This window comes from Acinetobacter sp. ANC 5054, assembly GCF_002135295.1.
In the GTDB taxonomy this organism is placed as follows: Bacteria; Pseudomonadota; Gammaproteobacteria; order Pseudomonadales; family Moraxellaceae; genus Acinetobacter.
On sequence record NZ_NEGG01000018.1, the window covers coordinates 1 to 57671 of the forward strand.

Sequence of the window (57671 nt, forward strand, 5' to 3'; positions counted from 1 at the left end):
CCGCCGACATTCTGCTTGTAAGGCAGACGCTCTACCAACTGAGCTAAGCGCCCTCAAAAGGTCAATCATGTAAATGGCGCAGCGGACGGGACTCGAACCCGCGACCCCCGGCGTGACAGGCCGGTATTCTAACCAACTGAACTACCGCTGCACTTACACAATGTCCTATTGTGGTTCAAACGAATTAAGATTTAAAGTGGCGCAGCGGACGGGACTCGAACCCGCGACCCCCGGCGTGACAGGCCGGTATTCTAACCAACTGAACTACCGCTGCACTCTAAATATCTTAACGCTGAAAAGGCTTGGTGGGCGCTGACGGGATCGAACCGCCGACATTCTGCTTGTAAGGCAGACGCTCTACCAACTGAGCTAAGCGCCCTTTTCAAAACATGTTCATCGTTTGATGAGGTGCATTATAGAGAATCCTCACGGTCTGTCAAACGCTTTTCTAACTCTTTTCCACTTTTTCTGTTTGAGTGATTAAAAAATAAGTTATATTGCGGAAAAATCAGTATTTTTGGATATTTTTTGTCTAAAAACACTCAATTTAATCATCAAATAAATACATAAGTTTCTGCATTATTCACATAAATATCGAATTTCAAGGTGAAACCGATTTAACCTTACTTTCAAACAGATCATTAATTATACATTGAATTTTCGTTGATGCTGGTTAGACCACATAAATTGAACAATTCACATCCTCACGATATTCAACTCTGCACTTCTCTCCTGCTCTCGGCATAAAAAAAGTGCCTCATGGACACTTTTAAATTTTTAATTCAATATCGTTTGATGTAGGGGCTCAGTTAAACCATTTTACTATTCTGCAATATGGACCAATGCATTTATCGGAATCAGTTGAAACAACTCCACCACATCGACATTTCGCATACGGATACAGCCGTGTGACATTGGAATGCCCATCGGTTCACTATCGGGTGTGCCATGAATATAGATATAGCGCTTATAGGTGTCGCAACCCTCCCCAGCATTAAACCCATATTCCAAACCACTTAACCATAAAATACGTGAAAGAATCCAATCACGTTCAGGATTAGTGTCTGCAAGTTGTTGATCATATACCTCACCCGTCCATTGACGTGCTTTAAACACAGCATTTTGCGGCTGATCTGCACCGAACTTTTCAGCCACTTTGTGCCATCCACGTGGTGTTTTACCACTATTCTCTTGCTCACCAATACCATTTTTACCACTGGAGATGACATAGAACTTATTATGCTTCGGCAAGCTTAGGGTTTGATCTTTTAAATTAATCAGTACATCCGCTCGATCTAAATCATATTTAGACATGTTCATTCTCTTTAGCTTGCTCTGGATTTTCTAATGTTTTTTGTTGAAGCTCTACAGGTTTATTTTGTGGTTCAGGACGTGTCCATAACCAGATTGCTACAATGAGCATGGTTAAGTCAGTAAAAATTTTGACTGCAAGCGGTGCGGTTGTGAGTAGCATGATTACGCCACTGATAGACATCATCACTGTAGCAAACCATTTTGCCTTTCGTGGCACTGTCCCATTTTCACGCCATGCACGTAAGGTCGGTCCATATTTAGGATGATTTAACAGCCAATCATCCATTTGTGGCCAGCCTTTCGAGGCTGCCCAAGCCGCTAAAATTAAAAATACCGTTGTTGGCATACCCGGCAGTAAAGCCCCTATAAAGCCCAATATGACAAAGATGACCACCAAACTTCGCCAAAACAACGTTTTCATACCGCAACCCTAGACCAACAATTCAGGTAGTATAAAGTGTTTTTTCCTATTCTCCGTTGTTATTCTGCATAAATCTCTGGGTTTTGATATGAGCTTATCAGCATTGTCCACATCTTTATTTGAGCCATGGTTACAGTATCAAAATCCATTAGTTCGCCAACTGGCGTTTTGTATTGCCAGCCCCAATATTTTGCAACACATTCCAAATGAACTTGAGGTCGTACATGCCTTTCAGCTACATTATGATGCAGTCTGGCACAAGCATTGGCAAAATTATCATCCGCGTTTACTTGAGCTAGATCAAAAGCCTGAAGAATTAGGGCTTTTTTTGCAAAAACTAAAAAGTACGCGTTTGGGCTTACGTTTTGAGATGTTTATTTGGTTTTGGTTGCTCGATCAGAAATATCATCCTTACCAACTTTTGGGCCATAGCATTCAAAAAATTGACGGCCCACGGACACTAGGTGAATTGGATTTTGTTTTACTCAACACTGAAACTCAAGAAATTGAGCATTGGGAAGTCGCCCTCAAATATTACCTCGCCGAACGTGATTTTAGCTTGGCCTATTGGTATGGCTTAAATCGTAGCGATACTTTAGCGCGTAAACTTAATCATTTTAGTCAAAAGCAATTTCAATTTAATGAAGCACTTGGACAAAGCATTCAACGCCGATTTTGTGTGTTGAAAGGTCAATTATATCTGCCACTCGAAACAAATATGCCTCTACCGAATTGGGTCAATCCACAACGTCGAATCGGACAATGGGGTCATCAAATTGCGCCACAACTCCAATCCTTTTACCGTTTACAGAGAAGTGAATGGATCTGTCCGCAAGACATCAACAGCAGTGAAATCGCAACGTGGTGGACAGATGGCTTATATAAACATATCGCTCAAGAATCCTATTATATGTATCGACTACCGCGGCTTGTTCTTCCACAATAGAAGACTAGAAAATTTATAATTCATTGGCAATTACATATATTTACTTAACCACCATAAAAATTACCTACTGTTTAATTCGATGATTTTTTAATCTAAATCTCACATCAGAATAATTTAATGATTCCAAAATTATTCATTAAAAATGGAGAATATAGTCAATGAAAAAGATTCTAGCTACTTCACTTCTTGTTGTACTCGCATTAACTGGTTGTAATACGTTTAAAGGCTTTGGTAAGGACGTCTCTAAAGCCGGAGATGCCGTGACCGATACTGCTGAAAAAACTTCTGACGAAATCCGCCGTAATTAATTTATTCTCTCATTTAATAAAAGAGCCCTATTTAAATAGGGTTTTTTTATGGCTAAATTTCCCTTCGCCGTTTGATTCGCCTATTATATTGCGACATTTTCGACTTCTGTATTTAGCATGACCTCAACAGCAACTCTTGATCTCAGCCTAGAACTACTCCGCCAACCTTCTGTAACACCTGTAGACCATACGTGTCAGAACATTATGGCTGATCGTTTAGCCAAGATTGGCTTTAACATTGAAAATATGCGTTTTGATGATGTAGACAATTTATGGGCGCGTAAAGGCACCGAATCACCTGTTTTTTGCTTTGCTGGTCATACAGATGTAGTGCCTACAGGTAATTTAGACTCATGGGGTTCAGATCCATTTAAACCTGAAATTCGTGATGGTAAGTTATATGGCCGAGGTAGTGCCGACATGAAAACTGCTTTGGCAGCGATGGTGGTCGCTTCTGAGCGTTTTGTTGCAAAACACCCAAACCATAAAGGTTCGATTGCTTTTCTGATTACCTCAGATGAGGAAGGTCCATCGATTAATGGCACCGTAAAAGTGATTGAAACTTTAGAAGCACGTAATGAAAAAATGACATGGTGTTTGGTGGGTGAGCCTTCAAGTACAAATACCCTCGGTGATATCGTTAAAAATGGTCGTCGTGGATCGTTAAATGCCAACTTAACCGTTAAAGGCAAGCAAGGTCATGTGGCTTATCCTCACCTCGCTATCAACCCTATTCATACAGCATCAAAAGCATTGGCTGAACTCTGCGATACAGTTTGGGACAATGGTAATGAATATTTTCCAGCAACTTCATTCCAAATTTCAAATATTAATGCAGGTACAGGTGCAACAAACGTTGTTCCAGGAACCATGAATCTATTGTTTAACTTCCGTTACTCTACCGAAGTGACTGCAGATGATTTAAAAGCACGTACCTTGGAAATTTTAGACCGTCACGGTGTTGAATATGAAGTGGAATGGACGCTTTCAGGTCTACCATTTTTAACACCTGTCGGTGAGTTAGTGAATGCAGCACGTGATGCCATTCGTAATGTTACTGGCACTGAAACAGAACTCTCAACCAGCGGTGGAACATCAGATGGTCGTTTCATTGCACCAACAGGCGCACAAGTGCTTGAATTGGGTGTATTAAACGCAACGATTCATCAAATTAATGAACATGTCAATGTAGCTGAACTTGAGCCTTTGTCTGAAATCTATGAACAAATTTTAGAAAATTTATTGGCTTAATTGCCGAATAAATAAACTGAAATAAAAAAAGGAACTTCGTGGAGTTCCTTTTTTTATTTCTAAGTTATTGGTGCATTAAGCTGCTTGAATACCAATACTACTTTGAATATTAACTAAATTTGGAATGTGAAAAACTTGATCGGCCATGCGTACATATTGAAAAATGTTGGCGTCCGTAACTTTCTGATCTTCATCAACCACTTCCGAAATACGTAATCGAATCGTTCTAGGCATTTCATTACACATGAGTGCAAAGCGCTGAGCAACATCATCGCCTTCTATGACCAACGCCACACCACTGCTTTTCTCTGGGTCATTTACCGCAAATACAGGGAGCTTCAATTCATGCCATTCAACCACAGACACTTTAGTATCACTATCGAGTGCTGAGAGCACAATATTTTGTGGCAACAGCATCGGTTCCTTGCTGTGACAATCAATGATATAGGCATCGATGAATCCCGTTGAAACCGTGATCAGATGTTGCAGTTCTTGCTGATCAATTTTATCGCTAACAACCTGAGATACAGAATTTTGGCTCATGACTTACCCCTGCTTTTCTGTAATTAATGCTTCAATGTTTGCAAGCAATTCGGCTTCTTGGAACGGTTTACCCATATAGTGCGTTACACCTAAGCTAAATGCTCGTTCACGGTGTTTTTCACCTGTACGAGAGGTAATCATAATGATCGGCAATTCTCGGTGTATATCATGGTGACGAACAAGGTTGGTCACTTCGAAACCGTCCATACGCGGCATTTCAATATCAAGCAACATTAAGTCTGGGCGTACATTTTCCAACTGTTCAATGGCATCCACACCATCTTTAGCAGTGACAACATCATAACCTTGACGTTCAAGCAGACGAGACGTCACTTTACGTACAGTTACGGAGTCATCGACAATCATCACTAAGCGGCGCGCATTACCTTGACGGTTAAGATCACGTTGATCACCCAATTGCTTAACACGCTGTGAAGTTTGGATTTGACGGGCAATATTTTGACCATCCAAAATCAAGCAGACTTGACCATCACCCAGAATCGTTGCACCTGCAATTGCACCCACACTGGTAAATTGCTGACCAATCGGTTTCACCACAATCTGAGAACGCGAACCCACCAACTGATCGACAAGCAATGCAATCGTTTGTCCGCTGTTCCCTTTAATCAATAATACTGGCAATGAATGCGCAACATTATTTAAACGAGGTACAGGTTGGTTGCCGACAAATTCAGATAAATAGCGTAACTTGTAGTGGGTATTATCAATTTTGAAGCTGTCATCTTTACTATTGAAGTAAGTTTCAAGTGCAGATGGTGCAATACGCACAATACGTTCGATTTGTGCCAGTGAAATAGCGTATTGCTGGTCGCCCGCTTTCACCATCAAGGCATCACTCACCGCTACAGTGGTCGGTACCCGAATGGTAAATGTTGTGCCCTGTCCCAATACAGATTCAACTGACACATGACCACCCAACGCTTTAATTTCACTTTGAACTACGTCTAAGCCCACGCCACGACCAGAAATTTGGGTAACGGCTTGTGCTGTAGAGAAACCAGGATGGAAGATCAACTGCAAGATTTCTTGCTTATCTAAGATTTGATCTGCTTTGATTAAGCCTTGCTTTAACGCTTTTTCTTTAATCTTCGCTTCATCAATCCCTTTACCATCATCTTTGAAAGACACCAGTACATCTGTACCTTGACGGCTAATATTCAGCAGAATATTACCGACTTGTGGTTTATTCAAAGCAATACGGTCTTGAGTATCTTCTAAACCATGGTCAATCGCATTACGCAGCATATGCTCAAATGGTGTCACCAAACGTTCAAGAATGGTACGGTCTAATTCACCTTCGGTATTTTGAACAATCAATTCTGCTGGACGGTTCAAAGTCGATGAGGTTTGGCGAACAATACGTTGTAAGCGCGGTAACAAACGATCAAATGGAACCAAGCGCGTACGCATCAGACTTTCTTGAATTTCAGATTGAATACGTGATTGTTGTAATAACAAACCTTCAGCATCACGAATTTTTTCCGCCAAGGTACTCTTAAAGTCGACCAAATCCGATGCAGATTCCGCTAGTGATTTCGATAATTGGTTAATCGACGAATATTGGTCCATTTCCAATGGGTCAAAATCGGCATAGCGTGAGTTTTCAGAACCATGTTTGGCAATAATTTGTGACTCTAGCTCACCATCCATTCGACGTAATTGGTCAGCCAAACGCTTAATTGCCAATTCCATTTCATTCAATGTATTTCCGAGCTGACCTAAGTCCATCTCGATACGTGAACGGTTAATCGAGTTCTCACCCGACAAATCAATCATCTTCTCGACAAGATCCGCAGAAATACGAATCATCTCGTTGCTGTTATCGTTAGTACCAGATTCAGACCATTCACCCAACATAGATGGCGGTTCAACACCATCACCTTGAATAAATTCAAAGCCTTTAGTAACAACACCGAGATCAGATTCCGCCACACGGTTTGGTAATTGTGCAGTAACGTCAACGTATTGAATCGACTCTAAACTGAGTTTAATACTGTCATAATTACTATAGTCATGGCTGAAAAGCGCTTGTTTTAACCACGCTAACGTAGTCTTGAGCAATCCATCGTATGCATTTGAGTTAAAATGATGTACCGCAAATTGTTCAAATGTGGTTTCAAGTTGATAAGCAATAGATGCGACAGGCTCATTTTCAACCATGCGTGCACCACCTTTAATACTGTGGGCAGCACGTTGTAATTGAAGTAATAAGTTACGGTCGCTTCGTTGATCCGTCCATTGCGTCAACAATTGTGATGCTTGTTCAAGAATCTCTTCCGACTCTTCAAGGAAAGTTTCTTCCATGACTGTACGTAAGTCATCATCAATATTTTGTGCATGTTCAGAAACAGCATGCTCCAATACATCAATAGCCGGTTCTTGAGCCGTTGAATCTTCATGAATTTCTGGCGTTGGTTCTTCTTCTACAAGCACTTCTTCAAGTGTTTCTACAGAAGTATCCAATTCTTCAGGTTGTTCAAGTAAATCATCTGTGGCTTCAGTTAATTCAACTTGCTCAAGTTCTGCTGTTGCTTCACCTGACGCAATCGTTTGAATATTTTTCAGAATATCAATGACATTGGTCGCTGGATAATCTACACCTTGATCACGAATCGTTTGTATACGATCTGCTATATCATCTTGCACTAAACGAATAATTTGAATAAGTGCTGGATTAATATTGATTTGCTGACGAATAATTCGCTCGTAAATAGATTCCAACTCATGCGAAATCAAACCGACATGAGAAGCGGCAACCATGTTTGCGCCACCTTTTAAAGTGTGCAAATAACGCATCAAATTATTCAATGCAGAGGTATCGGTTTGATCACGCGTCCAAGTACTTAAATCTTGGTCAATCCCTACTAAAAGCTCTTCAGCTTCTTCAATGAAAATATTTAATAGATCTTCATCAAACTCTTGATTGCTTTCATCGGACTGAATTTGCTGATGATCAAGCTGAATACGCTGACTTAATTGAGCAAAGTCGACACTCGAAGTTGTAGCCACTGGAGCAATTTGTGCTGGTGATGCTTCAACAACCTGAGCTGGAATAGATTGCTCCACCGTTTCAGTAAGACTTTCATCAACAGTTTCTGCAACGTGTTCAATATCTTGTTGTACAAAGGCAGACAGCTCTGTCAGGAAGCGTTGAAGATCTTCACCCAATACAACGCGTTGACCCGCGGCCAATGTATCGAATAAATGAATAAATTCTTGATGTGCTTGCGCAAACAACTCATATGCATAATCCGCATTGAGTAGTTCTGGTTTTTCAAGCAGCGCTTGATAACCTGAATTTAATTGTGCCGTAAAGTCATGAATACCAACTGAAGCACGATTATTGGTATGTTCAATCAATTGTGATGCTTGAACACTTAAGCTTTGAATATATTCAGGGAACTCACTTAATGCGCGTTTATCAAACTCAAACTCTGCATCTAATAACTGATCAATATTCAATTCAATCAGTTTTGAAACTAGACCTTGCGGATTATCCTCAGGTGCTAACTGATCTTGACTGGCAAAACCATAATCATCCCAAGCAGCTTTAAATGTCGCATAAATCGCTTGTAGATTTACAGCATTGCCAGCACGTAGTACATGTAAATAGTCACGTACGAACTCTGCGTATTGAATCAGTAAAGCCGCTTCTTTGGATGAAGAACCAATCTCTTCTTGCAGCAAGGTTTTAAACAGATTTTCAACTTTTGAACTGGCTTCAAAAATTTCATCAATCTGCGCCATCGATGAACTACCACGTAACGTATGCAGTGCACGAATCAGGCCATTATAATCTTGTGATTTAGTTTCCGCCGTTTGTAAGAATTGATCGATCGTTTGCAGATGTTCTTCAGCTTCTTCAATAAAGATATTGACTGTTTCAGCCACTAAAGAATCTTCGGCTTCAGCTACGATAATCTCTTCAGAGACTTCTACTTCAACTGCTTCCTCGACACTTGAAGGTGCAACTTCAATTGGAGTACTTTCAGTTTCAGTTGCATCATCAAGTTCAAGACCCGTTCGAACATCTTCAGATTTTAACTGATCAGCTAAAACCAATAGTTCTTCTAATGCTGGCTCAAGGCTCATATTTTGTTGTAGTTGTTGGCCCAATAGTACCAGTGGACGTAAATCAACTGTCAATTCAGTGACTTGTTTAAAACTTGGATATAATTTGTATTGATATACGTTTGATACGGTCTGCGCGAATTTTTGCACGACAGGTGTCAATTGTACTGAACCCGAAATTACGCGATTCAAAGTATCTTCTACCGCCCATGCAGTTTCACCCGCCGATTTTGCCCCGACCATACGACCTGAACCTTTCAGGGTATGGAAATGACGTCGAATTGTCGTCAAGGTTTCTTTATCTTGTGGATTTGCAAGCCAAGTCGTAAATAGACCCTCTAGCTCTTCAAAGATTTCTTCTATTTCTTCAACAAAAATCTCAAGAATTTCTGCATCTTGATCAAGATAACTATCTTCAGGAAGCGTAGTCGTTTCAACTAAATTTTTTAATATTTCTTTCATAGCTAAGGCTTCTTATGTTTTGCCACCAAGAAGGTTGCTCAAACTTAATTGTAACCATCACGTCAAACTTAACTTTCCATTGTTAAAGCCAAGTTTACCTTACGATGTGTTATCTATCATCGGTGAGGTGCCCTAGCCTAAACTAGGACACCACAGGTATGTGCCTAACTTATTCTGGTAGTTTAAAGTCAGATACAGATTCACGTAATGATTCGGCCATGTTTGCCAATTCAGATACCGAACGTGCAGTATCAAATGTTGCACTTGTTGTTTGCGACGTAATTTCTTGAACGACGTTCATCGTCGTCGCAATATGACCCGCTGAAGCAGACTGAAGTTTCGCAGCATCAGAAATGTTAGCAATCAATTTCGCAAGGTTGCCCGATACAGACTGAATTTCATCCAGTGCTACACCAGCATCCTTAGACAAGTTCGCACCACGTACAACTTCGGCAGTTGTTTGTTCCATTGAAATTACAGCTTCGTTGGTATCCGTTTGAATGGTTTTTACCAAGCCTTCAATCTGTTTGGTTGCTGATGCTGAACGTTCAGCTAGACGCTGTACCTCATCCGCTACCACGGCGAAACCACGACCTGCTTCACCTGCCATAGACGCCTGAATTGCAGCGTTCAATGCCAAGATGTTTGTTTGGTCGGCAATGTCGTTAATCAATGCGACAATGTTACCAATCTCTTGAGAAGACTCACCCAAACGTTTAATACGTTTAGACGTTTCCTGAATCTGTTCACGAATCGTGTCCATACCTTCAATAGAACGGTTTACAACGTCCGCACCATTTGCAGCAATCTGTACAGAACGGTCTGCAACGACAGCAGATTCTTCAGCGTTTGAAGATACTTGGTCAATTGACATTGCCATTTCGTTAATCGCGGCAGAGGCACCCGCAATCTCTTGTGCCTGATGCTCAGAAGCTTCCGCCAACTGGTTGGTAATACCCTGAGTATTCGCCGTATATTGTGCAACTTCTTGCGATGTTTCAGTAATACGCGATACAAGGTCACGTAATTGGTCAATCGCGAAGTTAATCGAATCGGCAATCGCACCTGTAAAGTCTTCAGATACTGTTGCATATGAACGTAAGTCACCGTCTGCAAGATCGGCAATTTCATCAAGTAAACGTAAAATCGCGTTTTGGTTACGGTCATATTCATCTTGTAAACGAGTTACACGATGTTTATCTGACAGACCACGAAGAGAAAGTAATTTAAATACGCAGATCAAGAACGATGTTAATGCAAGAATCAACAATACCGCAGGTAAAATCGTTTTTAGACCAGAACTTGAAGATAATTGATTTAAGTTATCAAGTAACTTATCTGACTCAGCAAAAATTTGAGAAGATGCTTTACGTACGTTCACAATTTGTGAAGAGTTTTTCAGAATTGTTGCTGCAGCAGACTTAAGTACTTCATCGTATTCAGATTTGATACCTTGAAGAGATTCACGAAGATCGCTACCCTCAATACGTTGCACGCCCAGCTCAGCGCTACCATTTAACTGTGCTTCTAAGTATGAGCCGAAAGTTTCGGTATCGGCACTGAAGTCATCCGCTAATTCACGTGAACTGTCTGAACCTGAAAGTACCGAACTGATCGAACGTAAAATACGTTCTGCAATGAATACCTGGTTTTTCGCAATAACCACCTGGTTTGATGGCATATTTTCACGTGCCATTTGGTCAACCATCAAGTTATATTCTGCCTGAATACCAGGAATGGTTTCACCAATGGCAATGTTCGTGTCATATAACTTGTTAATGATTTTTTGTTGAGAAGAAATCAAATCAATACTTTTCGATACTTCAGTCCACTGTTTATCTACAGCTTTTAAGGCATCTGTATCGGCATGAATATCTTTCACAGTTTCAAGGTTTTCTTTGAAACTTTCTTGCGAAGTCACTAATTTTTTCATCGCATCTTCAGTACCAGAAGCAGTTGCTTCAGTGGCCTGACGTGAAATCTGTTGCGATAGAAGACGTAATTCACCGAGGCTACGTGTTAATTCGTTGGTACGAGGTACACTGTAGAACAGGTAAAGTAAGATCAAGGTTGCGAGTAGTAGTGATCCAATCGCACCATAAATAAATGGTTTTGATTTTTCACTATCACCGAAAACTCGAGATAATTGATCAGTCTGTGACTGCAATTTTGCCAGAAAAGCATTACCGCCTTTACGACTGCTCGTGCTTTCACCCGTATTTTTCTTTTTAAGTTTAAAGCCCATTCAGCTTCTCCCCGGTTACGCTTTCTTTCGTTCGAGCGCGATAATTAATTTATAAATTTTATAGATGCGTTCATATATTTTGGATTTTGCAGTAAACGACTGAAGAGAAATACATTCCACTGCTGATTATGCTGGTGGAAATACCCCTGACAATATTCCTGTAAATTACGATCCAACTCATTATGTTTAGAAAAGTAGCTTTTCTTATTAAAGTGCTGAATACCCAAAACTTGATCGACTACCAAACCGACATAATGGTCATTATGACTAATACATAAAACTTTTTGAGTAGGTGAAAAACTACTTCTGTGACCTGTTATATATTGTGCTAGGTCTGACACTGAAAGTAAGCGACCTCGAATATTCGCAAGTCCCATTACCCAAGGTTGAGTATTCGGAACTGGCGTATATTTTGGCGGGTAGATCACTTCAGATACTTCACCCAAAGGGGCAACGTAATATTGCCCCATCATCTCAAAAGCAATGCCTGACCATCGGTTTACTTCATTTTCTGTGGAAACGTAGTTTTTGTTTCCGCGTTTTGCTATTCGAAGTAATTCGATAAATCCATTTGCTGCCATAGAGCTTTATCCTGCATTGAGGTGTTGCTTAATCACATCAATTAATTGTTTTTCATCTACAGGTTTTGTTAGATAGTCACATGCCCCTTGGCGTTTACCCCAAACTCGGTCAGTTGCCTGATCTTTGGTACTGACAATCACAATTGGAATATGCTTCGTCGTTGCACCGCGTGCAATTTGGCGTGTTGCTTGGAATCCATTGACACCCGGCATGACCACATCCATCAATACTAAATCGGGCAATTCTGCTTGTGCCATGGTTACCCCATCAGCACCATTTGCAGCCTCAATGACGTCAAAGCCATGTTTGCCCAAAATTTCTTTAAAACGGAATGTTTCTGTCGGCGAATCATCAACGATCAGGATACGTGCCATGTTTTTCCCCAAAAATAAAAAACGAATTAAGCTGTAACGTGATTACGGATTGCATTTAGTAATTCATCTTTACTAAATGGTTTTGTTAAATATTCATCCGAACCAACTACACGGCCTTTTGCCTGATCAAATAAACCATCTTTACTTGAAAGCATAATCACAGGAATATTTTGATAATTTTGTGAGTTTTTAATCAGGGCACATGTTTGATACCCATCAAGACGCGGCATCATAATATCGACAAATACGATATCAGGATTTGCATCGGCAATTTTTGATAATGCCTCAAAACCATCCACAGCAGTGACTACTTCACATCCTTCGCGTTGAAGAAGTGTTTCGGCCGTACGACGAATGGTTTTTGAATCATCAATTACCATGACTTTTAGATTTTGGAATTTATCGTCCATTTATTGACCCTACCCATTGAGGATGTACAAACAATTAAGTTAGTAGCATTATTATTTACATGTTGTGAACATTTTTAACATATCTTTACTTGCATTTTCAACGAACATTTTCTGCGCAAAGACACAATTATCATCAATTATATTAACCGTTTCACACTTTCCGATGACCAACGATTTTTTTTTAACTTGTACTAGTATTTAATTATCTGATTTAGGAATATTATATCAATTTTATTACTTTAAAATAAGTAATTTAGTCAACTTTAAACTGGGGAGTACAATGTTGAGTCAGTTCACAAAAAAACTTACCTTCATTGGTCTAAAACAAGTATCTAAAAAAATAATATTAATCACCTGCTTGTTTGCACAAGCACCACTGATCATTGCTGCTACAACGAACTCCCAACAGGTACAGAAGCCCACATGGTATCGTTACTATGACAGTAAAGGTGTGGCAAATATCAGCACCAATGTCACACCAAATCACATCCGCTATGGTTATGAAGCACTTGACCAAAATATGCAAGTGATTAAACGTAATCGCCCATATAATGCAGAATCAGATGTCAGACAAGCGCCTGCTCGTGCTGCTCAAGCCCGTCAGCATGAGTCTGATCTTAAACTCAAAAAAGCCTATACCAATAGCCGCACCGCAGCCATTAAAAAGCGGGATGCACTTACTGGTATAAAAAAACAAATGGTATTTGAACAAGAACAATTAAAACAATTACAAACTGATCGTGTATTATTTGTGCGTCAAGAGCGCGAACACTTCCGCAAGGGAGAAACCGTTCCTGCAAAACTCAGAACAACTTTAAACAATAATCAAAAGAACATGATAGCGAAAAAAGAATATATTCAATCGTTACAAACTCGCTATCGAAATACAGAAGCCGAATACGACAGAATTATTGCGCGTTTAAAAGCGATGGAATAAGCCTGTTATTCAATTGCTTTTGTAGACAGCTGGATATAAGGACCATTATGCAATCTGCACAGCATTCAACACATTTTTTTAAACTCAGCCTGCTTTGTTTAAGCTTAAGCTTGAGTGCTTGTCAAAAAGATGAAAAAAAACAAATTGATCAGACCCAAAATAAGATTGAACTGATTCAACAAGATTTGGTAGCGATCCAACAAGGTAGCGCCATTTCTAAAACTTCTTTTACGGGCACCATTCGTGCAGTCCAACAAAGTAGCATTCAAGCTCAAGTCACTGCAACGGCAACCAATGTAAATGCAGAAGTCGGACAACGCGTCAGCAAAGGCCAAGTCCTTGTTCATTTAAATAATCAAGACAATGCCGCGCGTCTTGCACAAGCCGAAGCCAATTTAACCTCAACTCAAGCCCAAGCCAATCAAGCTCGTTTGATGATGGAGCGTAAAAATCGATTGTTGAATCAAGGCTTTATTTCCAAAGTTGAATATGAACAAAGCCGCGTAGATTATCAAGCACAAATGGAAAATGTCCGCGCTCAACAAGCCAATGTCGACATCGCACGCAAGGCTAATCAAGACGGTACCATTTACAGCCCGATTAGCGGTGTCATTACTAAACGTGATGTCGAACCCGGTCAAACCGTAGCAGCAGGAACAACGCTTTTTGAAATTGTAAATCCAGATCAATTAGAAATTCAGGCCAAATTACCAAGTGATATGCAGGCCGCTTTAAAAGTTGGACAACGGATTGAATATACGATTCAAGGTAATCCAGACCAGTTAACTGCCGCTGTCAGTCGCATCTCCCCTATTGCCGATCAAGCCAGTCGTCAAATTGAATTTTTTGCTCAACCCAATGAAACCATTACTTCTTTGAGTATCGGTTCATTTGTTGAAGGATTTTTATTAGGCTCACAAAATATCCAAGGTCAACAAATTCCACTCGACACCATTCAGAGTCTGAAAGAAAAACCCTATGTTTGGGTCATTCGCCAAAATAGAATTGCCAAAGTACCTGTTCAAATTTTAAATCAAAGCTATAGCAACAATACGGCGATTGTTCAGGGGCTACAAAATACGGACTTAATCAGTCGTATAAAATTTAACGATGATGAAATCAAGCAAGAAGTCAGTATTAGCCAAAATTAAAAGAATAAATCAGGACTGTTGTTATGTGGTTAACTCGAATTAGTGTGAAGTACCCTGTTTTCACCATTATGATGATGTTCTGTCTGATGGTGTTGGGGATTGCATCTTGGCAACGCATGGGTGTTGAGGAATTTCCCGATGTCGACTTTCCTTTTGTTGTGGTCTATACCAACTATCCAGGTGCTTCTCCAGAGTCTGTAGAATCTGAGATTACCAAAAAACTCGAAGACCAAATCAACACCATCTCTGGTTTAAAGCAGGTGATTTCACAATCGAGTGAAGGCCTGTCTACGGTTATTGTTGAATTTAACCTTGATGTTTCTTCCTCTACTGCAGCACAAGACATTCGCGATAAAATTGCACCAGTCACAGCACAGTTCCGTGATGAAATTGACGATCCAATTGTTGAGCGTTATGACCCAACAGCCAGTGCCATCATGTCGATTGTATTTGAATCGAAAGAGATGTCATTACGTGATTTAAGTTCTTATTTAACACAGCGAACAGTGCCTCAACTCCGAACAGTGCCGGGTGTGGGTACAGTAAATTTACTAGGTGATGCGCAACGTCAAATCCGCATTCAGGTCAATCCGCAAAAATTACAAAGCTTTGGCATTGGTATTGATCAAGTGATTAATACTTTAAAGACAGAGAATATCGAAGTACCAGGTGGTACCTTAAAACAAAAAAATTCTGAACTCGTGGTCGAAATTAAGTCACGAGTGATTCATCCAAATTCGTTCGGTGATTTGATTGTCGCCAATAAAAATGGCGCCCCTATCTATCTCAAACAAGTTGCAGAAATTGAAGATAGCCAAGCCGAGATGGAGTCAAGTGCGTACCTAAATGGTAAAACTGCTGTCGCAGTCGATATCTTGCGCAGCTCTGACTCCAACGTAATTGAAGTTGTTGATAACACCCGAAAAACGCTGGATAAAATTCGTGAACAATTACCCAAAGGCACAACAGCCGAAATTGTCGTTGATTCATCCAAAGGCATTCGAGGCAGTATTAAAGATGTAGCGCGTACCATTATTGAAGGTGCTGTCCTTGCTGTCTTGATCGTCTTATTGTTCTTAGGTTCATTCCGCTCAACCGCCATTACGGGGCTCACCTTACCAATTTCCCTACTCGGCACTTTGACCTTTATATGGATATTCGGCTTTACCCTGAATATGATGACTTTGCTTGCATTGTCGTTAAGTATTGGTTTGCTTATTGATGATGCCATTGTAGTCCGTGAAAACATTGTCCGGCACTCCGACATGGGCAAAGATCATGTCACCGCTGCACTCGATGGTACCAAAGAAATTGGTCTAGCCGTACTTGCAACCACACTGACAATTGTTGCGGTTTTCTTACCTGTTGCCTTTATGGGCGGGATTATTGGTCGCTTTTTCTATCAATTTGGGGTTACTGTCAGTACTGCGGTACTCATTTCAATGTTCGTCAGTTTTACGCTCGATCCTATGCTTTCTGCGCATTGGGCTGAACGCCATGACCCAAATAAAAAACCGGGAAGAATTAAACGTTTCTTCAATTGGATTTCTGGAAAATTAGATAATCTTAGCCATTATTATGAAAAGCTTTTGAAACTTGCACTGCGTTTTAGATTAATTACCCTCATTGTTGCAGTTGCATCTTTATTTGGCGCTCTTGGCCTATCAAAACTTATCGGGACAGAATTTGTACCCGTCCCCGACAAAGGCGAGATCAGGATCAAATTTGAAACACCTGTCGATGCGACCCTTGAATACTCACAAGCCAAGCTAAAACAAGTGGATCAAATTATTCGTCAGCATCCTGAAGTTAAAGCAACCTATGGTTCAATCAATAGCGCAACAGATCGCGGTAAGAACCATGTCAGCATACGGGTAACAGTTTCTCCGCGTAGCGAGCGCAAGCAAACGTTAACCGATTTAAATAATGAATTCCGTCAACGCCTACAGAGTGTTGCAGGCATTACCATTACTTCTGTAGCTTCTGCAGATGAAACGGTTTCCGGTGGGCAAAAGCCTGTGATGATTTCGATTAAAGGCCCTGATCTTAATGAGCTACAACGTATTTCAGATCGCTTTATGACAGAAATTGCGAAAGTGGATGGTATTGTCGATTTAGAAAGCTCTTTGAAGGAACCAAAACCAACGCTTGGTGTACATGTAAACCGTGTTTTAGCCAGCGATTTAGGACTTTCAGTCAATCAAATTGCCAATGTCATGCGTCCGCTTTTAGCTGGTGATAACGTCACTACTTGGAAAGATGACAAAGGCGAAACCTATGATGTGAATTTACGACTTACTGAAGATCAACGTCGCCTACCGACTGACATCCAAAGCATGTATATCACTTCACAAAAAACTGATGCGACAGGTTTACCGATTTTAGTGCCTTTAGCCAGTGTGGCAAGTTTTGAAGAAACTTTAGGGGCTTCGCAAATTAATCGTCGTGATTTGGCGCGTGAAGTCATGGTCGAAGCCAATACGGCTGGTCGTCCTGCAGGTGATATTGGTGCAGAAATCAATGAGCTTGAAAAGAACTTCGATTTACCCCCAGGCTATAGTTTTGTCACTCAAGGGGCAAACAAAGATATGGCTGAATCAGCTGGATATGCCTTAACTGCCATTACTCTGTCCATCGTATTTATTTATATCGTATTGGGTTCACAATTTAACAGCTTTATTCATCCTGCTGCGATTATGGCATCACTACCACTTTCTTTGATTGGGGTGTTTTTGGCCTTATTCCTATTCAACTCAACCATGAATTTATTTTCGATTATCGGGATCATTATGCTCATGGGGCTAGTGACCAAGAACGCCATTTTGTTAATCGACTTTATTAAAAAAGCGATGGATCATGGTGTCGATCGCTACGATGCCATTATTGAAGCAGGTAAAACACGACTTCGCCCAATTCTCATGACCACCAGTGCAATGGTGATGGGCATGGTACCTCTTGCTCTCGGCTTGGGTGAAGGTGGTGAACAAAGTGCACCAATGGCCCATGCAGTAATCGGTGGGGTGATTACCTCTACCCTGCTTACCCTTGTGGTTGTTCCTGTTATTTTCACTTATTTAGATGACTTCCGTAATTTTCTTGCACGTCAGGCCAAGAAAATCATGTCATAATTGCAAAATCTAAAATGAGGTGCCATTGGAAAATGTTCGCCTCATTTTTTATTGTATACTCTCTACTTTAACGCTTAATTTTTTAGGACAGTTTCCATGCGCGCGAGTCGCTTTTTATTTGCAACGTTAAGAGAAACCCCAAACGATGCTGAAGTTATTTCACATCAGTTAATGCTTCGTGCTGGGATGATTCGTAAATTGGCTTCAGGTTTATACACTTGGTTGCCGATGGGCGTTCGCGTATTAAATAAAGTTGAAGCGATTGTCCGTGAAGAGATGGATCGCGCTGGTTCACTTCAAGTCCTTATGCCTGTTACTCAACCCGCATCTTTATGGGAAGAATCAGGTCGTTTTGTACAATATGGTCCAGAACTTCTTCGTTTTAAAGACCGTCATAGCAATGATTTTGTGCTTGGCCCTACACATGAAGAAGTGATTACTGACCTTGCACGTAATGAATTGAAAAGCTACAAGCAATTGCCTGCAAACTTTTATCAAGTTCAAACTAAATTCCGTGATGAAATTCGTCCACGTTTTGGTGTAATGCGTTCACGTGAATTCATCATGAAAGATGCATATTCTTTCCATGTTGACCAAGCGTCTCTACAAGAAACCTATGACAACATGTATGCAGCTTACTGCAAAATTTTTACTCGTTTGGGTTTGAATTTCCGTCCAGTTCAAGCAGATACAGGTTCAATTGGTGGTTCAGGTTCACACGAATTCCACGTGCTTGCGTCGAGCGGTGAAGACGATATCGCATTCTCTACAGAATCAGACTACGCAGCTAACGTTGAAATGGCTGAGGCTGTTCTTGTGGGTGAACGTGCTGCTCCTGCGAAAGCTTTAGAAATTGTCGATACACCAAATCAAAAAACGATTGAGGATGTTTCAGCATTCTTAAAATCTGACCCTGCTCAATCTGTAAAAGCATTATTGGTGCAAGGTGTTGCTGAAGAAGATAAAGCTGCGCCAGTGGTTGCCTTGTTCCTACGTGGTGACCATGAATTGAATGAAATTAAAGCTGAAAAACATCCTTTAATTGCATCACCACTGACATTTGCAACTGAAGCTCAGCTTACTGAATTAGGTTTAACTGCTGGTTTCTGCGGTCCTCAAGGCCTAACAGAAAAAGGCATTACCGTTATTGTTGACCGTGCCGCATCTGTACTTTCAGATTTTGTTGCAGGTGCAAACCAAGTCGACAAACATGCCGTAGGCGTAAACTGGGAACGTGATGCACAATTCACTGAGGTTTATGACTTACGTAATGTTGTTGAGGGTGATCCTTCTCCAGATGGTCAAGGTACAATCTTGATTAAACGTGGTATCGAAGTTGGTCATATTTTCCAACTTGGTCAAAAATACTCTGAAGCACTTGGCTGTAAAGTCCTTGGTGAAGATGGTAAACCACTTGTTGTGACTATGGGTTGTTATGGTATTGGTGTAACACGTGTAGTTGCTTCTGCCATTGAGCAAAACTTCGATGACAAAGGCATAATCTGGCCATCTGCAATTGCTCCTTTTGAAGTTGCTATTGTGCCTATGAATGCACATAAATCTCCACGTACTTTAGAAGCTGCTGAAGCGCTTTATGAAGAACTAACGACTGCAGGTTATGATGTATTGTTAGATGATCGTAATGAGCGTCCTGGTGTTAAATTCTCTGATATCGAATTAACAGGTATTCCACACCGTATCGTCATTGGCGAGAAAGGTTTAGATGCTGGAACATTTGAGTACAAAGGTCGCCGTGATGAAGAATCAAGCAACCTTAGTAAAGAAGATCTTTTAGTGAAAATTGCTAAATAATTTTAGCGAATAAAAAATCCCGCTCAGTGCGGGATTTTTTATGACTTTAAGAAAGCACTTAACAGAATTTCAGGCCGCCAAAGCAGTTAGAACGAAAATCTTGCCCAGAAAGTTTTAAATTATTTAATGGAAAATTAATTAATGATGGATTTTTAATTTCCGCAACATTCAAAGCTGATCCAGCAACACAGCCGAAGATTAAGTCTCCACAGTTACGAACATTAGAACTTAAGTCATGGTTAATTCCGGCAATCGTTTGTTTCAATACTTCATTAGTAATCGCAACTTTATCTGAAGGTGTAATGCTACCTAAATCCACCTCATCTTCCATTGCTAACCACCAACCTCTGTCTGCCGCAACAGCAGCTCCAGGCCAAAGTATTTTTTGAGCTTGTAAAGATAACGAAGCGGGGTTGTTTAGATAAAGTGCGTGGATCAAACCCAAACTTTGATCTACTGTAATATCTGTTTGAAGCCCTGTTAGGTAACCCGTCACATCTTTATTTAATTTAATATTTAAACCTAATAATGAGATTTGAGCTTCTAATGGTCCACTAAAATCGAGACGACCAACTGTGCCCGTACCTTTTAACTTCACATCTGTCATTCGATTCCCACTCACAACAGTGGCTGGAATCGTAAAAGGTGCGGTAGTTGATTTTAAATTAAAAGAATATTTATCTGATTTATAGTGTAGAGGTAAATCAACTTCAGCACCAAATAATGTCCCTTTTACAGCCCCTTCAATGTATTGTCCTGTCGAAGCATAATCCATCACACGCTCTGCGGTTGTTGCAACACCCGTAGATTCTTTGGTTTTCATATAACCACTGAATGTATTAATACCATTTGGCTCATTGCTATTTTCCGTTCCGAATGTCATTAAGCCTGCAATTTTTTCAGCGCTTAGACGAAAGCCTAGAACTTCACGTGTTGCCGCCGAAGTTGGATTTTTTACGGCAAACTCTACAAAAGGATTGGTAATTAAAGCTGAAGTTGCTGCACGATCGTCAGAACTATAATCTTTATTTGCAGGCAAGCCACTCAGTGAAATATGGTCGATATCAATATCACAAGCTCCTGAACCATTTGCACCACCACAACCGAGCTGCAACTTTTTAATATTGGCATTGAGTTCCATTTCAGCCTCTAAACCCAATTTGTAAAAACCAACATTAGTTTGGTCAATAGCTTGACCACTATCGTCCACAGAATTGTAGCCTTGTGTATATTCCATAGAAAGTAAGGCTTGACCATCGACTTTAGATAATTCCTGATCATCCAAAGCAGTCATCGCGTGTGCAGCTGTGCATATCGTCATTGTTGAAAATATCAAACTACTCAACAAGTTCTTTTTCATAACAAATTCCCTGTTCATTATTTTATTTATTTGTTATTAGCGTGGCGTAATACCCATCGTACTGCGCATCGTTCCACCAGTTAGCGCAATATCAGCCATTTTTTGCATATTGCCGTTAGTCTGCATAGAGACTTCTGCACGAAATGCTTTCGACATGGTATTTGACGGATTAAATTTCACTTGATTATCAAATACAACCGAGTCTTGTTTCATCTTAATGCGTGCATCAAACCCAAGTTCACCCTGCATTTTGTTGATATTGATACTTGAAGCTGACACCGTACCATTGGCATTAACATCTTCATTCATTAGACTCAAATAGCTTCCCATGACTTTTTGGTCGCTTTTTTCTGCAGCAGTTAACGCATTAAATTCAAAACTTCCTCGGAAGGATAAATAATTATTTTCTGCATTGTCATTTAAACCAGGAACAATAAATAACTCACCTTTACCATCCAATTTAAATGAAATATTCGTTAAGACATCATCACGTTTTGAAAAATTATCAACTGGAACAGTCGTGCCACATTTAGCTGCCGTAGTTGTTGTACAGTTATATGTCGAACCCGGTAATTGCCCAATCGCCAGTTCTGCATTTGCGGCGATAAGTAATTTGTCTGCACGGACATAAATCCCATCATTTTCATATCCAATAACACCATTAGACTGAATTAAGGCATTAATATTTCTTAAGCCCGCATAATAGTTGACTTCTTTTCCATTCAGACCTTTTTTACCGTCAATTAATATGAGTGACGTTGTGCTTGGAGTACCCGTTTTCTTGTCAATACCATAACCTTCGGTGCTGACAGCAACGTTATAACCAATTCCAGATTTTTCCGCTGCACCTTTATAGCTATACTTTTGCTCAGAAATAGCGACATTAGCATTTAAATTATAGATTGGGACACCAATACCCCACGTACTATCATTGCTTGCTAATTCAGCAATTGAGTTATCAGAAATAAATCGTGCGGTACGAGCGATCGATTGAAAGTCCATGCCACGAATGGCAACAAATGCAAAATTATCGCCTGCAGCTTTTGTTGATAAATTTTGAGTTAAAACATTATTAGTCAAGCCTAAAGTAGCCTTAAGCTTATCATTCACTAAAAACTCTAAACTTTTGGCTTGTATACTATTGATGTAGATGTCACCAAAATCAATAAAAGCATTTTTATCTGCAACTAATGATGTAAGGTTTGAAAATTCAATTGCATAACTACCAATGCCTGTATGCCCAATCTCCAAGGTAGTTGGTGACTGACCAGCAACAAGATTTGGATCATTCTTGCCTGTAAAGTCTGCACGCATTCCTAAATGCAAACCACCTGACCCGACAGATTCATAACCTGAAGCTTTATTCGTTAAACCAAAATCTTTGATACCTTCCTGATTTGCATTGATTGACACTTTAGCGTTGGTGACTGCGCCAGAGGCGCCCATGCGGATTAGATTACGTTGCTCACCTTTGTCAGTTGTATAGCGTAAATCAATATTTACCCCTGGATTCGTTGCGTTTGTCCGCGATTCATGTACAGTCGAATTATCTTTTACCCGACCTAAATTTACAGTGTGGTCAGTAGTTCCTGTTGATTTTGTTGTCAGCACAATCCCTTCATCTGCTGCAACATACATATAGCCAGTACCAGCAAAATTAAAGTTGAAGTCTTTCAACGTTAGACTGCGGCCATTCATACCATGACTAATACTGGCATTTTGTAATTGGAAGTCTAAGAATGCCGTATCATTTCGATTGAATAGACCATTCGTGGTTTCCAATATCAACTTTAATGGAGAGGTCGTCGAGATGGTTAGTGACCCTAAATCTTGCGAAGGTGTTTGGCAGCTTGCTCCCTCACATAGCAACATAATATGTTGAGCAACAGCGGTAAATGGACTAATACTTGCTGCGACACGTATGCCAGCGCCAGCATCTGTTTTACCTACATCAAAATCTAGTTTTGACGTAATTGTACTTTGTGCCACACCATCAATTTGCACATCATGCAAACCTATTTTCTGTTTATTTTGATCTGATGGATCAACCCAGTTCAGTTGATTCACCTTTACTCGCGAAACCTCGTGGGTAATGGAAATTCCATCCTGCCCCGTTACATCACTTAAATGATCATCTGATAATTGCTCAAAAGCATAGGTGTACTGAGCCAGTATAATACTGGTCGCAAGTGCTGTCAGCGTTGTTATTTTTTTCATTACAATATCCTTATTTTCAGTCTTGGCTGATTAACAGCGACCTGTACTACTCCCAGTACAGTTAAAACTAAAGATGTTCAGCTTGCCACTCATGTGCATATTTCCATGCACATTTACCCCCATAAAACCTTGCTCTGAACCTCGATCAAAATCTGGCACTTGTAATCCACTTACAGTCGAACCATCTGCCTTCTTTTCAGTATAGGTACTATATGTACTGATATTTTCATATCCTTCCTTACCCGTTGTTCCTGTTTCAACCGCTAAAGTCGAGAACCCCAAGTTACGTATTTTTAGTGGTTTATCATCGTAAAATGTCAATTGCATCGCCGTTTGCGGATTACCTTCACGGTTAATAATGGTTACACCATCTAAAGAAAATTGATCAATTTGCAACGTCCCTTGAAACTGTTTAAAGACCAACCATTTTTTATTTCCATTGAGATCTACGTGATTATTTGGAGCGATTGCCAAACGACAGAATTCATTTGAAGAACATTGATATCCATAAAACGCTTGAGTGGTTTTTCCATTAGCATCCATAACCGAAATATTATTTTTGCTCATGTCATTTGCATATTGATGATTCAGTGATAATGTCCAACTCAAATCAGCGCCACCTTGACCTGTAGCTGCTGTCAACTCACTATTATCCATAGAAACAAGACCTGCGTGGCTTTGTGCGACTGCTACACATAATAAAGCGAATGCAAATTTATACATTATTATTCTCCTACAGGCCTGTAGTTTTAATTTTTAGATGTTGAATCAGCACACCATCGATAGCAACTGAACCTAAATTGGTGCTTTGACCATTGATATCCTTAAATACAATGCCTGTTGCTTCTGCTGTACTTTTCGCATTTAGCAAGTTGTTTGGTAGTTTTTCTACTGTACCAATCGCGATACTACTGTGTGTTGCATTACGCCCCTGATAGCTTGCTGTCGCATCCGTTGAATTTCCTTTTATTTCAGTACCACAGGTATAAACATTACATGTTGATCCCTTAAAATCTGCCACAGTTAAACCCGATGTTCCTGTGCTATTGCCTGGTATATCTGTGTAGTAGGTATAAATTTTACTGTAAATAGACGGTACATTTGGAATACGCGTTACTTCCAAAATAATATTTCGCCCTTCCGAACCAACAATAAATGGTTGGTACATATTGCCCAATACTAAGTTAATATTTGGACTGTATAGATATAAACCTTCTTTCTCATTAAAAATGGGAGCGGCTGAACGATCCATAGCGGGAGTAGCTGCAGTACCATCATCTAGGTCTGAGCGTGCGGCAGTACTAATACGAATACCACGCGCATCCAAATCAGAATCATTTATGCTTAAGGTTTCAGCATGATCATTGGTATTGATACGGATTAAACTTGCTAAGCCTAAAGTTTGGTTATAATTGGTATTTGTCGACTTAAGTGTTTGGAAAATTCTCACTTGTGAGCCATTTAGGCTCAATCCATTTGCCACGACTTGGGTACGTAAACGATAGTCTTTATCTAGCCCACTCTTTGGCGCGCCAGTAATAGGATCGACAGCATTACTTGAGTTTAATTGGCGAGAAAAAATATCCATCCATAAGCCAAGCTTAATGGTATTTGCTGCATCATCGACTCCTATTTTCTTAAGCGGTGCTTCTATCGCAAGATAACCTACATTTCCTGTATTACCTTTTGAAAATTGCTCTACATCTTGGTTTCCAGCATGGAATAACCATGGATTATCGGCTGTTCCCCAATTAAAACCTTGATCGGTATAACGGGTTGCTAAAGAGCTTTTACCATTTTTATCTTTAGAATTTGAAAGTGCTAAACCGTAAATAAAAACATCTGCTTTCGTTCTTAGGCTCGAAACCGTTGCAGTTGATGCAATTTGTTTTGCTGTAATCTCAGCATTTTTTTTCACAGTTGCTAATGCAGAATCGCTTGCCTTTTGAGCTTCAAGCTTGGCATAGTCAGATGCCAATTGATTAAGCGTTTCTAATGCTTTTGCTGCTAACTGCGTATCTTTAGTTTTATCAATGACATTTGATCGGGTTATTTTTCCTGATACATAATCCTTATAAAACTTGGAGTCAGTAGGTAAATTGCCTGTACTATTATTACCATATAATAGCTCAATCATCTCATAGGTATTAGCTAAAGCATATTCTTTCGATTTATTATCTTGTCCAGCGGTCAAGGTTTTACTTGTAGTTCCGTCATTTGCCAGACCCGAAATAATGGTACCATTTTTATAATCTGCATAACGCTGATCATAATAAGCCTTCATGGTAGCTGACTCAAGATAAGATTGTACTATTCGACCACGATATTCTGCTGAATATGTCGTGTTGGTTTCATTGGTTACACGCGTTGTGTTTTGAGATACATAAGTGGCTTTGGAACTAATTAATGTTGAATCATAAACACCGTTATAGCCTGTAACTCGGCCTTGCTGATAAGCATCTACATATGCTGCTTTATAAATTTTATCGTAAGCACGTTGACCCAATTGCTCGTAGTTTTCGCCCGTTGGAATAATACGGATAAAACCCGTGTCATTTTTACCAGGGTCGACTACACCAGAGGCATAACTTGAAGCAGTAGAACGGTCATTCGCCCCTTGAAAAACCATTTTAAAGTTTTCAAGCGTTAGAGCAACACCTTCACCAGTCGTAGTAGAAAGTGTTTCATCAGATAAATGTTCAAGTGCATAGACCGACGGCACAGCCAACATGCTGACAGCGGCAGCTAAACAGCTCTGGCGAAAAAGCTTAGCATGGGTAAATTGAGTCATCACGACCTTCCTTTTTCAGATGCTCCGCATCTCTTTTATATTTATTCCGTAGTACTGGTTTTGGTTTTATGTTCCATTTATTCCTTAAACGGATTGTTTGATAGACCAGTCACTCAACTTTTAATTATGCTGAATATTTATTCAATTGCAAAAAAATACCCCCTGAATGGTCCAATTTCCGATGAATGACCCGCACAAAAAAAGCGAGCTCAATCGGCTCGCTTTTTAAACAACAGGTCAACTTTATGCTTTAGGTAAAGTCACGCCTGTTTGACCTTGATATTTACCACCACGGTCTTTATATGATGTTTCACATACTTCATCAGATTCAAAAAATAACATTTGAGCTACACCCTCACCTGCGTAAATGCGTGCAGGTAAGTTCGTGGTATTTGAGAATTCTAATGTCACATGACCTTCCCACTCGGGTTCAAGTGGTGTCACATTTACAATAATACCGCAGCGAGCATAAGTCGATTTGCCCAAGCAAACGGTGAGTACGTTACGTGGAATACGGAAATATTCAACAGTTCGTGCAAGTGCAAATGAGTTTGGCGGAATGATGCAGACATCAGACTCGATATCTATAAAGCTTTTATCATCAAAGTTTTTAGGATCAACAATTGCTGAATGAACATTGGTAAAAACTTTAAACTCACGAGCACAACGTACATCGTAACCATAGCTTGATACGCCATAAGAAATAAGCTTTTCGCCATTTTCATCATAACGGACTTGGTTTTCTGCATACGGTTCAATCATGCCGTATTTTTCGCTCATTTCGCGAATCCAACGATCAGACTTAATAGCCATTTATTTCAATCCAAAAACTTAAATCAATTATTGCGTGGTACTTTAACTGAAATTGAACTTAATGAAAATAAGTTCCACGATTCTGGGGAGATTTAGTCCAGAATCGCTCGACCAGCCTAAAGTTTTAACAGCGCTGAATAACTTAATGGAATTGAAAAACTTACTAAAACTAAGGATGCTGTACGTTGTAAATTGGCTTGATTTAACCAGCTGATTTTATTACTTGCTAAAATTGAACCGATAAATGTCCAAAAGAATGCAATGGGTACAATGAGCAGTAAAAATACCAGCATATGTGCAGCATAGTACTGCGGGTTGGTCCATGCAATTGCTGGAAAAATCGCTGAAGCAAATAACAATGCTTTAGGGTTCAGTAAGGTGGCAACAAAAAGTTCGCGTGCAAGAATACCCTTTTGATTGAAATTTTCAACGACTGTTGCGGTACGCCATAGACGAAGCGCTAAATATAAAATATAGCCGGCACTAAATAATTTTAGTACCGTCGGTAAAAGTGGAAGGTGAACGGAAATTTTCCCGATCAAAAAACCCCATAAGGTAATCGAAATAAGATAGCCAAATGCTTCAGCAGGGATCAGGCGAAATGATTTACGAAGACCAACTTGTATACCAGAAGAAGCCAGCAATGTATTGGTCGGCCCAGGCGTCAATAAAATAGTGACAACTAGACCAATAAAAAACCATGAAATCATACTTTGACCTCAAACTTAATCCGCGAAGATTAATTCAGTTTGCTGAACTAAGCAAAAACTTATTTTACTATGATTTATGAATTTAAGTGATGGTTAAAAATTATGATTATTTTTCAAAATATTAAGTAAATATTTCATAAGCTCAAAAGATAAAACTTTAGAGTCAAATTTTATTTTAATATTCAAATATGTTTAAATTTTAAACTGTTTAAAATCAATATTAAGTAAATTAAAGCCTGACTTAAGTCAGGCTTTAATCTAGTGAAAACTACAGTTTAGTTGCCTAGAACAGCTTTTTTAACGTTTTGAGCTGTTTTCACTTTCTGTGTTGCTTTATTTTTTTCTTTAGTTACTTTCGCTTGTTTAGCTGAGGCTTTTTTGTCTGCTTTCGCTTTAGCTTTTGCAGCTTTTTCTTCAGCAGCTTTTTTTGCTTTCAATTCTTTTGCAGTAAGTTGTGCTTTTTGATCTGCCACTTTTTTCGCTGCTTGAGTTTGTGCAGCATTTGCTTGTTGAGCTGGCAATTGTTTTGCGGCAGCGAATTTTGTTTCTGCATCAGCCTTAGCTTTTACAGCTTTTTGCACATCTTTATTTACATCAATTTTTTGTTGAGCAACCGATGTCGCAACTTGTTTTACGCTAGGTGTAGTCGTATTTGCTAGCACAGATGTGGTCACACATGTCGTTACCACTGCAAAAGCCATGATTTTAACTAATGTATTCATATGATTTCACTCATTATTTATCGCTTCATTTCTTGTTTTTCATTAAGCGCTTAAATATAGAGTTACATATGTACACAATGTAATTTTATGTAAAATCTCACGCTTACCATTTCAAAATTTGCATTGTTCGCTGTTTATTTAGACAAAAAAATCTGGCATGTCGCCAGATTTTTTCTACTTCACGATTCACCATGTTAAAAAATACGATTTTGATCTTTTTCTGCATGGGTTAATTTAGCAGCAATTTTCTCCGCAATCGCAAGATAACTCTCTGCCGCATCATCTCCTGCAATGACAGAAGGTTTCCCTGCATCAGCATTTTCACGAATTTGCACATTGAGCGGTAAACGTCCCAACAGTGGAATATTGTATTGGGCAGAAAGTTGGTCACCACCACCCGTGCCAAAGATTTGCTCTTCGTGACCACAGTTTGAGCAGATGTGCGTCGACATATTTTCAATCACACCCATGACTGGAATTTGCACGCGATTGAATAGCTCGATCCCTTTAGTCGCATCCATGAGTGCAACGTTTTGTGGTGTAGTGACAATGACAGCTCCCGTCACAGGAATACGCTGAGCGAGCGTTAATTGGATATCACCTGTACCCGGCGGCATATCAATAACCAACACATCCAAATCTGGCCACAGTGTTTGATTGAATAATTGCATCAACGCACCCGTCGCTTTCGGGCCACGCCATGCAACAGGCGTATTGTGATCACCCGTTAAATGACCAATTGACAGTACTGCCATGCCATAAGCATCAAGCGGAACAAAATGTTCGGCTTCGATCATTGGGGTACGACCCGCATTACCTAACATGGTTGGAATACTAGGGCCGTAAATATCTGCATCTAAAACCCCAACTTTCAGCCCTAACTGCTGTAAAGCCAGTGCAAGATTGACGGTTGTTGTTGATTTACCGACACCACCTTTACCAGAAGAAACCAAGATTACATTTTGAATGCGTGGATGTTTAGGCACATCTCGTTGTTGTGGTGCCGCTTTCTGAATAGGTGGGTTATTGGGATCGATTTCTTCTTTTTTTGCTGTAGGTGCAACAGTAGCAGATGCATCAACCACAGGTGGCAAATGACTTTTTTGCGGAGCTGTTTCTTCTTTCGGCTGACTAGAGCAGCTTTCACCTTCCGCATGATGATGACCACAACCACCTGCACTATGCCCCGTTTTTTGTTGAATGACGTGCATATTCAATTCGGTAATGCCGCATTTTTCTAAAGCGTCTGCCAAGTCATCATGAATTTTTTGCAGATCATCTGCTTCTGAAGGCAAAGTATTAATCGTAATTTGTAAAACCTGACCTTGCACATTGATTTGTGTAATACGGTCTTTCAAAGCATTATTTGAGTTAGGTAAAACATAGTTTTGTAAAACCTGTTGGATTTCCTCCTCTTTCACCTCTTGCGCGGGCGAAAAAACAGATTTTAGGGAAGAAAGCCACGACATTGCTTTGTCTCCAAACAGGATTGCAAAAAATAATTAAGATAGTTTACCCGTTCAGTTGACGAAGGGTAAGTAGTAGATGATACGACTTATTTATATAAGCTTATAAAGTTGATAGATTTAGTCGGATTTATCACGATTTGAATAGAAATTTGTATGCTTATACGGTCTAAATAAATTTATTTTAAAATTGTATATACCCTGAATTTTTCTCATATTGCAGATTGCATATTTACATTTCAACTATACAAAAATACGTTTTTTCATTTTAAATTTCAGTTGCTTCAGTTCTATACTCTGTATGAACTGTATAAAAAACCCGCCAACTCTAAGGGTATAAAAGACAATAGAAGCTTTTTTTGACATGTATTTTTGTTTGTTCAATGACACGTTCCAGCCTAAGAGCTCAACATATTTTAATTCAGGAAGATCAATATGAAAAAATTGGGGATGCTGCTACTTATGCTCAGTAGCGCAACAGTAATTCAAGCAGAGATAACGACTGAATCCATCCAAACTGCTGACCGTCAAACTGTCGCGATTGGAGATCGTTTAGAGGATATGCAAAACCGTATGCAAGCCTCGCCAATCAAAATGACATCCTATTCAATACCAGAAAAAGGACTGCCTGCAACTTTGGCAGTTGATTACACCTATGAAATTGCCAATATGCAATATGTGATTACCGTTGTAGATGATCATGTCAGCAAAATTAAAACTGAAAATTTAGATGGTCTGCGCAAATAGACTTTACGCTGCTATATAAAATTAAATCTATGTCCGAGATAAGATTACCGCAGCTAGATAAAAGCCGTTCTCATAAGAACGGCTTTATGCATTTCAAGTTCAATCTGTTAAAAATCAAGCCTGATCGTCTTTTTTAAATTTATTCAATGTTTCTGTGGCTTTTTTCTTTAACTCATCAAATTTTTCAGTGGCTTGAACTTTTAGCTCATCAAATTTCACTGTTGCCTCTTGTTTTAATTCTGCCGCTTTGACTTTGGCTTCATCAAACTTATGGCTCGCCTCTACTTTGAGTTGCTCTAGCTTATCTTTTGCCTCGCTAGTCTGATCGGCATGTTCGTGCTTCGCCTCATTGACAGCTTTTTCGCCTTCGAGCTTCACTTCAGCAGCCTTATGTTTCACTGCATCAACCGCTTTCTCCCCTTCCAGTTGTGCTTCTTTGGCTTTCAACTTTAGGTCATCACCTAGTTCAGCTGCTTTGTCTTTTAATTCATCCAACTTATTTTCTGTTGTCATCGGTCTCACCTTGTACTCAGTTATTGTCTAACAATAGTTATAACGTGCTTTGCTTGGATCGCCTTAAAAAAACGCAATTAGAAACAATTGAACTACAGAGCTTTGCATTTAAATGGATGGCTAATGTGCTTGATTTACGCTTTAAATAAACTCGGTAAGAGATGAAAAGATTGAGTGACCGCACTTTTTTCAAAGGTGTTTTAATTCTTATATTTTCAGCTGATGCAGCGCGCATGGATAAAGCCCAAATGTATGAGCTTTATCGTTTTTGATATCCTTAATTTTGAAAATTTTTAATTATTTGCTCACTGTACTCATAAAGCTTACAGCCGAGAACAACCAAATAAACAAAATAAAACTACGACCTTGATTAAAATGAGCGACATCTGTGCCATGCAAAATATTATGGCGCGTCATCGCAACCGTTGAGCTGCTATCCATTTTATAGGCAGCAAGCTCTGCAAAATAATGATTCAGTTCATTGGCAATTTTCGACTTATGCCACAGACTTTTAATTTCATTACCTTTTAAGCCCGGAACAATTTTATACACATCAATAAACTTGGTATCATTTTGTTTTAGAAAACCATTTTCAATTAAAACGTCGGTCAAAATCCCTTCCAATTGCGCATATAACACAGGGATGCAGCCTGCATGAAAATTCAATTTATACAGTTTAAAGGCTTCGAGTAAGACCAAACGGCGCTGTGCTTTAGTTTCACCAATATTTAAAGCATCAAAAGCGGCTAACATTTCTGTTTGAAAAAATTCGCTATTAATGACATTGAGCAAATCAAAGTCTGCATCATTTTCATGTTGATGTACCTGTTGCCAAAAATACAATAAATTCAATGCATCATTTGCCACTTTCATTTCAACTGGCTGATCTAACTCGTTTGCCAAAACCTGAAAATACGGCTCTTGTTGAGCCAAGTCGGTCAATGTTTGAATTAAAAATGCGTGTTCTTTTGCGGAGATTTGCTCAAGATATTGCTGTGCTTCTTTTAGTATTTGATTTCCAAAAAGCTTCTTTGATTGCGCATGTTGTGGAATACGGGTTACAGGCTGGTCATCTTCATAATCATGGTCGTACATGGGCATGTCACTCAAAGGCATCTCATTAATGCCCTATTATCACTGTTATTGACTGCTCAATATAGAAATATTTAGTTTTAAGCAGATTTCATTGATTCCATTGTGCAAGTCGAAGCTATCTAAGGTAAAATCGTTGACCTTATATAAAATACGAATGAGAGAGTCATATCCGTGCGTAATATTTTAGTCACTAACGCCCTTCCATACGCCAATGGCCCGATTCATATGGGTCACCTACTCGGTTATATCCAAGCAGATATTTGGGTACGTGCGATGCGTGCAATGGGTCATAACGTGACTTATGTTTGCGCAGACGATGCTCACGGTACAGCGATTATGCTTCGTGCTGAAGCAAATGGCATTTCACCTGAACTGCAAATTGCCAATGTACAAAAAGAACATGAGCGCGACTTTGCTGGCTTTAAAGTGGATTTCGACCATTACGACTCAACAAACAGTGCTGAAAACCAAGCACGTGCTTCTGAGATTTATATTAAAAACCGTGAAGCAGACAACATTGCAGTGCGTCCTGTAACTCAATTGTTTGACCCTGAAAAAGGCATGTTCTTGTCTGACCGTTTCATTAAAGGCACATGCCCGAAATGTAAAGCGGAAGATCAATACGGTGACTCATGCGAAGTATGTGGTACGACTTATAACGCGACTGAATTACTCAATCCAAAATCGACTTTAAGCGGTGCGACACCTGTAGAGAAATCTTCAGATCACTACTTCTTTAAACTACCGAACTTTGGTGAATACCTACAAAAATGGACACGTGACGAAGGTCGTTTACCTGTGTCGATTGCCAACAAGTTAGATGAATGGTTTGAAGCAGGTCTGTCAGATTGGGATATTTCTCGTGACGCGCCTTACTTCGGTTTTGAAATTCCAGATGCACCAAACAAATTCTTCTACGTTTGGGTAGATGCACCTATCGGCTACATGTCGAGCTTTGAAAACTACGTTAAAACTAAACGTCCTGACCTTAGCTTTGATGATTACTGGAAGAAAGATTCTAAAAATGAGGTGTATCACTTCATTGGTAAAGACATTGTTTATTTCCACGCATTGTTCTGGCCTGCAATGCTGGAAGGTGCAAACTACCGTACCCCAACGAGCTTGTTCGTCAACGGTTTCTTGACTGTAAATGGTCAGAAGATGTCTAAATCTCGTGGTACGTTCATTAAAGCTGAAACGTATCTTGAGCATTTAAACCCTGAATACCTACGTTACTACTTTGCATCTAAGCTATCTGATAAAGTTGAAGATTCTGACTTGAACCTTGATGATTTTGTGCAAAAGGTTAACTCTGACTTGGTTGGTAAAGTGGTAAACATCGCAAGCCGCTGTGCGAAATTCATTAACACCAAGTTTGACAATAAATTGTCTGCTACTTGCGCAGAGCCTGAATTGGTTCAAAGCTTTATTGATGCTGGCGCTTCAATTGCTGCTCAATATGAAGCACGTGAGTTCTCTGCTGCAATCCGTGAAATTATGGCACTTGCAGACAAAGCCAACCAATATATCGATGAGAAAAAGCCTTGGGCACTCGCTAAAATTGAAGGCGAAGAACAACAAGTTCATGACGTATGTTCAGTTGGTATCAACTTGTTCCGTCAATTGGCTGTGTACTTAAGCCCTGTTCTTCCAACTTTGGCTGCACAAGTTCAAGCCTTCTTACAACTCGATGCATTTGACTTTGCTTCTCGTGAAACGATTCTTGTGGGTCATGAAATTGCCTTGTTCCAACCGCTTATGCAACGTGTAGACCCGAAAGCTGTGGCTGCAATGGTAGACGCATCTAAAGATTCTTTAGCTGCGGCGGCTGAACCTGCAAAAGTTGAAAAGAAAAAAGAGAAGAAAGTTGCTGAGAAAAAACCTGAGCCTAAAGTCGGTGAAGCTGAAATCATCAATATTGATGACTTTATGAAAGTTGACCTACGTGTGGCTGAAGTTTTAGAAGCAGCTCACGTTGAAGGTTCGGACAAACTTCTTCAATTGACTCTAAATGTCGGTGAAGCTGAACCACGTAATGTATTTAGCGGTATTCGTGAGTTCTACCAACCGGAAGACTTAAAAGGCAAATTGGTGGTAATGGTAGCGAACCTTGCGCCACGTAAGATGCGTTTTGGTATTTCGAATGGTATGGTGCTTGCAGCAGGCAACGGCGAAGGTGTTTGGGTAATTTCACCTGAATCTGGCGCTAAAGCTGGTGATAAAGTGTCTTAAGATTTAAATCTTAGATAGAAAAAAGCCTCTACGTTGTAGGGGCTTTTTTGTGCGTTAAAGTTCCCCCTCCATTTAAGATAGGGTTAGGGAGAGGAATCTTTTGAGAAGCCACTATATTTTAATGGGGCTCGTGCTTCTAACTTGCTTTTTTCCTTGTAAATCATCTACAAGTGAAATTTTGCTTTCATCAGATAAATCTGCGTATTTAGTTTTTAGATTATCTAATAAATAGCTGTTAGATAAATTAAATTCTTCAAAAATAGTATACCAATCTTTTACATAGCATTTTATTTTTCCATCATCTAATACTAAGCCTAATTCATTTTTATCCTTATTATTTTTTAAATGAGAAGTTATTAAGTAATCATTTTTAGAAATTTTACGACCAACTAATATCAATTCGAAATATAATTTACTGTTACCTAATTCTGGATGATTTGATATGATTGATGCATATTCAAGCAACTGTTGAAGATGCTTGTAATTTAAAGAAACGCTTGGTCGTTTTATTTCTATCACAACACATTTATATATTTGTTGATTGGTAGAATTTACTGTCTTTCGCTTTCTTGCAAGGAATAAATCAACTTGTCTATTTAGCCCTTCTAAAACAACTTCATTATTTTCATCGTCTTTGTCTAAATCTTCAGTACCAAAATCATTTATGCCGTTTATTGTATTTCTTAAGTTGTGACTAATCTTAGTGAATGAATCCTCTTCTGCTCCTAAAATTTCGTATTGGGATCCAAACAACCAAGTATTAGCTTCAATAATTTTTTGTAGATCTGGAGTTTCTAACACTGTTTTGTAATGGTTATTCATTAACTCTTTGAGCTTATTTATCGCTATTTCTCGTTTCTGTAAGGTTTCAATAGTGCTTATAATATTTTCTAAAGTAGTTGATTTTAATTGTTTAGCTAATAGATCAACTTGCGTGTCATTTAAATCTAAAACATTATCTAGCACATCAAAGATTGCATCATTTTCATTAGATACTAAGAGTTTATCTAACATTCTAATAATAATTTTTAAAGGTTTAATAGAAAGATTAGCAAAAACTTTTGGATCAGCTAAATATATACTCTTAAAAGCATCTTTTGTATTTCTCTTTCGCCACAATGCATAGCTGTTCTCATAGCCAATATAAGATGGAAAATAACCTTTTTCATCGTACTTTTCTATTTGTTCATCAACATATTCTCTAAGATAATCTTCATATATTTCTTTTAGAAAATTACTCATCTCTGAATTAATATCACGTAATATTTTTTGCTGTAATTCAAAGCTTGGATCTATGTCTAATAAATCTTTATTGAAACTGTCATTCCATTCAGATAATGCAAAGCAACTAGTATGGAAATCAATTTTATTATTAGCCTTACTTAAGACCTTTGATATCGTTTTTTGTTGTGAATTAAGTAAAAAATTATACGATTTATCATTGCTAGGCTTTTCATGCCACCGTATAGCTTTGATCTTAAAATCAAAACCCTGAATTTGGACATCTCTTTCAAAATTTGAATTATCTAAGATTGGTATTTCAACACCATTTAATAAGAGTTTTTTTTGAGGGTTTACTATTAATAACCAGCTAAATTCTTTCCTTAAAGATTCAATAAAAGATTCATCAGTTGGAAAGTTTTTTGTTTTTTCAGAATATAACGAACTGAGAACGACAAATGTTCCCGATTCTAATTTCTTTAGATTGCTATTTTGATCATTATCTTCAAAGAATTGGCAATCGTATTCTGAAATATTATCTGCTGAAATACTAATTTTTGCGTTAGTATCTTTGAATTTAGTGAACCATACTGCATTATTTGCAAGTGTATGAAAGGCTAAACGTCCTCTACCATGAGAACCATGCACATTATCATCATTTTTTTTACTAGACTCATTAAACTTATCAAAACTATTACATAAGTTTGATATATCGATTCCATCTCCATCATCCAAAATTGTGATGTAATCTAGACCAATTGCTTCATTTCTTATCAAACTAATATTTACAGTATTGGCTTTCGCATCAAAACCATTCCATATATATTCAAAAATTGACTTGAATGGCTCTTTATTATTGAAGTGTTTTTTAATTCCTTCATTAGTAATCTGTGTTTTCCCCTTAATGATTGTCATGCCGAAAGCCTATTTTTTATTTTATAGAATTAGCCTTTATACTCAATAGTACATTCAAGTGTCAATTTGTGCTAAAAATTAGATTTTTTCTATGAATAGAATCACCTACAAAAAAGTTAAAGCCCATATTTATAGCACCCACCCTAAGCGCTACAGCTATCACAACCTAAGCTAATTTAATCACCTCTCCCTTACAAAGCAGTGCTTCTCATCTCCTAAAAGGAGATGGAAATTCATTGTAAATTAAAATATAAACCCAATAAAAAAGCCCCTATTCGTAGAGGCTTTTTTGCTTCGTTCAATCACTTCATCCCAAAAATGAGCTTTAACCCAAGCACTGTCATCACTGCCCCAGCCGCCCGATCAAAACCTGCTTTAAACTTCAAATACACTTTACGTGGTTTTTCTGCTGACAAAGCAACAGCAACCAAAGAACACCACCCCGCATCAATAAAGAAGCAAAGAATCGGCAGTACAAAATAAAAATAAGTTGGAATATCTTTCGGAAGTAATGCTGTAAAAATACTGGCAAGAACAATCGCAATTTTAGGGTTAGATAATTGCGTAATGAGACCTGTGGTAAACGCACGACGGAGTGACATTTGCGAACTACTTGAATCGCCTGCTTCAATGGGCTCTTTGGCATGTCGAATAATTTTAAATGCCATCCAAAGTAAATAAATACCACCACAGATTTTCAAAGCTAGATATGCAGATGGCACAGCCAATAAAAATGCTTGTAAACCCAAAACCGCAAGTAAACCAAAAATTGCCGCACCTGTTCCAGTGCCTAGCGCAGTAAACAAACCATGTTTTCGTGAAATCGCAATTGAATTTTTAGCCACATAAATTGATGTCGGCCCCGGACTCATTGCCCCAATCATTAATGCAAAAGCAATAGAGCCTAATATCCAAAATGATTCCACAACAGCACCGACTTTATCTAATAACCGTGGCAATTTTACCGATTAGATTTATGAATTTCTCCCTATTATTCACAATGTTTTTACCAAATGACCAAATTTTTCACTATAAATGTCTTGAATAACCTAAAAATCCATCGCATGATCAGACAAAGTACAAATTAAATATGAAAAAGATGAAATTAGCTGAAGCACTCCTCTTGCGTAGTGATCTACAAACTAAATTAGCTTCCCTACAACAACGTATAAACAATAATGTGCTGATTCAAGAAGGTGATGCACCAAGTGAAGACCCAAATGGATTAATACAAGAAGCCTTTGCTGTGAATAGCGAATTGCATGGTTTAATTGAAAAAATTCATGCCACCAATGCGCAGGCAAAAACCAGTTCAGGGCGTTCAATGCTATCCGTCCTGAATGAACGTGATTTATTGACTCAACAGCATCGGATTTTACAGCAAGCCATTGACAATTCTCGTCGTGAAAATGGTCGCTATAGCTCAAGTGAAATACGTTGGGTCAAAACCATTTCCGTGGCAGATTTACAAAAGCAAGCCGATGAAATCAGTCAAAAACTCAGACAAAATAATTTAGAAATTCAGGCATCAAATTGGCAAATTGACCTAATTTAAAAATATAAACCTCGGTTTATACCAGTTCGGGCATACTGGGCGAGTACAGAGCCTTTTTAAATGTTTGTAAGGCTTTAATACAACAAACTTAAATGCAGAAGTAAGACGTCTACTTCAAAATGTTCACACATCTGACGTAGCACACTGCATCTGTGACTCTTTACATGTCACGTCTCACTACCATGTACTGACAGTATGTCCACCCTATTCTCAACTTAAGAATGGAAAATAAAATCTATTCATTACTCGCCGCAGCTTCGTTTAATGCAACATCTTCGCGCGGTAATTTATAATCCAGATCATTCGCGGGTACACCGCCGATAATCATAGTTCTTTGTTCTTTTGGACGATGCATTTCATCGGTGGTATCACATGCCACGATCCACACACTGCATAGCATCATGGTCGGTATAATCAACAGGCTTCGTTTCATCACGCAGCTCCCTTCCATTTTTATAATTCTATTTTCAGCATAGCAGTTTTGTACAAAGTTGCATCATATTTTCAATTGCGATGCGCTGGAATTGTCAGGAATTATGTTGCTAAGTTCGAACTGTGTAATTGGCGCAGTGCTTCCAACTTTCATATACTCCCATTATAAATTTCGTTTAAATTTTATTTTTCATGTTTGAAACTATTGTGCAAAGCATCCCTGAACAAGTCATACATTATGAAAATGTTACACTCTGCATTAAACGATTAGACTTGGTTCATCCTCAAATTTCTGGGAATAAATTCTTTAAATTAAAATACAACTTGTTGAGCGCACAGCAACAAGGTTTTAAACGTGTCTTGACCTTTGGCGGCGCCTATTCCAATCACATTGCCGCCACGGCTTATGCTGCACATTTATTTGGATTTGAAAGTATCGGCATCATTCGTGGTGAAGAATTACAACATCGCGCACTCAACCCGACCTTAGCAACGGCACAACACTTTGGTATGCAACTGCAATTTATTTCACGAGAACGTTATCGAGAAAAAAACCATCCCTATTTTTTACACCAACTTACTTTAGATTACCCAGACCATTACATCATTCCTGAAGGTGGCACCAATGCCCTTGCTATAAAAGGCTGTACAGAAATATTAACGGAAGATGATCGAGAAAATTTTGACCTTATTTGCTGTGCAGTCGGCACAGGTGGCACCATCACAGGATTGATTGAATCAAGTGCTGTACATCAAACACTTTTAGGTTTTTCAGCATTAAAGGGTGACTTTTTGCATCAGGAAGTTAAGTTACAAACACCTAAACAAAACTGGCAAATCACTGATAGCTTTTGCTTTGGTGGATATGCAAAATCGACACCTGAACTGCTTCAATTTATTAAAAATTTTGAAAGAAAATATGGCATTCCCCTAGAACAGGTTTATACAGGAAAAATGCTGTTTGGTATTTTTAAAATGATCGAGCAAGGACACATACAGCCACAACAACGAATTTTGGTGATTCACACGGGCGGCTTGCAAGGCAAAAAACCATCCTAAATCTGCCTGAGTTTCTGCTAACAGTACATTAAAGCTTTCCCTGAAAAATCACTCAAAAGGATGTATAATCCGCGGTCTTTTCATTCTCCCGCAGGCTTGCTCATGTCCAAAAATCTGTACGATGTTGTAGTAATCGGCGCTGGTGCATCGGGCTTAATGCTGGCCTACAAAGCAGCGCAGCGCGGACGTAAAGTGCTGGTGGTGGAAAAAGCCAATAAAGTCGGCAAAAAAATCCTGATGTCTGGCGGCGGTAAATGCAACTTTACCAACCTGTATGTCGAGCCTGAAAACTTTATCTCGCATAACCCGCATTTTGTGATTTCTGCGCTTTCACGCTATACCAATTGGGACTTCATTGGCATGGTCTGCGAATACGGTATTGAGTATGAAGAGCGCAAACATGGACAGCTGTTTACCCTAAATGGTGCAAAAGAGATTCTGTCTATGCTCTTGGCAGAATGTGACAAAACAGCTTTGGTCGAAATCAAAACCAGCTGTGAAGTAAAAGCCATAAATACCCTCGAAGACCAAGGTTTTCAAGTAGCAACCAATATTGGCTATTTTGAAGCAGAGTCTGTGGTCATTGCATCGGGCGGTTTATCTATTCCTACCTTAGGCGGCTCTGCCATCGGTTACGACATTGCTAAACAGTTTGGTCACCATATTTACCCAACACGTGCTGGACTGGTACCTTTCACCTTCTCGGATGGTTTTAAAGAAGTCACTACCCGCCTAAGCGGCAATGCTGTAGAAGCGACTTTGTCTAATAATTTAAACAGCTTTACTGAAGCACTGCTATTTACTCACCGTGGCCTGAGCGGGCCAAGCTCACTGCAGCTGTCTAACTATTGGGACGTTGGTCAAAGCTTTAAAATTGACTTCCTGCCAAGTGTGGACTTAAACGAATTTTTCAAATCTAAAAAGCAAAGCCAGCCTAAAGTCTTGCTGCGTACATTAATGGCTGAACACTTGCCTAAAAGCGTGGTGCTTGAACTGCAGAACCTGATCTGGGCTGAACAGGCAGATACCGCAATTGGCAACATCAGTGATGAAAAACTGGAAAATATTGCACAGCGCCTGTCTAGCTTTGAGGTAAAACCTTCAGGCACAGAAGGTTACCGCACAGCCGAAGTCACTTTAGGCGGTGTAGACACTACTGAAGTTTCATCTAAAACCATGGAAAGTAAAATGCAGAAAGGCTTATTCTTCGTGGGCGAAATTTTGGATGTCACGGGCCATTTGGGCGGATTTAATTTCCAATGGGCTTGGGCTTCAGCGCATGCCGCGTCCGAGTATGTTTAACGATTACACAATAAAAAAAGGGCTGATAATTCAGCCCTTTTTTTATTGTGTAACATTATTCGAGATAGTCTGTTTTAAATAATGCAACTTGAGCAGTAGAAAGACGTTCAATCGTCATATCCATTTTTTCTACTGCTGCTGTGATATGTGAAGGTTGTGCATTTGCATCTGTTTTAAAGGTCGAAATAAACTGATTCAACATTGAAATTATCCCCATTAGTGTCATTCCTTGGCACGAAGCATAATTGCTGAACATGACAGCAACATGAATCCTAAGCATTTATATTTTAAGTAATATTCCATACATTACTATTTCTAAAAATACCAAGTTTTGGGCAAATTTCAATCATTATTTATAAACTCTTTGGTATAATTTTTTGACGCTGGTACAGATTCTTTTGTGTCTTGCACAGTATCAGTGCGTTTAGGCTTTGCAAAAATAAAACGTCGCGCACTCGCTAAAAAGCCAATGGTAATACCAGCAATAATGACTGGTGCTAAAAATTTATTCGGAGCTTTGGCCATAGAAAAATTTCCTTCTTCACAATCAGAATCGACCACTTAGCGTGGCCGATTTATGGAAAAATAAACAGGTTATTTCGGGTCATCTGGTTTTGGAATTATCGGTGGTGTAGAGGTTGCATCCACATTTTCCTCAGCCTCTCCAGTCGAACCAAATGGGTTGTTTTGTGGTTTATGCTCTGGATCTACATCAAGCTGATCTGGAGTTGCCGTTTCTTTTTCACTCACACCTGGTGCTGCTTGATGGATATTTGGATAACCATCATGAGCATTCACTTCAGTCATCTGGGTTGTAGATGAAGTTGTCGTTGTATTTGAAGCATTAAAAGTAGTTTTCGCTTTCGCTTGTTCTTGAACAGGATTTGGCTCATTCGCTTCACGTTTGGCTTTATCAATCAAATCAGACAGTACGCGCTCTGCTGGATTGCGACCACCTAAACCAAATGCCAAAGCAAAAGCGATTGCGACTGCACCGAGGGTAAGTCCAAATGCTAGATTCACGATGGAGTCTGCAATACCCATAGCACGTAAGCCCATTGCGACAACCAAGCCCATGATTAACACACGAACCAAATTACCTAACCAACGCGAGCTGTTGTATTCTCCGCGTTGAACAATATTCGCCACGATATTGGCAAGCCAGAAACCCACCACCAAAATAACCGCACCAAGCAAGATACTGGCACCGAATTGGATAAACATGGCAATCAAGCCACTAATTTGATCAAAGCCTAAACGGTTTGCAGCTTCAGACACCGCAAATAGCATGGTGAAAAATACAATCAGATACCCGACAACATCAGACACTTTGGTATTGCCCAAGAAGCGTTGAATATCTAATTTTTCAGGTACATTATCTACACCCGTTCCTGAAATTACATCGACCACTAAACGTGCCACAAAGCGTGACACCACATAAGCCAAAATTAGGATTAAGCCCGCAGCAATAATATTCGGGATGGCAAACATAATTTCATGCAGCATCGCTGTTGCCGGTTGCGAAATCGCATCGATACCCAAGGCTTCAAATGCCACAATCAACGCGGTGATAATGATGATCGCGAATACAAAATTACCCAATACTTGTGCAAGGTTTGAGTTTTTAAACATCCCGACTTTTTCAACTTGCTGCTGTAAACTCAGGCTTCGAACCAAACCTTCCACGATTCCACGTACAATTTTTGCCAGAATATAACCTATAAAAACAATCACACCTGCGATGAAAATATTCGGTAGATATGAAACGACTTCCGTCACCATATTTTGAATTGGAAACAACAAACCATTTAAACCGAGTATGGAGAGCACAATCGGGAGGAATAACAGTAGGATTAACCAATAAACGATTTCACTAATATTTTGACTGATGGGACTTACACCCACTTCAGCACTCAGTTTTTCATCTAATTGAGTCTTATTTAATAATTTTTGTGAACCTACTTTGACCAAACTTGCCACGATCCAGCCAATAAAACCAACTGCGACAGCAGCGAGTAGTTGAGGAATAAACAACAAGAATTGCTGAATCATATTGCTAAATGGACCGCTGACACTGGTTAGATTCAGTACATTCAATGCTCCAATGACCGCAATAATCAAAATAATCCAGAACACGACTCTGGAAATGATATTTTCGACATTAGAACGGTGACCAGTTGCACTGGATAGTTTTTGATTGGTGCCGAGCTTTTGTAAAACTTTTTTCACAGCAGCGGCGATAAGTAACGCAATAATCCAACCTATTAAAAGGATAGCAACTGCACTCAAAATAGGGTGAAACTGTTCCCAGTAATACATGGCATCAAAACGGCCACGCGGACCGCCAATATAATCATACATTCGTTCGCCCTCATTGTTATTACATCATCTGTTGTTATTTGCGATTCAGGATTGTTCTATTCATCACAGCATTTGGAGCATTAAAACTTGAGCTTTCTTTTCCACCATAGTTTTTGCTCATTTTTTATTCAACAGAAGTATGCATAACTCCAACAAAAGCTCACAATTGAATGTAAAAAGCCTTGGCATAAACCAAGGCTTTCATATCGATATAGACAAGCTTTAATGCGCTGTCGCAGTCGCTGTATTTGAATCATTCGCAACGGCTTCGTCACCAGCTGTACCCGTAGTCGTGTTATTCGGGGTTGCTGGTTGCGCATTTGGCGCAGGGTGCTCAGGTGGTGCATCGGATGCCGTAGGTTTAATATCTGCAAACATATACAGTAATAGCGCAATAAAGAAGATACCCACTAAAATCAGAATATAAACAGGAATACGTTTTTTCTGTGTTGTTTCTTCTGAAGATGAAAGATGGGGCGGCTTATTAAAATCGTGTGTCATAATCCCCTCACTATATTGTTGTTCGTTGTCGAATTTTTATACTATCAATACCCTGTTGATCATTGTGTGAAGAACAATTACAGAAAGTGAAAAGTTGTAACTTCGAGATCGATCAATAGTCTTAAATTTAGGGTATAAAGATTCTTTATCATTCGGTTTTAAGCATATCCAACAAATTTCAGTAAAGTTAGTCTTCTTTGTGTATTAAAAGCACGAGGCTGATTCTTCAAAAATAACAGGCTGAATATCCATATTTTTATGTAGACTGAATTTGCTAACGTTGTAGGTTCAAATGAGCTATAATCATGCACCTTATTTTTCTTCTGTTATCAAATCTATGGCGTACCATCAACAAGGTGTAACGCTTGATCTTGACACTGACGTCACTCATCAATGTACCCTTCATTACACTCGCGACCAACATCTCATTGGTATTATTGAATTTAATAAACCAAGCTATGTTTTAAAATGGGGCGACTTGGAATATTTCCGTCGACGTACTGAAGAATTTTCAGTGATGCCCTTCCCTGAATGTATCAATGCGATGGTGATTGATATACGTAATATTGTGGCTTTTCTAGATAACGAAGTACCCATTATTCCTTGGCGTTTACTCGAAGAAGAATGTCCGATTCGTTTGGTCGTGCCACAAGATCGTTTAGAACATTATGCAGGCTTTTTTGAACCGACATGGCTGACCTCAGATGTTGAAACTGCTATTCAAGAAATCCGTGAATTTATGGACATGTTTGTGCATTAAGCAGGATACTCAACTAAAGTCGAATACTAAAAACCTCCGAACGGAGGTTTTTTTTATTACTAAATAAAGATCCAATATTTCACCCTAAGAATAATTTTTCATAATATTTTCAAATTCTTAATAATAAATTATGTTCAATGTTTCTGTTTTTATGCACCATTTAATTGGTAACAATTCGGCAATAAATATCGCTTGAGCGTTCCTCAATTTATCACCTAAGATGTAGAAAATGATCTCTTTTTATTGCTGAAACATTTTTAAAAACAAAGTAATAAAATTAAAAGAGCAACATGATCATAAAAAGTGGAAATTATATAAAGGTAAAAAGGAGTTTTAACGATGACGTCAAAGAAACAATTAGCAACTTTATTCTGTGCAAGTGCACTTACACTGGGCATCACTGCATGTAGTGATAATAAAGCGCCGGCGACGGAAAAACCTGCGGGAAGTGAAGCTACTGCTTCTACCTCTGGCACTTTAGACAAGATTAAACAATCAGGTACGATTGTTCTAGGCTATCGTGATTCATCAATTCCATTTTCATATATCGCGGACAATCCAAATCAACCCGTCGGCTATGCACATGATCTTCAATTGAAAGTGGTTGAAGCCGTGAAAAAACAATTGGATATGCCGAATCTAAAAGTTCGTTATAACCTTGTCACCAGCCAGAACCGAATTCCATTAGTATCAAACGGTACAGTCGATTTAGAATGCGGTTCAACCACTAACAATAAAGAGCGTCAACAACAAGTTGATTTCTCTACTGGCTTCTTTGAAGTGGGTTCACGTCTATTAACTGCCAAAGATTCTGGCGTCAAAGATTTTGCTGATTTAAAAGGCAAAAAATTAGTGACCACTGCAGGTACAACATCTGAGCGCTATATTCGTCAGCATGAAAAAGAACTAGGTATTGGCGAAGTAATTTCTGCCAAAGATCATGCTGAATCATTCTTAATGCTGCAAAATGGTCGTGCAGCTGCCTTTATGATGGATGATATTCTGCTTGCGGGTGAAAAATCTAAAGCGAAAGATCCAAATAAATGGGAAATCGTGGGTACTGCGCCTATTCATGAAATCTACGGATGTATGATGCGTAAAGGTGATACTGGATTTAAACAAGTCGTTGATGATGCAATCAAAGCCACTTACAGCTCTGGTGAAATTAACAATATGTATAAAAAATGGTTCCAATCACCAATTCCACCAAAAAATATTAACTTAAACTTCCCAATGTCAGATCAGTTGAAAGCCTTGATCAGCAATCCACATGACCGTGACGAATAATAATCCCTAAACATTCTAAATCAGCTTAAGCCAAAAGGAGTTTGGCTTAGGCTAATTAAAGGGAGTTTCTATGAATTATAGCTGGAATTGGGGTGTGCTCTTCCAATCTACAGGTGTAGGTGATTCGACCTACCTCCATTGGATTTTAATCGGTATAGGCTGGCTGTTTGTCATCGCACTGGTGGCATGGAGCATTGCAATGGTGCTCGGCAGTATTTTGGGGATCATGCGTACACTACCGAGTCCCGTGGCACGAGGTATTGGTACCGCCTATGTGACTATCTTCCGAAATGTACCATTATTGATTCAACTTTTTATTTGGTTCTATGTCGTTCCAAATTTTCTACCTACCCCCATCAAAAGCTGGTGGATGAATGACCTTGGAGCAAATACCACAGCACTCATTTCTGCCAGTGTAGGCTTAGGTTTATTTACCGCAGCACGTGTCTGTGAACAGGTTCGTACAGGCATTGAGGCCCTGCCTTTGGGTCAAACCAATGCAGGTTATGCGATGGGCTTTAGTACATCACAGCTTTACCGCTACGTGATTTTGCCGCAGTCTTTCCGCACGATTTTGCCTCCGTTAAGTTCTGAGTTGACCAACTGTGTCAAAAATACCTCTGTAGCTTCATTAGTGGGTGTCGCAGAAATTATTTCGCAGATGAAAACCATCAGTGAATACACGCAAAATACCATCGAAATTTATACCTACGTCACCATTATTTTCATGGTCATTAATGTATGCCTGATTGGCTTTATGACCTATCTGGAAAAGCGCCTACGTGTTCCAGGCTTAATTGCAGGAGATAAATAATGGATTGGCTCACTTCATTTATTCAAGACTTGCAAGCATCAGGTCCTGCACTCTGGCATGGCTTTAGTATTACGCTCAAAGTCGTGATCTCAGCGACGATTGGTGGTGTATTTATTGGGACCATACTGGCGCTCATGCGTCTATCATCCATTAAAGTATTTAATGTCTTTGCCAAAGCTTATGTGAACTTATTCCGTTCCATTCCTTTGCTACTGGTGCTGATGTGGTTCTATTTCGCAGTACCGTTTATTTATACTGGAATCACAGGAAAGTACCTCACCATTGATACTGCCCTCGTATCCAGTATTGTGGCATTTATGCTCTTTGAAGCGGCTTACTTTTCTGAGATTGTTCGCGCGGGTATTCAATCAATTCCCAAAGGTCAAACCTCTGCTGCTTATGCACTGGGTATGAGCTATAGTCAGGCAATGCGATTAATTATTTTACCGCAGTCATTTCGTAAAATGACCCCTTTGTTATTGCAACAAACCATTATTCTGTTTCAAGACTCCACCATGGTCTATGCCATTGGACTCTTAGACTTTTTCCGCACCAATTACGTCCGCGGCGACTTAATGTCTTTGCTCACCCAATATATTTTGTTCGCAGGCTTGGTGTATTTCACTATCAGCATGATCGCAACCTATGCAGTTAAAAAATTACAACGGAGGTTAAGTGTATGACAGATCAAAAAACGATGATTGACCTCCAAAATGTCAGTAAATGGTATAAAGATTTTCAGGTCCTTACCGATTGCACCACGCAAATTAAGCAAGGCGAAGTGGTCGTTGTTTGCGGACCTTCAGGTTCTGGAAAATCAACGCTTATTAAAACGGTGAATGGATTAGAGCCATTTCAGTCGGGCACCATTTTGGTTGATGGTGTTTCGATTAACGATCCAAAGACCGATCTAAATAAATTGCGTAGTCGTGTCGGTATGGTGTTCCAGCATTTTGAACTGTTTCCTCACTTATCGATTACTGAAAACCTGACGATAGCCCAAGTGAAAGTCTTGGGTCGTTCGGACGCTGAAGCCAAGAAAAAAGGCTTAGCGTATTTGGAACGGGTCGGATTAAGCGCACATGCCAACAAGTTCCCTGCTCAATTGTCAGGTGGTCAACAGCAACGTGTAGCCATTGCGCGCGCACTGAGCATGGACCCGATTGCTATGCTGTTTGATGAACCAACCTCTGCCCTTGACCCTGAAATGATTAATGAGGTACTGGATGTGATGGTTGGTTTAGCAAAAGAAGGCATGACCATGATGTGTGTGACGCATGAAATGGGCTTTGCTCGTCAGGTTGCCGATCGTGTAATTTTTATGGATCAAGGCAAAATTGTCGAAGACTGTAGTAAAGATGATTTCTTTAATGCACCACGCGGCGAACGTGCACAACAATTCTTAAATAAAATCTTGAATTAAAAATATCTAAATAAAAAGCTCATCCAAGGATGAGCTTTTTTAATGCAGTCGGTCTTACCAATAATTTTCTACCGCAATATTTCCTTCACCACGTCGATTCATCGTTAATCCACGTGCTTTGAGTGCGGCTTTAGTATCGTCTACCATTTGCGGATTGCCACAGAGCATGACATGCGTCGTTTCAACATTAAACGCTAAGCCTGCAGCCTTTTCTAATTCACCATTTTCAATTAATACCGGTAAGCGATCATGCAAGGATGCATTCGGGTCACGGGTGATAATTGGAATAAATTTAAAGCCGCTGTGACCTTCACCAAAAGTTTCTGCAATTTCCTGTATACGATCCAGATAAGCCAGTTCAGACTCAGTACGCACGCTATACACTAAATTAATTTTTTCGTATTTTGACCAAGTTTCAAAGTCTTGTAGCATCGATAAAAATGGTGCTAAACCTGTACCTGTACCGAGCAACCACAAATCTTTTGGCAGTGGCAACTGATAACGCGCCAGCGTTAAAAAGCCATATGGGACTTTTTCTAAATACAGCTCATCACCCACTTGTAGGTGTTGTAAGTTCGAAGTAAATGCACCATCAGGTACGACAATCGAAAAGAACTCTAAAGTCTCATCAAAGGGCGATGACACCACCGAATAGGCGCGTACCACCAATTCATCACCAACTTTCAAACCTATTCGTGCAAACTGACCTGCAGTAAATTTAAAATGTGCGGGCCGCGTCATGGTAAAACTGAACAAAGTATTGGTCCAACGGTGTACAGATAAAACCTTTTCTAAGCTAAATTTTTCAATTGACATGATTTGAACGTGGCGTGAAAGACTGTGCTCATGTTAGCATGACAGCATAATTTATTAATATTTTTTAAATGTTAAGGCCTGATTCATGCGCATGACTTTACGCCAGTTGGCTGTTTTTGTAGCAGTCGCTCAAGAAGGTACCGTTACCAAAGCCAGTGATGCTGTCAAACTTACCCAAAGTGCGGCAAGTATGGCGTTGGCTGACCTCGAAGATGGTCTCGGTGCTCCATTATTTGATCGACTTGGTAAACGCTTGCAATTGAATGACTTAGGTCGTTTCCTTTTGCCTCAAGCTTTGGAAATTTTAGGGCGCTGTGAAGCTTTTGAACAAGCAGCTAAGGGTGAATTACAAAGTATTGATCTACGTTTGGGTGCGACCCTGACCATTAGCGATTACTTAATGCCTGATTTGATGGCAGATTTCCTACAAATTCAGCCGCAAGCACATTTACAGCTTCAAGTGGGTAATACTCGCCAAATGATTGAAGCGGTAAATCAATTCCAGTTGGACTTGGCATTAATTGAAGGTTCATGTCACCTGCCGCAACTCCAGTGCATTCATTGGCGTGATGATGAGTTAGCGGTATGCTGCTCACCTGAGCATCCATTAGCACAATTAGATCGTGCATTAAGCTCTGAAGACTTTAAAGATGTCGAATGGATCTTACGTGAAGAAGGCTCTGGTACGCGTGAAGTCTTTGACAATGCGATTTTAAAAGATCTCCCAGATGCCAACATTCGTTTAACCCTTGGGCATAACGAAGCGATTTTAAAAATTGTCGCGGGTGGTCTTGGCATGTCTTGTATTTCTAAACTTGCGATTGAACCTTTACGTGAAAAAGGTCAGCTGGTTGTGTTAAATACCCCATTCTGGCAGTTGGCACGTCCATTGTTCATGTTGGTGCATCGTCAGAAGTATCAAGGTCCCGGTTTAAAAGCCTTTATGCAATTTTGTGAAAAATCTGTATAAATAAAAAAAGCGCCAATTGGCGCTTTTTTGTTGAATTAATGTCGACCAAATTGTTGTTCACATGGAATTCCGTCACGATCTCCATCCATTTTTGTATCGGGACAATTTCGAAGGAAAAAAACAGCTTCATCATAGGAACGCATTTGAGTGCAGTGCTGACGACCATCACACTTAAACTGTGAAATAACTTGTTTCTGCACAGGTTCTCTCATATCCGTATTATTCAATGTATTTGTAGCTGAATCACCATACAAATTTTTTCTGCCTTGTTCAGAGAGCCCTTCACTCTGGAAGTCTCCCAAGGCTTTGCGTTGTCCTTTTACAATATTTTCATTTTTCTGCATTAATTCCTGCAATCGCTGTTTCTTTTGTTCCTGATATTGTTGATATTTTTCATATAGCATAAATGACAATATAACTATAACGATTAGTCCAATGATCGTGAATATTTTACTGCTATTACCTGTAAGATTTGTTTTATTAAGCTGTGACTTACTTACTGTTATTGGATTATTTTTAGATTGATTTGGTAACATTACATTCTGTTTTAAATCTAAACGCACGATATTATCGGCTTTGAACTTACCATTTTCTTCCACGATAAGATATTTTACATTCTCTCCAACCTTGGGTTCGATATGTCGACTTGGTACATCGGTAATATGAAAGAAAATATCTTTTTCTTGATCTCGTTGAATAAAACCAAAGCCACGCTCTGTGTTATAACTTTTGATTTTCCCCTCATGGAACATAAAAATATCTCTAATAATTTCTTTTAATTTGCAGATTGTTATAAAAAAGAGATCTAAATGACCTCTTCTTTATTACTTAATTATTGAAAATTTACTTACGTAAGTTTGAAAGCAATGCAGACGTAATAGACTGATTATTTGAAACAACTTTCGATTTTTTAGCTTTTGCTGATTTATCTTCTTCACGTTCAATATTAATGGCTTTATAACGATCACCATTTTCAACCACATTAAATTTAACGCGATCATTACGCTTTGGCTCTACACCATCTGCTGGAAAGTCAGAGATATGGAAAAATACATCACCTTCTTCACATGAAAGAAAGCCGAAGCCCTTTTCAGGATTGTACTGCTTAACTTTGCCTTTATATTGTTCGAACTTCATAAAGTATCCTATTCCATTTATGCCAATGTCATTAGTATATAAAAAAGAGGCTATAAAAGCCTCTTTTCTGATTCAACTCAAAAATTAATCTTTTTGAACTGAACCGAAAATTTTATCGCCAGCATCACCAAGACCTGGAACAATATAACCATTTTCGTTTAAACCTTGGTCTACAGATGCAGTATAGATTGTCACGTCTGGGTGAGCATCGTTGACGCGTTTAATACCGACTGGTGCTGCAACAAGAACCATAACACGAATATCTTTACAGCCACTTGCCTTCAACACATCAATTGCAGCAACCAAAGATGAACCTGTTGCAAGCATTGGGTCGATGATCATTGCAAGACGATTTTGTACGTCTGGTACTAGTTTTTTATAGTAAGTACGTGCTTCTAACGTTTCTTCATCACGTTCAAGACCTAGTACAGATACTTTTGCACTTGGAATCAAGTTTAAGAAACCGTCTAACATACCAATACCCGCACGTAGAATCGGCACAACCGTTATTTTTTTACCCGCAATACGGTCTACAGTCACTTTACCATTCCAGCCATCAATTTCATGATCGACCATTGGTAAATCTTTAGTTGCTTCATAAGTCAAAAGCATAGTCACTTCTTGAGCAAGCTCACGGAAGTTTTTAGTACTAATGTCTGCACGACGAAGTAATCCGAGTTTATGTCGGATTAACGGATGACGGATTTCATGGATAGCCACGGGAGAACACCTAAAAGGTTAAGATAAAATTTCATCTATTATAAAGCTATTTAACAAATGATAAAAATAAAAAAGCCCCCATTACAGGAGGCTTTTTTGTAATAACTAAATTAATTGTTTAATTGATTAGTTAAAACCACTTTGGATCAAGCTCATGATGAACTGTTGTAGCTCAGGTGAAATTGCAAAGTAACCGATTTGAGAAACGGCAATAATTGGGTCTGGATATACACCAATTAACAATACTAATGCAGCTGCGCCAAGTACCATGATACCACCCACTTTTTGACCCCAATGATCGACAGCATCGATACGTGGGTTTTCTGGCGGAGTCATGTACATCACAACCATCACACGTAGGTAGTAGTACAAACCAATACCCGAACCTAGAATCACCATTGCTGCTAAGAACCATGAACCACCAGCTACTGCTGTTTTGATGACAAGGAACTTACCAATGAAGCCCGCAGTTAATGGAATACCTGCTAAAGACAACATCATTACAGTTAAAGTTGCAGTCAAAACTGGACGACGCCAGAATAAACCACGGTACTCTGCAAGGCTACCAGCTTCGTCTTTGTTGTTGTACGGACTAGACATCAGTGTCACAACACCGAACGCACCGATTGTTGTTAATACATAAGTAATAACATAAACGTTTACGCTGCTAAATGTTGCAAAGCCCTGTACTTGAACAAAGTCTGTATTACGTGCGCTGATAATCGCCACAAGTAAGTAACCGAAGTGAGCAATTGAAGAGTATGCAAGGATACGTTTCAAGTTCACTTGACGCACTGCTAACAAGTTACCCGCAAGGATAGACAAGACTGCAATGATGGTCACAATTGTGATGAAGCTGTCTGAAAGGATCAAACCAGAAGCCAAGAAGTAACGAACAAATAGACCGATCATTGCCACTTTAGCGACAGTTGCAAGGAATGTTGCAACTGGTGCTGGTGCGCCTGCATATACGTCTGGTGTCCATTTATGGAATGGAGCAAGAGACAATTTGAATGCAACAGCAAATACAATCAGTGCAAGACCAAGCACAACACCTGGTTGACTGAACGATGTGAACATTTTGCCTGGTTCAGCAACGAATGCCATTGTACCTGTGTACGCGTATACGTAAGCCATACCCATCAACAACATCGCAGATGCAGTTGCTGAAAGCACCAAGTATTTCACGCCGGCTTCAAGTGATTGAGAACGTTGATGTGTATACGCCAATAGGCCGTATACTGGAATCGACATTAACTCAAGGCTGATGAAGAATGATGCATAGTGTGAACTAGCCACCATCAACAACGCGCCTGTTACTGAACACAGCATCAAGATGTAAAGTTCTTCGCGGTTATCTTTATATGATTCGATATACGCATGAGACAAAGTACAGCACGCTAGCGCTGCAATTAAAATCACAAACTGATACAGCATCGTAAACGGATCTACGATGAATAAGTTCATTACGTTTGCAGGAGCATAGTGCCCTGCAACGAATACAAAAATAATATAAAAGGCTGCAAGGTTCAGACCGATAACGGAAGTCGTTGCAACTAAATTGTGGTTACGCTTGATTGCAATTAGCAACATCACGACGATCGCAGTTAAAGCCACGATCATCACAGGAGCTAATGGCATAAGCTCAGAAAATGACATTGTGAAGTCCATGGCTTATTGCATCTCCACATTTTCAGGTTGTACAGCAATTTGCTGCACAACATCAACGACTTCTTGAACTGGAATATAACTGTTCGCAATCCACGCCATGCTTGAGTTTGAAATATCAAGGAAGCTTTGTGGGTATAGACCAAGCCATACTAGACCAAGAGCACAGATTAAAAGAATCACAACTTCACGCGCATTTAAGTCTTTCAACGGATTTGCATAATGTTGTTTTTGTTCTTCATTTGGCGTACCAAACAATGCTTTGTGGATCAGGATTAAACCGTAAAGACCGGCAAATACTAAGCTTACTGCAGCAAGAATTGTGTACACAGGGAACTTGTCATAAGAACCCATCAAGATGAGGAATTCACCGATGAAGTTACCTAGACCTGGGATACCCACAAGTGCAGCAACAAAGAACATTAAGAAGAATGAAAGGTATTGGAACTGACCACGGATACCGCCCATTAGACGCATATCACGTGTATGCAAACGTTCGTAAACTTGACCACACATAATGAACAGCGCAGCAGAAGAAATACCGTGTGCAAGCATCATAATCATCAAGCCTTGGAAAGTCAGGATATTACCTGCATACAAAGCAAGAAGTACAAAGCCCATGTGCGAAATAGATGTGTAGGCAAGCAGACGTTTCATGTCTGTTTGTTGGAATGCACACCATGCACCGTAGAAAATACCAATTAAACCAAGAATGATTGCAATGTCAGCAAACTGAGCAGATGCAACTGGGAAGAATGGAATTACGAAACGTAACAGACCATAAGCCGCAGTTTTAATCAAGATACCTGCAAGGTCAACAGAACCCGCTGTCGGTGCTTGAGCATGCGCATCAGGTAACCAACCATGTAATGGGAAAACTGGAAGTTTTACCGCAAAACCAATGAACATACAGATCATGAATGCATAAGCAATCGCTGGAGCTTGCGCTTCAACAGTATGAGCAACATTCATAAGAACATTATAGTTAAAGCTGATTTCGCCGTTGATTTGGTAACCAATAACCACTAAACCCAAGATACCGATCAACATGATCAGACCAGCAACTTGTGTATAGATGAAGAATTTAGTTGCAGCATAAACACGCGATTTACCCTCTGCCCCTTTATGACCCCAAAGTGCGATCAAGAAGTAGATAGGTACTAGCATCATCTCCCAGAAGAAGAAGAATAAAAATAAGTCAATCGCAAGGAATACACCGATTACACCACCCAAAGACCATAAAAGGTTTAAGTGGAAGAAACCAACGTTCTTTTGAATCTCACCCCATGAACAGCCTACTGCAAGTACACCAAGTAATGCAGTCAAACCAACCATAAGAAGTGATAAGCCATCCACAGCCAAATGAATGTGAATACCTAAAGTAGTAATCCACGGTAGGTCAAACTGTGCAGCCCACTGTGGTGTTTGAGTACCTAACTCATAGTTATAGGTACCGGTTTGCCATAAAACGACAGTCATTACCAACGTTAAAAGCATACCGATTAACGCGATATAGCGTGGTAAGTGCTTGTCGAGTTTATCGACAAGCCAACATACGAAACCTGCAATGAACGGTATAAGGACCAGAGCGGGTAGAATTAAATTGTTTGGAGTTTCCATTTTATTTCCCCACGACCTGAATCACGACCAGGATCAACAGTAAAGCAAACGTACCGAATGCCATACTTGATGCGTATTCACGCAATGAACCTGTTTGACGCGAACTTGTAAAGCTATTACCGCCTTTAACAAGTGCTGGTAATACAAGCCATAAGCCGTCAATTGGATCACGACCAATGATTTTAGCCAGTAGCAAATAAGGCTTAACAAATACGATGTTGTACAACGCATCAAAGCCCAATGCATTACGGCAGATATTTGCAAGGCCTGCACCCAATGAAGTTTTCGCAAACGATTTCACTGCGCTGTAGGCAAAAGCAAATAACACGACACCAACAGCCAAACCTGCAAGCGCGATACCCACTGCTGTATATTCAGCACTATGCATACCGTGTTCAAGTGCTTCAGGAACATTAAACGCTGGAATTTGTGCAGCATTTAAAATATTCGTTACTGGTGCTTTTAATACATAAGCTAAACCAGTTGAAAGCACAGCAAGAATCGCCAATGGACCCCAGTAAGTAACGCCTTTGATTTCGTGGTAAGGCGTGTTTTCTTTACCAAAGAATACAACCCAGATAAGACGGAATGTATAAATAGACGTTAAGAATGCACCGACTACACCAGTCCAGTATAAGCAATCATAAACTGCAATCGCTTGGCCTTTCACCCATACAGCACCCAAGATCGCATCTTTTGAGAAGAAGCCGATTGTGATGAATGGAATCGCTGCCAATGCACCGCCACCAATAGCAAAACAAGCAAACAAGAATTTGTTTTTGTGGAATAGACCACCCATCTTGAAAATGTTTTGTTCATGATGGAATGCAAGAATCACCGCACCAGAAGACAAGAATAATAATGCCTTGAAGAATGCGTGAGTCAGCATGTGGAATAGACCCGCTTGGTAAGCTTCAGCACCTACAGCCATAAACATATAACCCAACTGACTCATAGTAGAGTAAGCAAGAATACGTTTGATGTCTGTTTGAACCAATGCTGCAAAACCAGCAACCAGTAATGTCACCGCACCTGTGATTGAAATGAACATCATCACTTCTGGCGCTTGTTCAAACACGCTGAACATACGGCTACATAGGTAAACACCTGCTGTTACCATTGTTGCTGCGTGGATCAATGCAGATACTGGTGTGGGACCAGCCATCGCATCTGCCAACCATGTTTGTAATGGGATCTGTGCAGATTTACCTGCAGCACCCAAGAACAACATCAGTGCAGTCCAAATTGCAATAGAAGAACTCTGAGCCAAAACTGTTGGCGCAGTAGCTACAACTTCTGCAATGTTTAAAGTACCGAACTGTTGGTAGATTAAGAACAAAGCGATCAGTAAGAATACGTCACCTACACGAGTTACAGTGAATGCTTTAATTGCAGCAAAACCGTTTGCAGGTGTTTGGTAGTAGTAACCAATCAATAGGTATGAACATAGACCTACACCTTCCCAACCGAGGAATAACAACGCTAAGTTGTCACCCAACACTAGAAGTAGCATGCTTGCTACGAATAGGTTGAAGTATGAGAAGAAACGCGCAAAGTCTTCTTCGCCGCGCATATACCACGTTGCAAAGATGTGAATCAAGAAGCCTACACCTGTGACCATTCCCATCATTAATAATGATAAGCCGTCAAGGTGAAGCGTAAAGCCCGGTGCTAAATCACCTGCACTGAACCAAGTCCAAAGATGCTGAGTTGTCGCAACTGAACCTTTGTTCACAAAGTCAATACCTGCAATTAATGCAAATAATGCTGAAAGGCCGACTGAACCTGCACCAATAATGGCTGCAACTGATTCAGGAAGGTTCTTACGACCTGCCGCTAAAAGGATGAAACCGATCAGCGGGAATAGTACTGTTAAATATAAATAACTCATCCGCGCATCTCACTAGCAGCATCCACATCCAGGTGATGGAAGCGATGATAGAACTGAAGGACGATCGCAAGACCGATACAAGCCTCTGCTGCAGCAAGCGTTAAGATCAAGATAAACATCACTTGACCGTCTGGCTGTGCCCATGCACTCCCCGCCATGACAAACGCAAGAGCAGCAGCGTTCATCATGATTTCAAGGCTCATTAAAATAAATAGTAAGTTGCGTCGAACCATCACACCGTAAAAACCCAGTGCAAAAAGGATAGTTGCAACGATCAAACCATGTTCTAAAGGGATGTTGCCCATTATTGTTTGTCCTCTTCTGCACCCGGCTCACGTTTACCTAGATGGAATGCAGCGACAAGTGCGCCAATCAATAACATCGCAGCAACTTCAACCAGTAATAAATACTGTGTAAAGAGTGTAGTACCTACTTGTTTCGGACCTACAACTTCAGTACCCATAAGAGCACCTGTTGTTGTGTAGTCAGATTTCAGCATCCATACAAGGATTAAACCCATGAGGAAGCTCATCAACGCAGGATAAGCCCACGCAGATGAAGTCAACCACTTGCTTTC

At 39.6% G+C, this 57671-nt stretch carries 52 protein-coding genes and 3 tRNA genes (1 of these 55 running past the window's edge); 18 read left to right on the forward strand and 37 right to left on the reverse strand.

Annotated features, from left to right (window positions below; translation table 11 throughout):
• Positions 1–74 precede the first annotated feature (74 nt).
• The 5 genes from B9T33_RS15225 to B9T33_RS15245 all read right to left on the reverse strand — a co-directional run bounded on the left by B9T33_RS15225 (position 75) and on the right by B9T33_RS15245 (position 1735).
• Positions 75–151 (reverse strand) — tRNA-Asp (locus B9T33_RS15225).
• A 46-nt stretch (positions 152–197) separates the two neighbouring features.
• A tRNA-Asp gene (locus tag B9T33_RS15230) sits at positions 198–274 on the reverse strand.
• Positions 275–303: 29 nt separating this feature from the next.
• Positions 304–379, reverse strand: a tRNA-Val gene (locus B9T33_RS15235).
• A 443-nt stretch (positions 380–822) separates the two neighbouring features.
• The gene (gene elsL / locus B9T33_RS15240; protein ID WP_086179740.1) at positions 823–1314 is read right to left on the reverse strand and encodes a cell wall-recycling L,D-carboxypeptidase ElsL; all 492 of its coding nucleotides are present in this window, start codon (positions 1312–1314) and stop codon (positions 823–825) included.
• Positions 1307–1735 (reverse strand): YbaN family protein, encoded by a 429-nt coding sequence (locus B9T33_RS15245; RefSeq protein WP_086179741.1) that lies wholly within the window; start codon positions 1733–1735, stop codon positions 1307–1309. The genes elsL and B9T33_RS15245 overlap by 8 nt, the downstream gene beginning before the upstream one ends.
• Before the next feature lie 88 nt (positions 1736–1823).
• Between B9T33_RS15245 and B9T33_RS15250 the strand changes: the two genes are divergently transcribed.
• The 3 genes from B9T33_RS15250 (at position 1824) to dapE (ending at position 4240) form a co-directional block, all read left to right on the forward strand.
• A complete protein-coding gene (locus B9T33_RS15250) occupies positions 1824–2681 on the forward strand; it encodes a DUF1853 family protein (RefSeq protein WP_086179742.1) in 858 nt (285 codons plus the stop codon).
• Positions 2682–2839: 158 nt separating this feature from the next.
• Positions 2840–2989: an entericidin A/B family lipoprotein gene (locus B9T33_RS15255; RefSeq protein WP_086179743.1), complete on the forward strand. Its 150-nt coding sequence runs from the start codon at positions 2840–2842 to the stop codon at positions 2987–2989.
• A 117-nt stretch (positions 2990–3106) separates the two neighbouring features.
• Positions 3107–4240, forward strand: coding sequence for a succinyl-diaminopimelate desuccinylase (gene dapE / locus B9T33_RS15260; protein WP_086179744.1), 1134 nt, complete (start codon positions 3107–3109; stop codon positions 4238–4240).
• Between the two features lie 75 nt (positions 4241–4315).
• On the opposite strand, the gene B9T33_RS15265 is transcribed toward dapE, so the two are convergent.
• The 6 genes from B9T33_RS15265 to pilG form a co-directional block, all read right to left on the reverse strand.
• Positions 4316–4783, reverse strand: coding sequence for a hypothetical protein (locus B9T33_RS15265; RefSeq protein WP_086179745.1), 468 nt, complete (start codon positions 4781–4783; stop codon positions 4316–4318).
• 3 nt (positions 4784–4786) lie between these two features.
• Entirely contained in the window at positions 4787–9337 is a 4551-nt protein-coding gene (locus B9T33_RS15270) for an Hpt domain-containing protein (protein WP_086179746.1), read from the reverse strand.
• A 169-nt stretch (positions 9338–9506) separates the two neighbouring features.
• Entirely contained in the window at positions 9507–11582 is a 2076-nt protein-coding gene (locus B9T33_RS15275; protein ID WP_086179747.1) for a methyl-accepting chemotaxis protein, read from the reverse strand.
• Between the two features lie 44 nt (positions 11583–11626).
• The gene (locus B9T33_RS15280; protein WP_086179748.1) at positions 11627–12163 is read right to left on the reverse strand and encodes a chemotaxis protein CheW; all 537 of its coding nucleotides are present in this window, start codon (positions 12161–12163) and stop codon (positions 11627–11629) included.
• 6 nt (positions 12164–12169) lie between these two features.
• Positions 12170–12538, reverse strand: a complete 369-nt coding sequence (locus tag B9T33_RS15285) for a response regulator (RefSeq protein ID WP_086179749.1) — start codon at positions 12536–12538, stop codon at positions 12170–12172.
• Positions 12539–12564: 26 nt separating this feature from the next.
• Positions 12565–12948, reverse strand: a complete 384-nt coding sequence (gene pilG, locus B9T33_RS15290) for a twitching motility response regulator PilG (RefSeq protein ID WP_078191060.1) — start codon at positions 12946–12948, stop codon at positions 12565–12567.
• Between the two features lie 280 nt (positions 12949–13228).
• Here pilG and B9T33_RS15295 point away from each other — a divergent pair, with 280 nt between their 5' ends.
• The 4 genes from B9T33_RS15295 to B9T33_RS15310 all read left to right on the forward strand — a co-directional run bounded on the left by B9T33_RS15295 (position 13229) and on the right by B9T33_RS15310 (position 19976).
• Positions 13229–13885 (forward strand): hypothetical protein, encoded by a 657-nt coding sequence (locus tag B9T33_RS15295; RefSeq protein WP_086179750.1) that lies wholly within the window; start codon positions 13229–13231, stop codon positions 13883–13885.
• Positions 13886–13932: 47 nt separating this feature from the next.
• The gene (locus B9T33_RS15300; RefSeq protein WP_086179751.1) at positions 13933–15036 is read left to right on the forward strand and encodes an efflux RND transporter periplasmic adaptor subunit; all 1104 of its coding nucleotides are present in this window, start codon (positions 13933–13935) and stop codon (positions 15034–15036) included.
• A gap of 23 nt (positions 15037–15059) precedes the next feature.
• Complete coding sequence (locus tag B9T33_RS15305) at positions 15060–18164, forward strand: efflux RND transporter permease subunit (protein WP_086179752.1); 3105 nt, start codon at positions 15060–15062, stop codon at positions 18162–18164.
• A gap of 96 nt (positions 18165–18260) precedes the next feature.
• The gene (locus B9T33_RS15310; RefSeq protein WP_086179753.1) at positions 18261–19976 is read left to right on the forward strand and encodes a proline--tRNA ligase; all 1716 of its coding nucleotides are present in this window, start codon (positions 18261–18263) and stop codon (positions 19974–19976) included.
• Positions 19977–20034: 58 nt separating this feature from the next.
• Here the strand turns inward: B9T33_RS15310 and B9T33_RS15315 are convergent, their stop codons facing one another.
• From B9T33_RS15315 to apbC, 8 genes are all read right to left on the reverse strand, one after another.
• Positions 20035–21336, reverse strand: a complete 1302-nt coding sequence (locus tag B9T33_RS15315; RefSeq protein WP_086179754.1) for a hypothetical protein — start codon at positions 21334–21336, stop codon at positions 20035–20037.
• A 36-nt stretch (positions 21337–21372) separates the two neighbouring features.
• The gene (locus B9T33_RS15320; protein WP_086179755.1) at positions 21373–23553 is read right to left on the reverse strand and encodes a DUF6160 family protein; all 2181 of its coding nucleotides are present in this window, start codon (positions 23551–23553) and stop codon (positions 21373–21375) included.
• Between the two features lie 30 nt (positions 23554–23583).
• Positions 23584–24276, reverse strand: a complete 693-nt coding sequence (locus B9T33_RS15325; RefSeq protein ID WP_086179756.1) for a hypothetical protein — start codon at positions 24274–24276, stop codon at positions 23584–23586.
• A gap of 10 nt (positions 24277–24286) precedes the next feature.
• Positions 24287–26344, reverse strand: a complete 2058-nt coding sequence (locus B9T33_RS15330; protein ID WP_086179757.1) for a hypothetical protein — start codon at positions 26342–26344, stop codon at positions 24287–24289.
• A gap of 243 nt (positions 26345–26587) precedes the next feature.
• On the reverse strand, positions 26588–27157 hold the full coding sequence (gene dcd, locus B9T33_RS15335) for a dCTP deaminase (RefSeq protein WP_086179758.1): 570 nt from the start codon (positions 27155–27157) through the stop codon (positions 26588–26590).
• 116 nt (positions 27158–27273) lie between these two features.
• Positions 27274–27867, reverse strand: coding sequence for a LysE family translocator (locus B9T33_RS15340; protein WP_086179759.1), 594 nt, complete (start codon positions 27865–27867; stop codon positions 27274–27276).
• A 275-nt stretch (positions 27868–28142) separates the two neighbouring features.
• Positions 28143–28589, reverse strand: coding sequence for a hypothetical protein (locus B9T33_RS15345; RefSeq protein ID WP_086179760.1), 447 nt, complete (start codon positions 28587–28589; stop codon positions 28143–28145).
• A 194-nt stretch (positions 28590–28783) separates the two neighbouring features.
• The gene (gene apbC, locus B9T33_RS15350) at positions 28784–30058 is read right to left on the reverse strand and encodes an iron-sulfur cluster carrier protein ApbC (protein ID WP_086179761.1); all 1275 of its coding nucleotides are present in this window, start codon (positions 30056–30058) and stop codon (positions 28784–28786) included.
• Positions 30059–30490: 432 nt separating this feature from the next.
• Here apbC and B9T33_RS15355 point away from each other — a divergent pair, with 432 nt between their 5' ends.
• Complete coding sequence (locus tag B9T33_RS15355; RefSeq protein ID WP_086179762.1) at positions 30491–30802, forward strand: hypothetical protein; 312 nt, start codon at positions 30491–30493, stop codon at positions 30800–30802.
• Positions 30803–30916: 114 nt separating this feature from the next.
• Here B9T33_RS15355 and B9T33_RS15360 read toward each other — a convergent pair whose 3' ends face one another.
• Positions 30917–31315 (reverse strand): hypothetical protein, encoded by a 399-nt coding sequence (locus tag B9T33_RS15360; RefSeq protein ID WP_086179763.1) that lies wholly within the window; start codon positions 31313–31315, stop codon positions 30917–30919.
• 297 nt (positions 31316–31612) lie between these two features.
• Positions 31613–32410, reverse strand: coding sequence for a hypothetical protein (locus B9T33_RS15365; RefSeq protein ID WP_086179764.1), 798 nt, complete (start codon positions 32408–32410; stop codon positions 31613–31615).
• 171 nt (positions 32411–32581) lie between these two features.
• Here B9T33_RS15365 and metG point away from each other — a divergent pair, with 171 nt between their 5' ends.
• On the forward strand, positions 32582–34642 hold the full coding sequence (metG, locus tag B9T33_RS15370) for a methionine--tRNA ligase (RefSeq protein WP_086179765.1): 2061 nt from the start codon (positions 32582–32584) through the stop codon (positions 34640–34642).
• 111 nt (positions 34643–34753) lie between these two features.
• On the opposite strand, the gene B9T33_RS15375 is transcribed toward metG, so the two are convergent.
• Both B9T33_RS15375 and B9T33_RS15380 read right to left on the reverse strand, forming a co-directional pair.
• Positions 34754–36778 (reverse strand): ATP-binding protein, encoded by a 2025-nt coding sequence (locus B9T33_RS15375; protein ID WP_086179766.1) that lies wholly within the window; start codon positions 36776–36778, stop codon positions 34754–34756.
• Between the two features lie 302 nt (positions 36779–37080).
• The gene (locus B9T33_RS15380; protein ID WP_086179799.1) at positions 37081–37704 is read right to left on the reverse strand and encodes a LysE family translocator; all 624 of its coding nucleotides are present in this window, start codon (positions 37702–37704) and stop codon (positions 37081–37083) included.
• A 173-nt stretch (positions 37705–37877) separates the two neighbouring features.
• Between B9T33_RS15380 and B9T33_RS15385 the strand changes: the two genes are divergently transcribed.
• On the forward strand, positions 37878–38333 hold the full coding sequence (locus tag B9T33_RS15385; protein WP_086179767.1) for a DIP1984 family protein: 456 nt from the start codon (positions 37878–37880) through the stop codon (positions 38331–38333).
• Positions 38334–38568: 235 nt separating this feature from the next.
• On the opposite strand, the gene B9T33_RS15390 is transcribed toward B9T33_RS15385, so the two are convergent.
• A complete protein-coding gene (locus tag B9T33_RS15390) occupies positions 38569–38766 on the reverse strand; it encodes an NF038215 family lipoprotein (RefSeq protein ID WP_086179768.1) in 198 nt (65 codons plus the stop codon).
• A gap of 191 nt (positions 38767–38957) precedes the next feature.
• Here B9T33_RS15390 and B9T33_RS15395 point away from each other — a divergent pair, with 191 nt between their 5' ends.
• Entirely contained in the window at positions 38958–39824 is an 867-nt protein-coding gene (locus tag B9T33_RS15395; RefSeq protein ID WP_086179769.1) for a 1-aminocyclopropane-1-carboxylate deaminase/D-cysteine desulfhydrase, read from the forward strand.
• A gap of 102 nt (positions 39825–39926) precedes the next feature.
• Positions 39927–41126: an NAD(P)/FAD-dependent oxidoreductase gene (locus tag B9T33_RS15400; RefSeq protein WP_086179770.1), complete on the forward strand. Its 1200-nt coding sequence runs from the start codon at positions 39927–39929 to the stop codon at positions 41124–41126.
• A 55-nt stretch (positions 41127–41181) separates the two neighbouring features.
• Here the strand turns inward: B9T33_RS15400 and B9T33_RS16510 are convergent, their stop codons facing one another.
• The 4 genes from B9T33_RS16510 to B9T33_RS15415 all read right to left on the reverse strand — a co-directional run bounded on the left by B9T33_RS16510 (position 41182) and on the right by B9T33_RS15415 (position 43988).
• Positions 41182–41328 carry a hypothetical protein gene (locus B9T33_RS16510; RefSeq protein WP_171263653.1) on the reverse strand — a complete coding sequence of 49 codons (147 nt, stop codon included), beginning with the start codon at positions 41326–41328 and terminating at the stop codon, positions 41182–41184.
• Positions 41329–41468: 140 nt separating this feature from the next.
• Positions 41469–41651, reverse strand: a complete 183-nt coding sequence (locus B9T33_RS15405; protein WP_086179771.1) for a hypothetical protein — start codon at positions 41649–41651, stop codon at positions 41469–41471.
• A 69-nt stretch (positions 41652–41720) separates the two neighbouring features.
• Positions 41721–43487: a mechanosensitive ion channel gene (locus tag B9T33_RS15410; protein WP_086179772.1), complete on the reverse strand. Its 1767-nt coding sequence runs from the start codon at positions 43485–43487 to the stop codon at positions 41721–41723.
• Positions 43488–43709: 222 nt separating this feature from the next.
• Positions 43710–43988 (reverse strand): hypothetical protein, encoded by a 279-nt coding sequence (locus B9T33_RS15415; RefSeq protein WP_086179773.1) that lies wholly within the window; start codon positions 43986–43988, stop codon positions 43710–43712.
• 337 nt (positions 43989–44325) lie between these two features.
• On the opposite strand from B9T33_RS15415, the gene B9T33_RS15420 reads away from it, so the two are divergent.
• The 5 genes from B9T33_RS15420 to B9T33_RS15440 all read left to right on the forward strand — a co-directional run bounded on the left by B9T33_RS15420 (position 44326) and on the right by B9T33_RS15440 (position 48272).
• The gene (locus B9T33_RS15420; protein WP_086179800.1) at positions 44326–44748 is read left to right on the forward strand and encodes a hypothetical protein; all 423 of its coding nucleotides are present in this window, start codon (positions 44326–44328) and stop codon (positions 44746–44748) included.
• A 339-nt stretch (positions 44749–45087) separates the two neighbouring features.
• A complete protein-coding gene (locus B9T33_RS15425) occupies positions 45088–46035 on the forward strand; it encodes a transporter substrate-binding domain-containing protein (RefSeq protein WP_086179774.1) in 948 nt (315 codons plus the stop codon).
• A 70-nt stretch (positions 46036–46105) separates the two neighbouring features.
• A complete protein-coding gene (locus B9T33_RS15430; protein ID WP_086179775.1) occupies positions 46106–46849 on the forward strand; it encodes an amino acid ABC transporter permease in 744 nt (247 codons plus the stop codon).
• Entirely contained in the window at positions 46849–47532 is a 684-nt protein-coding gene (locus tag B9T33_RS15435; RefSeq protein ID WP_086179776.1) for an ABC transporter permease subunit, read from the forward strand. The genes B9T33_RS15430 and B9T33_RS15435 overlap by 1 nt, the downstream gene beginning before the upstream one ends.
• Positions 47529–48272, forward strand: a complete 744-nt coding sequence (locus B9T33_RS15440) for an amino acid ABC transporter ATP-binding protein (protein ID WP_086179777.1) — start codon at positions 47529–47531, stop codon at positions 48270–48272. The genes B9T33_RS15435 and B9T33_RS15440 overlap by 4 nt, the downstream gene beginning before the upstream one ends.
• Before the next feature lie 54 nt (positions 48273–48326).
• Here B9T33_RS15440 and B9T33_RS15445 read toward each other — a convergent pair whose 3' ends face one another.
• Positions 48327–49088: a ferredoxin--NADP reductase gene (locus B9T33_RS15445; protein WP_086179778.1), complete on the reverse strand. Its 762-nt coding sequence runs from the start codon at positions 49086–49088 to the stop codon at positions 48327–48329.
• Positions 49089–49173: 85 nt separating this feature from the next.
• Here B9T33_RS15445 and gigC point away from each other — a divergent pair, with 85 nt between their 5' ends.
• Positions 49174–50058: a LysR family transcriptional regulator GigC gene (gigC, locus tag B9T33_RS15450; protein WP_086179779.1), complete on the forward strand. Its 885-nt coding sequence runs from the start codon at positions 49174–49176 to the stop codon at positions 50056–50058.
• Between the two features lie 35 nt (positions 50059–50093).
• Here the strand turns inward: gigC and B9T33_RS15455 are convergent, their stop codons facing one another.
• The 8 genes from B9T33_RS15455 to nuoJ all read right to left on the reverse strand — a co-directional run.
• On the reverse strand, positions 50094–50810 hold the full coding sequence (locus tag B9T33_RS15455) for a cold shock domain-containing protein (protein WP_086179780.1): 717 nt from the start codon (positions 50808–50810) through the stop codon (positions 50094–50096).
• 91 nt (positions 50811–50901) lie between these two features.
• On the reverse strand, positions 50902–51195 hold the full coding sequence (locus B9T33_RS15460) for a cold shock domain-containing protein (protein WP_086179781.1): 294 nt from the start codon (positions 51193–51195) through the stop codon (positions 50902–50904).
• An 84-nt stretch (positions 51196–51279) separates the two neighbouring features.
• Entirely contained in the window at positions 51280–51915 is a 636-nt protein-coding gene (upp, locus tag B9T33_RS15465; RefSeq protein ID WP_086179782.1) for a uracil phosphoribosyltransferase, read from the reverse strand.
• A gap of 126 nt (positions 51916–52041) precedes the next feature.
• Positions 52042–53586: an NADH-quinone oxidoreductase subunit NuoN gene (gene nuoN, locus B9T33_RS15470; protein WP_086179783.1), complete on the reverse strand. Its 1545-nt coding sequence runs from the start codon at positions 53584–53586 to the stop codon at positions 52042–52044.
• A 3-nt stretch (positions 53587–53589) separates the two neighbouring features.
• Complete coding sequence (gene nuoM, locus B9T33_RS15475; RefSeq protein ID WP_086179784.1) at positions 53590–55203, reverse strand: NADH-quinone oxidoreductase subunit M; 1614 nt, start codon at positions 55201–55203, stop codon at positions 53590–53592.
• A 1-nt stretch (position 55204) separates the two neighbouring features.
• A complete protein-coding gene (gene nuoL, locus B9T33_RS15480; protein WP_086179785.1) occupies positions 55205–57094 on the reverse strand; it encodes an NADH-quinone oxidoreductase subunit L in 1890 nt (629 codons plus the stop codon).
• Positions 57091–57399, reverse strand: coding sequence for an NADH-quinone oxidoreductase subunit NuoK (gene nuoK / locus B9T33_RS15485; protein WP_086179786.1), 309 nt, complete (start codon positions 57397–57399; stop codon positions 57091–57093). The genes nuoL and nuoK overlap by 4 nt, the downstream gene beginning before the upstream one ends.
• A protein-coding gene (gene nuoJ / locus B9T33_RS15490) for an NADH-quinone oxidoreductase subunit J (protein WP_171263655.1) crosses the window boundary here: on the reverse strand, positions 57399–57671 show its 3' portion. 246 nt of this gene lie beyond the right edge of the window; only the last 273 of its 519 coding nucleotides appear in the window; its start codon lies beyond the right edge, outside the window; the stop codon is at positions 57399–57401. Before nuoJ ends, nuoK begins: the two co-directional genes overlap by 1 nt.

Excerpts from the sequence above, each read along its gene's own strand:
- elsL (WP_086179740.1), bottom strand. The coding sequence starts at position 1,314 with ATGTCTAAATATGATTTAGATCGAGCGGATGTACTGATTAATTTAAAA.
- B9T33_RS15245 (WP_086179741.1), bottom strand. The coding sequence starts at position 1,735 with ATGAAAACGTTGTTTTGGCGAAGTTTGGTGGTCATCTTTGTCATATTG.
- B9T33_RS15250 (WP_086179742.1), top strand. The coding sequence starts at position 1,824 with ATGAGCTTATCAGCATTGTCCACATCTTTATTTGAGCCATGGTTACAG.
- B9T33_RS15255 (WP_086179743.1), top strand. The coding sequence starts at position 2,840 with ATGAAAAAGATTCTAGCTACTTCACTTCTTGTTGTACTCGCATTAACT.
- dapE (WP_086179744.1), top strand. The coding sequence starts at position 3,107 with ATGACCTCAACAGCAACTCTTGATCTCAGCCTAGAACTACTCCGCCAA.
- B9T33_RS15265 (WP_086179745.1), bottom strand. The coding sequence starts at position 4,783 with ATGAGCCAAAATTCTGTATCTCAGGTTGTTAGCGATAAAATTGATCAG.
- B9T33_RS15270 (WP_086179746.1), bottom strand. The coding sequence starts at position 9,337 with ATGAAAGAAATATTAAAAAATTTAGTTGAAACGACTACGCTTCCTGAA.
- B9T33_RS15275 (WP_086179747.1), bottom strand. The coding sequence starts at position 11,582 with ATGGGCTTTAAACTTAAAAAGAAAAATACGGGTGAAAGCACGAGCAGT.
- B9T33_RS15280 (WP_086179748.1), bottom strand. The coding sequence starts at position 12,163 with ATGGCAGCAAATGGATTTATCGAATTACTTCGAATAGCAAAACGCGGA.
- B9T33_RS15285 (WP_086179749.1), bottom strand. The coding sequence starts at position 12,538 with ATGGCACGTATCCTGATCGTTGATGATTCGCCGACAGAAACATTCCGT.
- pilG (WP_078191060.1), bottom strand. The coding sequence starts at position 12,948 with ATGGACGATAAATTCCAAAATCTAAAAGTCATGGTAATTGATGATTCA.
- B9T33_RS15295 (WP_086179750.1), top strand. The coding sequence starts at position 13,229 with ATGTTGAGTCAGTTCACAAAAAAACTTACCTTCATTGGTCTAAAACAA.
- B9T33_RS15300 (WP_086179751.1), top strand. The coding sequence starts at position 13,933 with ATGCAATCTGCACAGCATTCAACACATTTTTTTAAACTCAGCCTGCTT.
- B9T33_RS15305 (WP_086179752.1), top strand. The coding sequence starts at position 15,060 with ATGTGGTTAACTCGAATTAGTGTGAAGTACCCTGTTTTCACCATTATG.
- B9T33_RS15310 (WP_086179753.1), top strand. The coding sequence starts at position 18,261 with ATGCGCGCGAGTCGCTTTTTATTTGCAACGTTAAGAGAAACCCCAAAC.
- B9T33_RS15315 (WP_086179754.1), bottom strand. The coding sequence starts at position 21,336 with ATGAAAAAGAACTTGTTGAGTAGTTTGATATTTTCAACAATGACGATA.
- B9T33_RS15320 (WP_086179755.1), bottom strand. The coding sequence starts at position 23,553 with ATGAAAAAAATAACAACGCTGACAGCACTTGCGACCAGTATTATACTG.
- B9T33_RS15325 (WP_086179756.1), bottom strand. The coding sequence starts at position 24,276 with ATGTATAAATTTGCATTCGCTTTATTATGTGTAGCAGTCGCACAAAGC.
- B9T33_RS15330 (WP_086179757.1), bottom strand. The coding sequence starts at position 26,344 with ATGACTCAATTTACCCATGCTAAGCTTTTTCGCCAGAGCTGTTTAGCT.
- dcd (WP_086179758.1), bottom strand. The coding sequence starts at position 27,157 with ATGGCTATTAAGTCTGATCGTTGGATTCGCGAAATGAGCGAAAAATAC.
- B9T33_RS15340 (WP_086179759.1), bottom strand. The coding sequence starts at position 27,867 with ATGATTTCATGGTTTTTTATTGGTCTAGTTGTCACTATTTTATTGACG.
- B9T33_RS15345 (WP_086179760.1), bottom strand. The coding sequence starts at position 28,589 with ATGAATACATTAGTTAAAATCATGGCTTTTGCAGTGGTAACGACATGT.
- apbC (WP_086179761.1), bottom strand. The coding sequence starts at position 30,058 with ATGTCGTGGCTTTCTTCCCTAAAATCTGTTTTTTCGCCCGCGCAAGAG.
- B9T33_RS15355 (WP_086179762.1), top strand. The coding sequence starts at position 30,491 with ATGAAAAAATTGGGGATGCTGCTACTTATGCTCAGTAGCGCAACAGTA.
- B9T33_RS15360 (WP_086179763.1), bottom strand. The coding sequence starts at position 31,315 with ATGACAACAGAAAATAAGTTGGATGAATTAAAAGACAAAGCAGCTGAA.
- B9T33_RS15365 (WP_086179764.1), bottom strand. The coding sequence starts at position 32,410 with ATGTACGACCATGATTATGAAGATGACCAGCCTGTAACCCGTATTCCA.
- B9T33_RS15375 (WP_086179766.1), bottom strand. The coding sequence starts at position 36,778 with ATGACAATCATTAAGGGGAAAACACAGATTACTAATGAAGGAATTAAA.
- B9T33_RS15385 (WP_086179767.1), top strand. The coding sequence starts at position 37,878 with ATGAAATTAGCTGAAGCACTCCTCTTGCGTAGTGATCTACAAACTAAA.
- B9T33_RS15390 (WP_086179768.1), bottom strand. The coding sequence starts at position 38,766 with ATGAAACGAAGCCTGTTGATTATACCGACCATGATGCTATGCAGTGTG.
- B9T33_RS15395 (WP_086179769.1), top strand. The coding sequence starts at position 38,958 with ATGTTTGAAACTATTGTGCAAAGCATCCCTGAACAAGTCATACATTAT.
- B9T33_RS15400 (WP_086179770.1), top strand. The coding sequence starts at position 39,927 with ATGTCCAAAAATCTGTACGATGTTGTAGTAATCGGCGCTGGTGCATCG.
- B9T33_RS16510 (WP_171263653.1), bottom strand. The coding sequence starts at position 41,328 with ATGTTGAATCAGTTTATTTCGACCTTTAAAACAGATGCAAATGCACAA.
- B9T33_RS15405 (WP_086179771.1), bottom strand. The coding sequence starts at position 41,651 with ATGGCCAAAGCTCCGAATAAATTTTTAGCACCAGTCATTATTGCTGGT.
- B9T33_RS15410 (WP_086179772.1), bottom strand. The coding sequence starts at position 43,487 with ATGTATGATTATATTGGCGGTCCGCGTGGCCGTTTTGATGCCATGTAT.
- B9T33_RS15415 (WP_086179773.1), bottom strand. The coding sequence starts at position 43,988 with ATGACACACGATTTTAATAAGCCGCCCCATCTTTCATCTTCAGAAGAA.
- B9T33_RS15420 (WP_086179800.1), top strand. The coding sequence starts at position 44,326 with ATGGCGTACCATCAACAAGGTGTAACGCTTGATCTTGACACTGACGTC.
- B9T33_RS15425 (WP_086179774.1), top strand. The coding sequence starts at position 45,088 with ATGACGTCAAAGAAACAATTAGCAACTTTATTCTGTGCAAGTGCACTT.
- B9T33_RS15430 (WP_086179775.1), top strand. The coding sequence starts at position 46,106 with ATGAATTATAGCTGGAATTGGGGTGTGCTCTTCCAATCTACAGGTGTA.
- B9T33_RS15435 (WP_086179776.1), top strand. The coding sequence starts at position 46,849 with ATGGATTGGCTCACTTCATTTATTCAAGACTTGCAAGCATCAGGTCCT.
- B9T33_RS15440 (WP_086179777.1), top strand. The coding sequence starts at position 47,529 with ATGACAGATCAAAAAACGATGATTGACCTCCAAAATGTCAGTAAATGG.
- B9T33_RS15445 (WP_086179778.1), bottom strand. The coding sequence starts at position 49,088 with ATGTCAATTGAAAAATTTAGCTTAGAAAAGGTTTTATCTGTACACCGT.
- gigC (WP_086179779.1), top strand. The coding sequence starts at position 49,174 with ATGCGCATGACTTTACGCCAGTTGGCTGTTTTTGTAGCAGTCGCTCAA.
- B9T33_RS15455 (WP_086179780.1), bottom strand. The coding sequence starts at position 50,810 with ATGTTCCATGAGGGGAAAATCAAAAGTTATAACACAGAGCGTGGCTTT.
- B9T33_RS15460 (WP_086179781.1), bottom strand. The coding sequence starts at position 51,195 with ATGAAGTTCGAACAATATAAAGGCAAAGTTAAGCAGTACAATCCTGAA.
- nuoN (WP_086179783.1), bottom strand. The coding sequence starts at position 53,586 with ATGGACTTCACAATGTCATTTTCTGAGCTTATGCCATTAGCTCCTGTG.
- nuoM (WP_086179784.1), bottom strand. The coding sequence starts at position 55,203 with ATGGAAACTCCAAACAATTTAATTCTACCCGCTCTGGTCCTTATACCG.
- nuoL (WP_086179785.1), bottom strand. The coding sequence starts at position 57,094 with ATGAGTTATTTATATTTAACAGTACTATTCCCGCTGATCGGTTTCATC.
- nuoK (WP_086179786.1), bottom strand. The coding sequence starts at position 57,399 with ATGGGCAACATCCCTTTAGAACATGGTTTGATCGTTGCAACTATCCTT.